This window comes from Caballeronia sp. NCF2, assembly GCF_023631205.1.
In the GTDB taxonomy this organism is placed as follows: Bacteria; Pseudomonadota; Gammaproteobacteria; order Burkholderiales; family Burkholderiaceae; genus Caballeronia; species Caballeronia zhejiangensis.
This window is the reverse complement of record NZ_JALQDN010000065.1, coordinates 113,618-171,288: the sequence shown is the minus strand read 5'-3', so window position 1 is coordinate 171,288 and position 57,671 is coordinate 113,618. Positions and strand designations below refer to the sequence as shown.

General features: G+C 63.9%; 49 protein-coding genes and 1 pseudogene (1 of these 50 cut by a window edge). 28 read left to right on the top strand and 22 right to left on the bottom strand.

Annotated elements, in window-relative coordinates; all coding sequences use genetic code 11:
- Positions 1-191: 191 nt before the first annotated feature.
- Together NCS02_RS26565 and NCS02_RS26560 are read left to right on the top strand one after the other, a co-directional pair.
- On the top strand, positions 192-1,580 hold the full coding sequence (locus NCS02_RS26565; RefSeq protein ID WP_008346849.1) for an MFS transporter: 1,389 nt from the start codon (positions 192-194) through the stop codon (positions 1,578-1,580).
- A gap of 5 nt (positions 1,581-1,585) precedes the next feature.
- Positions 1,586-2,575 carry a D-2-hydroxyacid dehydrogenase family protein gene (locus NCS02_RS26560; RefSeq protein WP_250520081.1) on the top strand — a complete coding sequence of 330 codons (990 nt, stop codon included), beginning with the start codon at positions 1,586-1,588 and terminating at the stop codon, positions 2,573-2,575.
- A 6-nt stretch (positions 2,576-2,581) separates the two neighbouring features.
- Here NCS02_RS26560 and NCS02_RS26555 read toward each other — a convergent pair whose 3' ends face one another.
- The 6 genes from NCS02_RS26555 to NCS02_RS26530 form a co-directional block, all read right to left on the bottom strand.
- Complete coding sequence (locus NCS02_RS26555; RefSeq protein WP_250520080.1) at positions 2,582-3,385, bottom strand: amidohydrolase family protein; 804 nt, start codon at positions 3,383-3,385, stop codon at positions 2,582-2,584.
- Positions 3,382-4,389, bottom strand: a complete 1,008-nt coding sequence (locus NCS02_RS26550) for a hydroxyacid dehydrogenase (protein WP_250520079.1) — start codon at positions 4,387-4,389, stop codon at positions 3,382-3,384. Before NCS02_RS26550 ends, NCS02_RS26555 begins: the two co-directional genes overlap by 4 nt.
- Positions 4,386-5,447 (bottom strand): LacI family DNA-binding transcriptional regulator, encoded by a 1,062-nt coding sequence (locus NCS02_RS26545; protein ID WP_250520078.1) that lies wholly within the window; start codon positions 5,445-5,447, stop codon positions 4,386-4,388. Before NCS02_RS26545 ends, NCS02_RS26550 begins: the two co-directional genes overlap by 4 nt.
- Positions 5,448-5,466: 19 nt before the next feature.
- The gene (locus NCS02_RS26540) at positions 5,467-7,362 is read right to left on the bottom strand and encodes a TRAP transporter large permease (protein WP_250520077.1); all 1,896 of its coding nucleotides are present in this window, start codon (positions 7,360-7,362) and stop codon (positions 5,467-5,469) included.
- Between the two features lie 31 nt (positions 7,363-7,393).
- Complete coding sequence (locus NCS02_RS26535; RefSeq protein WP_250520076.1) at positions 7,394-8,434, bottom strand: TRAP transporter substrate-binding protein; 1,041 nt, start codon at positions 8,432-8,434, stop codon at positions 7,394-7,396.
- 238 nt (positions 8,435-8,672) lie between these two features.
- Positions 8,673-9,611 (bottom strand): LysR family transcriptional regulator, encoded by a 939-nt coding sequence (locus NCS02_RS26530; protein ID WP_250520075.1) that lies wholly within the window; start codon positions 9,609-9,611, stop codon positions 8,673-8,675.
- Positions 9,612-9,789: 178 nt separating this feature from the next.
- Between NCS02_RS26530 and gbd the strand changes: the two genes are divergently transcribed.
- The 8 genes from gbd to NCS02_RS26490 all read left to right on the top strand — a co-directional run bounded on the left by gbd (position 9,790) and on the right by NCS02_RS26490 (position 21,123).
- The gene (gene gbd / locus NCS02_RS26525; RefSeq protein WP_008346832.1) at positions 9,790-10,929 is read left to right on the top strand and encodes a 4-hydroxybutyrate dehydrogenase; all 1,140 of its coding nucleotides are present in this window, start codon (positions 9,790-9,792) and stop codon (positions 10,927-10,929) included.
- Between the two features lie 59 nt (positions 10,930-10,988).
- A complete protein-coding gene (locus tag NCS02_RS26520) occupies positions 10,989-12,293 on the top strand; it encodes an MFS transporter (RefSeq protein ID WP_250523357.1) in 1,305 nt (434 codons plus the stop codon).
- 63 nt (positions 12,294-12,356) lie between these two features.
- Complete coding sequence (locus tag NCS02_RS26515; protein ID WP_250520074.1) at positions 12,357-13,559, top strand: alpha-hydroxy acid oxidase; 1,203 nt, start codon at positions 12,357-12,359, stop codon at positions 13,557-13,559.
- An 18-nt stretch (positions 13,560-13,577) separates the two neighbouring features.
- On the top strand, positions 13,578-14,366 hold the full coding sequence (locus tag NCS02_RS26510) for an SDR family oxidoreductase (RefSeq protein ID WP_250520073.1): 789 nt from the start codon (positions 13,578-13,580) through the stop codon (positions 14,364-14,366).
- A 447-nt stretch (positions 14,367-14,813) separates the two neighbouring features.
- Positions 14,814-16,112 carry an ATP citrate lyase citrate-binding domain-containing protein gene (locus NCS02_RS26505; RefSeq protein ID WP_250520072.1) on the top strand — a complete coding sequence of 433 codons (1,299 nt, stop codon included), beginning with the start codon at positions 14,814-14,816 and terminating at the stop codon, positions 16,110-16,112.
- 11 nt (positions 16,113-16,123) lie between these two features.
- Positions 16,124-18,823, top strand: a complete 2,700-nt coding sequence (locus NCS02_RS26500) for a CoA-binding protein (RefSeq protein WP_250520071.1) — start codon at positions 16,124-16,126, stop codon at positions 18,821-18,823.
- 168 nt (positions 18,824-18,991) lie between these two features.
- Positions 18,992-20,290, top strand: coding sequence for an MFS transporter (locus NCS02_RS26495; RefSeq protein ID WP_008346820.1), 1,299 nt, complete (start codon positions 18,992-18,994; stop codon positions 20,288-20,290).
- 50 nt (positions 20,291-20,340) lie between these two features.
- On the top strand, positions 20,341-21,123 hold the full coding sequence (locus NCS02_RS26490) for a substrate-binding domain-containing protein (RefSeq protein WP_250456885.1): 783 nt from the start codon (positions 20,341-20,343) through the stop codon (positions 21,121-21,123).
- A 14-nt stretch (positions 21,124-21,137) separates the two neighbouring features.
- Here NCS02_RS26490 and dctA read toward each other — a convergent pair whose 3' ends face one another.
- The 4 genes from dctA to NCS02_RS26470 form a co-directional block, all read right to left on the bottom strand.
- Positions 21,138-22,448, bottom strand: a complete 1,311-nt coding sequence (gene dctA / locus NCS02_RS26485) for a C4-dicarboxylate transporter DctA (protein ID WP_250520070.1) — start codon at positions 22,446-22,448, stop codon at positions 21,138-21,140.
- Positions 22,445-23,410 carry a LysR family transcriptional regulator gene (locus NCS02_RS26480; RefSeq protein WP_250520069.1) on the bottom strand — a complete coding sequence of 322 codons (966 nt, stop codon included), beginning with the start codon at positions 23,408-23,410 and terminating at the stop codon, positions 22,445-22,447. Before NCS02_RS26480 ends, dctA begins: the two co-directional genes overlap by 4 nt.
- A 722-nt stretch (positions 23,411-24,132) precedes the next feature.
- Complete coding sequence (locus NCS02_RS26475) at positions 24,133-24,870, bottom strand: glutathione S-transferase family protein (protein ID WP_350029908.1); 738 nt, start codon at positions 24,868-24,870, stop codon at positions 24,133-24,135.
- Complete coding sequence (locus NCS02_RS26470) at positions 24,867-25,619, bottom strand: SDR family oxidoreductase (protein ID WP_250520348.1); 753 nt, start codon at positions 25,617-25,619, stop codon at positions 24,867-24,869. The genes NCS02_RS26475 and NCS02_RS26470 overlap by 4 nt, the downstream gene beginning before the upstream one ends.
- 135 nt (positions 25,620-25,754) lie before the next feature.
- Between NCS02_RS26470 and NCS02_RS26465 the strand changes: the two genes are divergently transcribed.
- Entirely contained in the window at positions 25,755-26,648 is an 894-nt protein-coding gene (locus NCS02_RS26465; RefSeq protein ID WP_250520347.1) for a LysR family transcriptional regulator, read from the top strand.
- Positions 26,649-27,195: 547 nt separating this feature from the next.
- Here the strand turns inward: NCS02_RS26465 and NCS02_RS26460 are convergent.
- The 11 genes and pseudogenes from NCS02_RS26460 to NCS02_RS26410 all read right to left on the bottom strand — a co-directional run bounded on the left by NCS02_RS26460 (position 27,196) and on the right by NCS02_RS26410 (position 39,645).
- Positions 27,196-28,935 (bottom strand): ABC transporter substrate-binding protein, encoded by a 1,740-nt coding sequence (locus tag NCS02_RS26460; protein ID WP_008346806.1) that lies wholly within the window; start codon positions 28,933-28,935, stop codon positions 27,196-27,198.
- 102 nt (positions 28,936-29,037) lie between these two features.
- A complete protein-coding gene (locus tag NCS02_RS26455; protein WP_008346804.1) occupies positions 29,038-29,319 on the bottom strand; it encodes a DUF2160 domain-containing protein in 282 nt (93 codons plus the stop codon).
- Complete coding sequence (locus NCS02_RS26450; RefSeq protein WP_008346802.1) at positions 29,319-30,131, bottom strand: carbohydrate ABC transporter permease; 813 nt, start codon at positions 30,129-30,131, stop codon at positions 29,319-29,321. Before NCS02_RS26450 ends, NCS02_RS26455 begins: the two co-directional genes overlap by 1 nt.
- The gene (locus NCS02_RS26445; protein WP_008346800.1) at positions 30,121-31,014 is read right to left on the bottom strand and encodes a carbohydrate ABC transporter permease; all 894 of its coding nucleotides are present in this window, start codon (positions 31,012-31,014) and stop codon (positions 30,121-30,123) included. Before NCS02_RS26445 ends, NCS02_RS26450 begins: the two co-directional genes overlap by 11 nt.
- Complete coding sequence (locus tag NCS02_RS26440; protein ID WP_250520068.1) at positions 31,011-32,135, bottom strand: ABC transporter ATP-binding protein; 1,125 nt, start codon at positions 32,133-32,135, stop codon at positions 31,011-31,013. The genes NCS02_RS26445 and NCS02_RS26440 overlap by 4 nt, the downstream gene beginning before the upstream one ends.
- Positions 32,122-33,213 (bottom strand): ABC transporter ATP-binding protein, encoded by a 1,092-nt coding sequence (locus NCS02_RS26435; RefSeq protein ID WP_175981573.1) that lies wholly within the window; start codon positions 33,211-33,213, stop codon positions 32,122-32,124. Before NCS02_RS26435 ends, NCS02_RS26440 begins: the two co-directional genes overlap by 14 nt.
- 313 nt (positions 33,214-33,526) lie before the next feature.
- Entirely contained in the window at positions 33,527-34,330 is an 804-nt protein-coding gene (locus NCS02_RS26430; protein WP_250520067.1) for a hypothetical protein, read from the bottom strand.
- 56 nt (positions 34,331-34,386) lie between these two features.
- The gene (locus tag NCS02_RS26425) at positions 34,387-35,175 is read right to left on the bottom strand and encodes a MetQ/NlpA family ABC transporter substrate-binding protein (RefSeq protein ID WP_250523356.1); all 789 of its coding nucleotides are present in this window, start codon (positions 35,173-35,175) and stop codon (positions 34,387-34,389) included.
- On the bottom strand, positions 35,175-36,215 hold the full coding sequence (locus NCS02_RS26420) for a formylglycine-generating enzyme family protein (RefSeq protein WP_250520065.1): 1,041 nt from the start codon (positions 36,213-36,215) through the stop codon (positions 35,175-35,177). Before NCS02_RS26420 ends, NCS02_RS26425 begins: the two co-directional genes overlap by 1 nt.
- A gap of 7 nt (positions 36,216-36,222) precedes the next feature.
- On the bottom strand, positions 36,223-38,163 hold the full coding sequence (locus NCS02_RS26415; protein WP_250523355.1) for an arylsulfatase: 1,941 nt from the start codon (positions 38,161-38,163) through the stop codon (positions 36,223-36,225).
- Between the two features lie 289 nt (positions 38,164-38,452).
- A pseudogene (locus NCS02_RS26410) lies at positions 38,453-39,645 on the bottom strand (porin).
- Positions 39,646-39,933: 288 nt separating this feature from the next.
- Between NCS02_RS26410 and NCS02_RS26405 the strand changes: the two are divergent.
- The 13 genes from NCS02_RS26405 to NCS02_RS26345 all read left to right on the top strand — a co-directional run bounded on the left by NCS02_RS26405 (position 39,934) and on the right by NCS02_RS26345 (position 53,832).
- The gene (locus tag NCS02_RS26405) at positions 39,934-40,401 is read left to right on the top strand and encodes a RidA family protein (protein ID WP_250520063.1); all 468 of its coding nucleotides are present in this window, start codon (positions 39,934-39,936) and stop codon (positions 40,399-40,401) included.
- A gap of 243 nt (positions 40,402-40,644) precedes the next feature.
- Positions 40,645-41,865, top strand: coding sequence for a sulfite dehydrogenase (soxC, locus tag NCS02_RS26400; protein ID WP_250520093.1), 1,221 nt, complete (start codon positions 40,645-40,647; stop codon positions 41,863-41,865).
- Positions 41,858-42,475, top strand: coding sequence for a c-type cytochrome (locus NCS02_RS26395; protein ID WP_284504399.1), 618 nt, complete (start codon positions 41,858-41,860; stop codon positions 42,473-42,475). Before soxC ends, NCS02_RS26395 begins: the two co-directional genes overlap by 8 nt.
- 141 nt (positions 42,476-42,616) lie before the next feature.
- Entirely contained in the window at positions 42,617-42,838 is a 222-nt protein-coding gene (locus NCS02_RS26390) for a DUF6566 family protein (RefSeq protein WP_033535802.1), read from the top strand.
- Positions 42,839-43,003: 165 nt separating this feature from the next.
- Complete coding sequence (locus NCS02_RS26385) at positions 43,004-43,354, top strand: DUF3088 domain-containing protein (protein ID WP_033535827.1); 351 nt, start codon at positions 43,004-43,006, stop codon at positions 43,352-43,354.
- A gap of 24 nt (positions 43,355-43,378) precedes the next feature.
- Positions 43,379-44,707, top strand: a complete 1,329-nt coding sequence (locus tag NCS02_RS26380) for an LLM class flavin-dependent oxidoreductase (protein WP_250520061.1) — start codon at positions 43,379-43,381, stop codon at positions 44,705-44,707.
- Positions 44,707-45,660, top strand: a complete 954-nt coding sequence (locus tag NCS02_RS26375; RefSeq protein WP_008346779.1) for an aliphatic sulfonate ABC transporter substrate-binding protein — start codon at positions 44,707-44,709, stop codon at positions 45,658-45,660. Before NCS02_RS26380 ends, NCS02_RS26375 begins: the two co-directional genes overlap by 1 nt.
- 132 nt (positions 45,661-45,792) lie before the next feature.
- Positions 45,793-47,130: an LLM class flavin-dependent oxidoreductase gene (locus tag NCS02_RS26370; protein WP_250523354.1), complete on the top strand. Its 1,338-nt coding sequence runs from the start codon at positions 45,793-45,795 to the stop codon at positions 47,128-47,130.
- A 196-nt stretch (positions 47,131-47,326) separates the two neighbouring features.
- Positions 47,327-48,925, top strand: coding sequence for an ABC transporter substrate-binding protein (locus NCS02_RS26365; RefSeq protein ID WP_250520059.1), 1,599 nt, complete (start codon positions 47,327-47,329; stop codon positions 48,923-48,925).
- A gap of 12 nt (positions 48,926-48,937) precedes the next feature.
- Positions 48,938-49,918 (top strand): ABC transporter permease, encoded by a 981-nt coding sequence (locus NCS02_RS26360; RefSeq protein WP_250437299.1) that lies wholly within the window; start codon positions 48,938-48,940, stop codon positions 49,916-49,918.
- A 20-nt stretch (positions 49,919-49,938) separates the two neighbouring features.
- Positions 49,939-50,892, top strand: coding sequence for an ABC transporter permease (locus tag NCS02_RS26355; RefSeq protein WP_250520058.1), 954 nt, complete (start codon positions 49,939-49,941; stop codon positions 50,890-50,892).
- Positions 50,893-50,906: 14 nt separating this feature from the next.
- Positions 50,907-52,595: an ABC transporter ATP-binding protein gene (locus NCS02_RS26350; protein ID WP_250523353.1), complete on the top strand. Its 1,689-nt coding sequence runs from the start codon at positions 50,907-50,909 to the stop codon at positions 52,593-52,595.
- 34 nt (positions 52,596-52,629) lie between these two features.
- A complete protein-coding gene (locus tag NCS02_RS26345; RefSeq protein ID WP_250456960.1) occupies positions 52,630-53,832 on the top strand; it encodes an acyl-CoA dehydrogenase family protein in 1,203 nt (400 codons plus the stop codon).
- A 66-nt stretch (positions 53,833-53,898) separates the two neighbouring features.
- Here NCS02_RS26345 and NCS02_RS26340 read toward each other — a convergent pair whose 3' ends face one another.
- On the bottom strand, positions 53,899-54,885 hold the full coding sequence (locus NCS02_RS26340; RefSeq protein WP_250520057.1) for a sulfonate ABC transporter substrate-binding protein: 987 nt from the start codon (positions 54,883-54,885) through the stop codon (positions 53,899-53,901).
- Between the two features lie 266 nt (positions 54,886-55,151).
- Here NCS02_RS26340 and NCS02_RS26335 point away from each other — a divergent pair, with 266 nt between their 5' ends.
- The 4 genes in view from NCS02_RS26335 to NCS02_RS26320 are tightly spaced (at most 53 nt apart) and all read left to right on the top strand, a layout consistent with a single transcriptional unit that may run on beyond the window.
- Positions 55,152-55,973 (top strand): ABC transporter substrate-binding protein, encoded by an 822-nt coding sequence (locus NCS02_RS26335; protein WP_250441476.1) that lies wholly within the window; start codon positions 55,152-55,154, stop codon positions 55,971-55,973.
- 12 nt (positions 55,974-55,985) lie between these two features.
- The gene (locus tag NCS02_RS26330; protein ID WP_008346762.1) at positions 55,986-56,717 is read left to right on the top strand and encodes an amino acid ABC transporter permease; all 732 of its coding nucleotides are present in this window, start codon (positions 55,986-55,988) and stop codon (positions 56,715-56,717) included.
- Positions 56,714-57,445: an amino acid ABC transporter permease gene (locus NCS02_RS26325; protein ID WP_008346760.1), complete on the top strand. Its 732-nt coding sequence runs from the start codon at positions 56,714-56,716 to the stop codon at positions 57,443-57,445. The genes NCS02_RS26330 and NCS02_RS26325 overlap by 4 nt, the downstream gene beginning before the upstream one ends.
- 53 nt (positions 57,446-57,498) lie before the next feature.
- A protein-coding gene (locus NCS02_RS26320; protein WP_250520056.1) for a hypothetical protein crosses the window boundary here: on the top strand, positions 57,499-57,671 show its 5' portion. It continues 130 nt past the right edge of the window; only the first 173 of its 303 coding nucleotides appear in the window; the start codon lies at positions 57,499-57,501; its stop codon lies off the right edge, out of view.

The window sequence follows — 57,671 nt, the reverse complement described above, 5'->3', positions numbered from 1 at the left end:
ATCGTCTCAGAGATAGCGCGGCCACGCAACCGGTTACGCATGCAACTATCACCGCTGCTTACTGGTTATCACCGATATAACCCGCGCGTCTCACCTGATCTGATCTTTTCACTATCCGCGTCTATCGATGTTTCTTAGACTGGCTCCATTGCTCGAATCGTGGCCCACGCCGTCAATCATGGAGAGCGCGAGTGAACCCGTCCGTTGTGGAATCCGATCCGGCGTCAGCCGATTCTTCGCAAGTTCCTTCCACCGCACTCGCGCATGAGCGGGCGCTCTACTGGCGCGTCACGCTGCGCATCGTGCCCTTGCTTTTCGTGTGCTACGTCGTCGCGTTTCTGGATCGCATCAATGTCGGCTTTGCGAAGTTGCAGATGCAGGACGCGCTCGGTTTCAGCGACAGCGTGTACGGCCTAGGCGCAGGCATCTTCTTTCTCTCATACTGTCTGCTCGAAGTGCCGAGCGCGATGCTGCTCCGGCGCATGGGCGCGAAGAAGACCATCGCGCGCATCATGATCTGCTGGGGCATCGTCGGGGCATGCTCCGCGTTCGTCACGAACGTCACGCAGTTTTATATCGTGCGTCTGCTGCTCGGCGTGTTCGAAGCGGGCTTCTTTCCCGGCGTCATCTTCTATCTGAGCTCGTGGTTTCCGGAGAGACGGCGCGGTGTCATCATCGCTTGCTTCATGGTCGGATTTCCGGTCGCGGGTCTTGTCGGCGGTCCGGTCTCCGGTTGGGCGATGACGAGCCTCGCGAACGTCGCCCATCTCGCCGGATGGCAATGGCTTTATATCGTCGAGGCATTGCCGGCGGTCGTGCTCGGTCTCGTCACGCTGATGCTGCTGGACGACAACATCGACAAAGCGAAATGGCTCACCGAAGCGGAGAAGGGCGTGCTTCGCCAAGGTTTCGATGTCGAGATGGAACGAAAGCGAAGGGCAGGGCAACACGGTCACGCGAAGCTCGCCGAGGCGCTCGCGGATCCGAAAGTCTATATGCTCGCGTTCATCGATTTTGCCTTCGTTTGCGGCACGTATTCAGTGACGTTCTGGCTTCCGACCGTCATGAAAGACTCGGGCATTACGAATCTTTCGCTGCTCGGATGGCTTTCCGTCATACCGTACGGAATGGGCGCGATCGGGATGGTCACGATAAGCCGAAGCTCGGATCGCATGCTCGAACGCCGTTGGCATGCGGCGATCTCGGGTTTCATCGGCGCTGCCGCGTTGTTGATGGTTTCGCATCCGACCAACTCGCCCGCGTTGACCGTTGCGTTGCTGACGGTGGCCTGCGTCGGCATCTTCGCGACCAACGTGCTGATCTGGTCGCTCGCAGCGGATTATCTGAACGGATCGCCGGCGGCGGCGACGAGCATCGCGTTCGTCAATTGCATCGGCTTGTTGAGCGGCTTTTGCAGTCCCTTCGTCATCGGATGGCTGAAGACCGCGACGGGAACGCTCGTCAGCGGCCTCTACGTGATGACGGCGATACTCGTCGCGGGCATTCTCGTGATGCTGCTCGGCTTCAAACGTCATACCGAAACGCAGGCGCGCGCCGCGCTGACGGCAGGAACAGAGTGAACCCTATGCATAACATCGCCATTCTCGATGACTTCCAGAACACCGCGCTTCGCTTCGGCGAGTGGAACAGCTTGCGCGAACACGCGGACATTACCGTTTTCACGGACCCTATCCGCGACGAGAACGAACTGGTCGAACGTCTTCGACCCTACGACATTCTTTGCGTGATGCGCGAGCGCACATGGTTCACGCGCAGCGTGCTTTCGCGATTGCCGAATCTGAAATTGCTGGCAAGCACGGGGCCGTGGAATGCAGCCATCGATATCGAAGCCGCCGATGAACTCGGCATTGCCGTATGCGGCACGGCATCGTCGCCGACGGCCGCCGCCGAGCTTGCATGGGCGCTCATTCTCGCCGCGACGCGGCACATCCCGAGCGAAGTGGCATCGTTCAGAAGGGGAGGCTGGCAGGTGTCGGTGGGCGGCGATCTGCACGGCAAGACCATCGGACTGATAGGACTCGGCTATACCGGCGGCGCGACCGCGCGAGTCGCGCAGGCTTTCGGGATGCACGCCATCGCATGGAGTCAGAACATGACGCAGGAGTCCGCCGCGAAATTCGGCGCGCGCTACGTGTCGAAGGAAGAATTGCTCGCATCGAGCGATATCGTTTCGATTCATGTGCGGCTATCGGAGCGCACGCGCGATCTCATCGGCGAGAAGGAGCTCGCGACGATGCAATCGCACGCGCTGCTCGTGAACACGGCACGCGGACCGATCGTCAGCGAACGCGCGCTGATCGCTGCGTTGACCGCGAAACGAATCGCGGGCGCCGCGCTCGATGTTTTCGATCAGGAGCCGTTGCCCGCCGATCATCCGTTCCGATCGATGGATAACGTGATCGCGACATCGCACATCGGTTATGTCACCGATGACTCTTATCGCATCTACTACGGCGAGTCTGTCGAAAACATTCGCGCATGGATCGCGGGCACGCCCATTCGCGTGCTGACGTCCGAGAAACGCGAGATCAGTTACGTCAGCGGGGTCGCATAGCGGTCGCTAGAACCGATACAACTCAGCGGGATTGTCGACGAGTATCTTGCGGCGAACCGCGTCGCTTTCCACGAGCCGCATCGTCCAGTCGAACATGCGCGCGTCGTCCGGAACGGGCTTGACGTTCGGATGCGGCCAGTTCGACGCCCACACGCCGCGCTCGGGAAAACGCGCCGATATCGCGCGCACGAGCCAGGACACGTCGTCGAAATCGGGCGCGCCGGTGCGCGAGCTTTCATACGGCGCGGACAGCTTGATCCAGCAACGCGGTCGGTCGAGCAGGCGGCACAGCGACGCGAATTCATCGCTTTGCGATGTGACCGGCGCAAGGAACTTGCCGAGATGATCGATGACGAGATTCGACGGCAAACGCGCGAGCATCGCTTCGTGCTGCGGCAGCGTGTGGCCGTCGAGCTGAAGGTTGATGTTCCAGCCGAGCGGTGCAATGCGCGCCGAGATGTCCGCGAGTGCGTCCCACGGCAGCACGCCGCCCGGCAGCATCATGAAGCGCACGCCGCGAATGCCCGCATCGTGCAGACGCTGCAGTTCGTCATCGCCGATATCCGGCGGGACCACCGCGATGCCGCGCGCGCCGTCGCCCAGTTGCGCGATGGCCGCGAGCGTGCAGCGATTGTCGAAGCCATACCCGGTCGGCTGCACGACGATCGCGCGCGAAAAGCCCAGCGTGCGCTGCACGTCCCGATACGCCGATGCGGGCGCGGGCGGCGGCGCGAACGTAGCGGTCTTGGCGAGCGGATAGCCTGCTTCGTAGACGTGAATGTGGCAGTCGCAAGCGCCTTCGAGTTTCATCGCGCGTGCTCCTGCACATCGAAACCGGCGAGACGGAACGCTTGCGCCGCGTTCACCGCGCCCGCGGGCACGCGGCCTTCGAACAGCGCTTGCGTTTGTGCGACCGTTTCCATCGATTGATGCTCGATCGCGCCCGGCGTCAGCCCGCCGACATGCGGCGCCGCGATCACGCGCGGATGCGCCGCGAGCACCGGCGCGGGCATCTGATCGGCCGCGCGTCCGACATCGAGCGCGCATCCCGCGAGATGGCCGCGCTCGAGCGCATCGAGCAGCGCGTCATCATCGACGAGTTCACCGCGCGCGGCGTTGATGAAGTACGCGCCGCACTTCATCGCGGCGAAGGCGCGCGCGTTCATCAGATTCGCCGTCTGCGCATTGGCCGGCGCGAGGCACACGACGAAGTCCGACTGCGCGAGCAAGTCATCGAAGCCGGTTTGATGAAGCCGCGTATCGTCGATCGTCGCGTAAGGATCGGACACGACGACGCGCATGCCGAATGCCAGCGCCAGATCGCAAAGATAGCGCGAAATCTGTCCATAGCCGATCACACCGAACGTGCTGCCGCGCAACTCGCGGCCCATCATCGGCGCGGGCGCTTCGTGGCGATGATAAGCCTCCGCATACGCGGTCGTGCCGCGCGCGAGATCGAGCATGGCGCCGATCACCCACTCCGACACGGACGGCACGAAGCCCGCGCTCGCCTGCGTGACGAGCACGCCGACCTCGCTGGCGGCATCGACATCGACGGTGCGAATATCCACCGCGCAGCGCACGAACGCGGCGAGCTTCGGCAGCGCCTCGAACAAGGCGCGCGGCGCGGGCGTTTGCCGGTACGCGATGATGACATCGGCATCGTGCGCGGCATCGGCGAGTTCGGCGGTCGTCAGCTCGCGATCTTCAGTGTTGTACGCGACGTCCGCGAACGCCGCGAGCGCAGCCGAAGCGCGTGCGCCGAAGTAATGATCCAGCATGTGCCGGGGATGACTCACGAATACCTTGTTCATGTCCTCGTCCTGATTCGTTTCGCGGGCGCGGCGACCGACTCGCGCTCCACCAGCGTGATATCCGTGAACAGCGCCTGCTCCGATGCCGGCATGGGTTCGTCGTGTGGACGCATCGCGCGCTCGACCATCGCGGCTGCCATGGCGGGCACGGGAAGCTGCACGGTCGTGAGCGCGGGATTCGAGATCGCCGCCAGAAAATGTCCGTCCATGCCGACGATCGACACGTCTTCCGGCACGCGCAAGCCGCACTCGCGCAAACCCGCCATCAGGCCGAGCGCCATCAGATCGTTGACGGCGACGATGCCGGTCGGGCGCGCATCGTCCTGCGCGAGCAGACGCGCGAGCGCGCGGCCGTTTTCGGCGATCATCGAATCGCCGTATTCGTTCACCGGGCCGCTATCGAGCACGCGCGCCGTCTGCGCGAGACCTGCATCGTTTGCGGCGGAAAGAAAGCCGTTGATCTTGTCGCGCCGGCTCATCGTCACGCCGGTCAGCGTGGCGAAGGCGAGCCGCGTATGGCCATGTTCGATGAGATGCCGCGTCGCGATGCGCGCCGCTTCGAAGTTGTCGGGCGTGACGTGCTCGACGCGCGTCGCTTCGCCTTCGGTCGCGCGCCGGTCGTAGCTCACGACGACCATGCCGCGCTCGACGGCGGTTTCCAGATGCCGCTCGTTCGCGAGCGACGAGATCACGATCACGCGCCGCACGCCTTGCGAGAGCAAGTCCTCGAAGAACGACGCTTCCTTCGCCGGATCGCGATAGGTGTTGCCGATCATCACGCGATAGCCGTAGCGCTCCTGCGCATACGTTTCCACTTCGCGCGCGATATAGCCGTACATCGGATTGGCGATCGATGGCACCAGCAGTCCGATGATCGGCGCCTGCCCTGTCTTCAACTGACGCGCAAGCGTGCTCGGACGGTATTGCAGCGCGTTCATCGCGGCCTGCACGCGTGCGAGCGTTTCCTGGCGCATCTGGTCGGTGCGGCCGTTCAGCACGTTGGATACCGTGCTTACGGACACACCGGCCTCGCGGGCGACATCCTGAATGGTGCTCATAAGGTTTGACATCTGCCGGCTACAGGCCGAGCCGGGTCGGCAACCACAACGAAAACGACGGCACCAGAATCAGCGCAACCAGTGCGATGAACAGCACCAGCAGATATTTGAGCATAGGACGCGCGACGGCTTTCATTTCCGTGCCGGTGATGGCGCAGGTCGCGAAGAGCCCGAGCCCGACCGGCGGCGAGAAGAGACCGAGGCCCATTGCGACGACGATCACCGTGCCGAAGTGCAGCGGGTTGATGCCGAGCTGCGTCGCGATCGGCGTGAGCAGCGGCCCGAAGATGATGAGCGCGGGCGCGCCTTCCAGCACCGCGCCGAACACGATCATGATGAGCACGGACAGCAGCAGGAACATCGTCGGGCCGTATTGATGCGCGAAAGCGATCATCGAATCGGACACGAGCGCGGGAATCTGCTCGATGGTCAGCGCGAAAGACACGCTCGAAGCCGCCGCCACGATGAACAGAATGCTGCTCGCCATCGACGCGGAGCGCACGAACACGCGCGCCACCGACTTCGGCGTGAGCTCGCGAAACGCGATCCAGCCGACGATCAACGCATACACGACGGCGAAAGCCGACACTTCCGTCGATGTCGCGATGCCCGAGGTCACGCCTTTGCCGATCATCGTGATCATGACGAGCGCGACCAGCGCGCCGCCGGCGAGCGGCAGCCACTTGCGCGGGTTCGTGAGCGCATCGGCGAGATTGATGCGCCGGCCGCAGATCACCGCGATGATCGCGAGCGCCACCGCCAACACCGCCGCCGGAACGACGCCCGCGAGAAACAGACCCGCGATCGAAATGTTGGCGACAAAGCCCATGATGATCATGTTCACGCATGGGGGAATGGTCTCCGCCATCACGGCGCTGCACGCGAGAAGCGCCGCCGCTTCGTTCGGATCTTCCTTGCTCTGGCGCACGGCAGGCATGACGACGCCGCCGACCGCCGCGATATCCGCGAGCTTGGAGCCGGATACGCCCGAGAAGAACGCCGTCGCCATGATCGTGATGAGGCCGAGTCCGCCGCGCACGCGCCCGAAGATGCGCAGCAGCAATTCGATCAGGCGCGACGACATGCCGTTGGTTTCCATCAGCAAGCCCGCCAGCACGAAGAACGGAATCGCGAGCAGCACGAAGTGGTCGGTGCCGGCCATCACTTGCTGCGAGTAGACGAGCATCGGCAGGGTCGGTTCGGCGAGGAAGTAGAGCAGGGCCGAGAACGCGAGCACGAAGCCGATCGGCACGCCGAGCACGAGTCCGCCGATGAAACCGGCCATCAGCAGAAAGCCGGGCTTGAGCGCGTGGGCGGGCACGAATGCGTTCCACGCGAACACGGCTGCCGCGAGCAGCACGCAGCCGGCGAGGGTGCCGAGCACGGTCTTGCGCGCACCGTTCAGCGCGTTGGCGAGCGCGAAGACCGTCATGAAGACGCTGCCGATCACGAGCGGATAGACGTTGATCCACGCGGGCAGGCCGCTCGGCGTCATCTGGCCGTAGGAATCGACGAGCAGCAGACACGACGACACGCACAGATTGCCCGCGACGCCCGCGATCACCCAATGTCCGACGTGCACGAGCGCGGGTTGCCAGCGCCTCGGCAACATGCCGCGAAACAGGTCGACGCCGACGTGCTGGCTGCGTCCGAGCACGGTGGCCGCGCCGAAGAACACGAGCACGATCATCAGCGCGCCGGCGACTTCCTCGGCCCAGTCGAACGGATCGTGCAAGAAATAGCGGTAGATCACCGAAAGGAACACCACGATCACATCGACCGCGAGCACGGCCGCGCAGAAGTATTCGATCCAGTGCATGAGGCGCGCGAGGCCGCGCGCGAGCACGGTCTCATGGCCGAAGCCGGGCGCGGCGAGTTGCGCCTCGGGTCCGGGCGTCGCGGAGAAGGTGGTCATGGTGTCGGCCTCTTTGACGTCGTTGGTGCGCTCAAGCGCGCGCGGCGGCGATGGCGGCGAACAGCGGCGCGGTCGCCGGATACTGCTTCGCGAAACTCGCATACAGCTGCGACTGCATTTCAGCGCGTGCGGTGTCGCGATCGGCCTTCGACATCGGGTAGAAGGTCATGCCTTTCTTCTTCAGTTCCTGCTCGGCGGCGGCGGCGGTCTGAATGGCGGCGGCGCGCTGCTTCGCGGTCGCGTCCTGCGCCGCTTTCTGAAACGCGGGACGCAGGTTTTCCGGAATCTTCGCGAGCGCGCGGCGGCCCGTCACGACGACGAGCGGGCTGAACACGTGCTGCGTCTGCCAGCACGACTTCACGACTTCGTCGTACTTGCTTGCGAGGACCGTTGCGCAATCGTGTTCGAAGCCATCGACGACACCGGTCTGCGCGGCCATATACAGCTCGCCGATGGGAATCGGCGTGGGCACCGCGCCCATCAGCTTGAAGGTTTCCATGAAGGCGGGTGTGGGCAGCACGCGCAGCTTCACGCCTTTGATATCGGCGAGCGACTGCGTGGGCTTCTTGGTGAACACGTTGCGCGCGCCGAAGGAATAGCCCCACGTGAGCACCGAGCAGCCCGCGCGCTGTTGCAGCAGCGTATCGAACGATTTGCCGACGGTGCCGTCCATCGCGCGGCCGACGTGATCGAAGTTGTCGAACACATACCCGAGATCGAGCATGCCGAGCTCGGGCAGCGCGGTTGCCCAGATCGACGAGCCCGTCACCATCATGTCGACCGCGCCGACTTTCACCTGCTGGACGACGTCGCTTTCCTTGCCGAGCTGGTTGTTCGGGAAATAGTCGATGCGAATCTGATCGCCGACGCTCGCCTTCAGGTTCGCGGCGAGGTTCTGATACCAGACGTAGTGGGCGGCGTTTTCGTTCGGCGGCATCGATGACGACAGCCGCAACGTGGCCGCGGGCTGCGCGCGCACGATCGCGGGGAAGCCCGCGCCCGCCGCCGCGAGCGTTGCCGCCGAGGTCGTCTGAAGGAACCGTCGGCGGGAAATGCCTGAACCGAATTGCATGGTGTTGTCTCCTGGATGCCGCTCTGGGCGCGGGCGGAAATAGGCAGCGCGACACGATAGGCGTGGCGCGACTGTATCGATTTAGTGTATCGATACAGTAAAGGGAAGCGTGGGTGGGTCATATGGGCGTATACCCGCGGGCAATCACGCGCCGAGGTGGGTTCGAAGAGGGAGAAAGCGCTGAAACTCGAACTGCCGCGGCAACCGCACTCCACCGCATCCTTTCGCGGCAGCGCTTCTAACCCCCCAACACCTCCTTCTCCGCCGCCAGTTCGTTTCGCAACAGCCGCGCCCCGGGCGACAGCGGCGCGCCTCGCGTGGTCACGAGCTCATACGGCTCGCTGCGCGAGGTGAACGACAGCGGCAAAATGCGCGTGGCTTCGTGCCTGACGAAGAACTGAGCCACGTCGATGGACACCAGCGCCACGAACGAAGGATTGTCCTGAAGCAGGCTCAGCGTCGCGAAGGCCGACGTCGTCTCCAGCAGGCTCGACGGAAAGCGAATCGCGGCTTGCTGAAATTCGCGCTCCAGCAGCACGCGCATGGGCATGTTCGCGCGATAGACCACCCAACGGTACGCGGCCAGATCCTTGAGCGTCACTTTCTTCGCCTTGCGTAACGGATGCTGCACGTTCGCCACGACCGCGAGCGTTTCATCCTGCAGCTTGATGCTCTCGTACATCTCCGGATGCTGGCTGACCGAGGTCCGGCAGATAGCCAGGTCCAGCCGTCCCGCATCGATGAGACTCAACAGCGTCTCGCTGGCGTCCTCGATGATCTCGACAGACATCTCAGGCTGCCGCGCGATCAGCGCGGACACGGCCCGGGTCAGCAAAGGCACGGCGCCCATGATGACGCCGACCGCGACACGTCCGCCATGTCCCCGCAGGATGCCCGCGATCTCTTCCCGCATGTGCGACAGATCGGTGTAGATCAGCCGCGCATACCGGATCGCGCAATGGCCCGCGTCATTCGCTTCGAGCCCGCGCCGCGTGCGCGTGAACAGCGCTGTACCAAAGGTGGTTTCGATTTCCTGAAGCGCCTTGCTCGCGCCCGGTTGCGTCAAGCCGACTTGATTGGCCGCTTTCAGAAGCGAACCATGATCGCCCAGCGCAACAAGCAACCTGAGTTGCCTGACGTGGAGGCGCGAGGCGATCGAATTCACGTTGGGTGTCATGAGACTTGAGCGGGAGTTATATCAGCATGAGAGCTTCTCAATTTTGCTCCGATGCGCCGCTCTCTATACTTCGCCGAAAGCACGCATGAAAACAGCGCGCCTCGATCATTTCCGGAAGATGGGCAGCGCAAACCGACAGCGCGTCGAGTATCGGAAACTATAACGGAAGGTCATCATCATGTCTCTCATCAACTACGTTACGCAGATCCAGTTCGACTTCGGCGCGGTGAACCTGCTGAAGAGCGAATGCGAACGCCTTTCGATCCGACGGCCGCTGATCGTCACGGACCGGGGCATTCGTGCCGCGGGCATTCTCGACACGGTGCTGAAGGTGCTGGAGCGCGCCGACGGCGAAATGATCTACGACGCCACCCCGCCGAATCCCAACGAAGCCGCGGTGCGCGAAGCGGTCGCGCTGTACAGGCAAGCGGAATGCGACGGCATCATCGCAGTGGGCGGCGGCTCGTCGATCGATCTTGCAAAGGGCGTGGCCGTCTGCGCGACGCACGAAGGCCCGCTCCAGAGCTTCGCCGTCATCGAGGGCGGCGCGAGCCGGATCACCGCGAAAACCGCGCCGGTGATCGCGGTGCCGACCACGGCGGGCACCGGCAGCGAAGTCGGACGCGGCGCCATCCTGATCCTGGACGACGGCCGCAAGGTGGGCGTGATCTCGCCGCATGTCGTGCCGAAGGTCGCGATCTGCGATCCCGGCCTGACGGTCGGCCTGCCGCCGCAACTCACCGCCGCCACCGGCATGGATGCGATCGCGCACTGTCTGGAAACCTTCATGTCGCCGATGCGCAATCCGCCGGCCGACGGCATCGCGCTGGACGGCTTGCGCCGCGCCTGGGCGCATATCGAACGGGCCACGAAAGAGCCGACCGACCAAACCGCGCGGGAAAACATGATGATGGCTTCGATGGAAGGCGCACTCGCTTTCCAGAAGGGACTGGGCTGCGTCCATAGCCTGAGCCATTCGCTCGGCGGAATCGACCCGCGACTGCATCACGGCACGCTCAACGCCATCTTTCTGCCGGCGGTCGTGGAGTTCAACCGAAGCGCTCCGTCCATGCGCGACGAAGAAAAGATGGAGCGCATGGCGAGCGCCATGCAGTTGCGTCAGGACACGGAGATTTCGTCGGCGCTGCGCGACATGACGGCACGCCTCGGCTTGCCGACCGGCCTTCGGGCGCTGGGCGTCACGCGCGAGATGTTTCCGCGCATCGTGTCGGGCGCGCTCAAGGATCACAGTCACAAGACCAATCCGCGCGAAGCATCGGAAGCGGATTATCTCGGCTTGCTGGAAGCGTCGTATTGACGAAGAGACGGACGCCCGGCCAACGAGGCGTCCGCGCATGACACGGACGGAGACACCGCATGAACAAGAGCAAACGGATCGTACGGATCCAGCGCATTTCGATCTTCTTTCTGACCCTCGCCGGCAGCATCAACTATCTGGATCGCAGCGCGCTCTCCATTGCGAATAGCGTGATTCGCGGCGAGATGGGCCTGAGCGCGTCGCAGATGGGCCTGCTGCTGTCGGCCTTCTCGCTCGCCTATGCGTTCGCGCAACTACCGGTCGGCGCGATGCTCGACCGTTTCGGCGCGCGGGTGATGCTGGGCTGGGGCATGATCCTGTGGTCGGTCGCGCAGGCCTGCTGCGGGCTCGTCGGCAATATCCAGCAGTTCTTCCTGGCGCGCGTGTGTCTCGGCATCGGCGAGGCGCCGCAGTTTCCGGCCGGCGCGAAGGTCATCGGCGAGTGGTTCGCGGTGCGCGACCGCGGCACGCCGTCCGGCATCTTCGTCGCGTCGACGACCGTGGGCCCGGCGATCGCGCCGCCGATCCTCACCGCCATGATGCTCGCGCTCGGCTGGCGCAACATGTTCTTCGCGACGGGCGTGTTCGGCGTCATCGTGGCGATCGGCTGGTATGTCGCCTATCGCAATCGCGACGAAGTGAAGCTCGCGGCGGAGGAGACGGCCTATCTGAACCAGGACTCGCAGGAAGACGAAAACAGCAAGCCGCTCAGCGGCGCGCAATGGCGCAGCCTGTTCCGGCAGAAGACGACGTGGGGCATCTTCTTCGGCTTCATGGGCGTCATCTATACCGTGTGGCTCTACCTCACATGGCTGCCGGCGTATCTCGAACACGAACGCGGCCTGAGCATCGCGAAGGCGGGCTGGGTCGTCTCGATTCCCTATGTCTTCGGCACGCTCGGCATGCTGAGCAGCGGCTTCACGGCAGACCGCCTGTACCGCAGAGGCCTGCAGGCGATCACGAGCCGCAAGTGGCCGATCTGCATCGGTCTCGTGGGCGCGGCGGCGTTCACCGTTCCGGCGGCGCTGACGCCGTCCACCACGCTCGCCGTGATCTACATCTCGGGCGCCATGTTCTTCATCAATCTGGCATCGGGCGGCGCGTGGTCGCTGATCTCGATCGCCGCGCCGCGTCAGGCGGTGGCCTCGCTCGGCGGCATCCAGAACTTCGGCGGCTTCCTGGCCGGCTCGGCCGCGCCGATCGTCACCGGCATCGTCGTGGACCGGACGCATTCGTTCGTCGCCTCGCTGATCGTGAGCGCGGTCATCGCGCTGCTCTCGGCGGTGGCGTATCTGCTGCTCGTGCACCGGCCAGTCGCGGTATCGGAAGACGTCGGGGAAACGGCCGTCGGCGCGCTTTCCTGATTCGCTCGCCATGCCGGCGTTGCGTGTCGTTTGAAAAGATCTTCTGTCGGAGTTCGAGCTTCAATGCAAACAGTAACGTGTGTCGAAGACCTTCGCCTCATGGCGAAAAAGCGGGTGCCCAAGGCGTTCTACGATTACGTCGATAGTGGCTCGTACACCGAATCGACTTATCGCGAGAACGGTCGCGCGTTCGCCCGGCTGACGCTCAAGCAACGCGTGGGCGTGAACGTGGAAGGGCGCAGCACCGCAAGCACGATGCTCGGACAGCGGGTCGCAATGCCCGTGGCCATCGCACCGACCGGACTGACGGGCATGCAATGGGCCAACGGCGAGATCCTGGGTGCGCGCGCGGCCGAGCGCTTCGGCGTGCCGTTCACGCTCTCGACCGTGAGCATCTGTTCGATCGAGGACGTTGCGGCTCATACGAAGGCGCCGTTCTGGTTTCAGCTCTACGTCATGCGCGACCGTGGCTTCAACCAGTCGTTGATCGAGCGCGCGAAGGCCGCCGGTTGTTCGGCGCTGGTGGTCACGCTCGATTTGCAGATCAACGGGCAGCGTCACAAGGATCTCAAGAACGGCATGACCGTGCCGCCTCGCCTGACGGCGGCGAACCTGCTTGATTTTCTGCGCAAGCCGGGCTGGGTGATGCGCGCCGCTTCGGGCAGACGCAACTTCGGCAATCTCGCCGGCTTCATCAAGGGCGGTGACGATGTGATCGCGATCAGCAAGTGGGTCGCATCGCAATTCGATCCGAGCCTCGACTGGAACGACATCGCGCATATCCGCAGTCTCTGGCCCGGCAAGCTGGTGCTCAAGGGCATCATGTGCGCCGAGGATGCGCGCATGGCGGCTTCGCTGGGCGCCGATGCCATCGTCGTCAGCAATCATGGCGGACGGCAGCTCGACGGCGCGCCGTCGACGGTCGAGGCCTTGCCCGCCGTGGTGGATGCCGTGGGCGACGCCACTGAAGTGTGGGTCGATGGCGGCATCCGCACCGGCCAGGATGTGATGAAGGCGCTCGCGCTGGGCGCGAAGGGCACGATGGTCGGCCGAGCCTTCATGTATGCCCTCGGCGCGATGGGCGAACCCGGCGTCGCGCGCATGCTCGAGATTGTGCGGAACGAACTCGACGTGACGATGGCGCTGACCGGCGTCCGGTCGATCGGCGAGATCGGGCCGCACAACTTTCACGAGCCGCGTGTTGCACAGGCTTTCCGCGCGCACACGGCCGGGGCCATGACTCAACGAGAAGAATCTGTCATTTGATTGGAGGTTGGACGCGCAATGGATCTGCAAATCGAGGGTAAATGGGCGCTCGTTTGCGCCGCGAGCAAGGGGCTGGGTAAGGGCTGCGCCGAAGCGCTGGTCGCTGAAGGCGTCAACGTCGTGGTGACGGCGCGCGGCGAGGACGCGCTCAAATCGACGGCAGCCGGGCTTCGGCAACTGAATCCCCGCGTTCAGGTGATCGCGGTGGCAGGCGATATCACGACGAGCGCCGGTCGGGAGCGGGCACTGAGCGCGGCGCCTCGCATCGACATCCTGATCAACAATGCGGGCGGCCCGCCGCCGGGCGATTTTCGCGACTGGACCCGAGACGACTGGATCGCGGCGCTGGATGCGAACATGCTGACGGCCATCGAACTGATGCGCGCCACCGTCGATGCGATGGCCGAGCGAGGCTTCGGCCGGATCGTCAACATCACGTCGGGTGCGGTGAAGGCGCCCATCGATGTGCTCGGGCTGTCCAACGGCGCGCGTTCCGGCCTGACCGGCTTCGTCGCGGGTCTGGCCCGGCAGAAACGGATCGCGGAGCATAACGTGACCATCAACAATCTGCTGCCGGGCTTGTTCGATACCGACCGCCTGAAGCAGTCCACCCAAGCGGCCGCTCCCGCGCAGGGCAAGGCGTATGACGCTGTGCTCGAAGCGAAGCGGCAGGCAATACCGGTAGGGAGATTCGGCACGGCGCAGGAGTTCGGCGCGATGTGCGCTTTCCTGTGCAGCGGACACGCGGGCTACCTGACCGGTCAAAACATCCTGATGGATGGGGGCTCGTTTCCCGGGACGTTCTGACGGTTCGTTTCATCGCGGCCGTCAGTCACGAGGGGCTTTCTTCTCCGAGCGCCAAAATCAGGCGGCGCTACCGGCGTGCAACGCGTCGTCCAGTCGCCGCCTTTTTCGGCATTGATAACGTTTGAACATCAATGCTTCGAAAAATTGCACTTCTTGTTTCAGCCTTCTTGCGCAAGTATCTGGTCTCAAGACGTTCATAAAAGAGAACGCGTCGGAGACAGGCACGAAGCGCAGCACAGCGTTTCGCTGCATCCCGGTGCACGCCCGTTCAGGGCTGCCGTCAAGAGTCATCGACGCCTATCTCGCGTAACCCACCTCGCTACTTGAATCCTGCCGCCGCTTTCGAGCGCGTCTACGGCAGCGGTGCATCTCGCGCCTGCCGCAGCGAGTCGATGCATTTCCAGTATCCGCTTCATTCGTCATTGCTCAAATCAGGAGACACGTCACATGCAGATCACCGGAATGTTGCACGGCTCGCGCCTGCTGCAATTCGTCGGCTTTCCGTCCAGCGAAGTGCTGGGCCCGGGCGCCAGCGAAGAAGAGATCAAGTCGCTCATCGACCGTCACGGGCAGATATTCATCAAGCCGGTGTTCAAGGGCGGTATGGGCAAGAAGGGCAAAGCGGGCTTGCTCGGCCGCGCCACGGATCTCAAGACGGCGCTCGCCGAAAAGGAACGACTGTACTTCGCCGAACACGCCGTAGGCCATGTGAAAGCCAAGGCGAACGGCGTGACGTTCGAAGCGGGCGTGCCGGCCAAGCACGAGGTCTACTTTTCGATCACCGATTCCACGCGTTTCCGCGCGCCGACGATGACGCTTTCGCACATGGGCGGCATGGACATCGAGGAAGTCGATCCGAAGCACGTCGCGATGGTGCCGTTCGATGCGCTGACCGGATTGAAGGCGTTCGTCGTGGCGAATGCGCTGAGCGAGATCGGCGCGCCGCGCGAAATCATCTCGCCGCTCGTGCAGCAGTTGCCGAAGCTCTGGGAGTTGTTCCACGACTTCGGGATGACGACGCTCGAACTCAACCCGATCCGCATGCGCGAGGACAAGAAGGGACGTCTCACGCCCGTCGCGTGCGACTTCAAGTGCGGATTCGATCGCGACGATCCGCGCTTCTCGCGGCTCGGCCTGCCCCCGCATCTGTTCGCCGCCGACTACTCGGATTTCGAACAGGAGATCAACCAGTTGCGCACCCACCAGGGTCAAAGCGATGTCTACGTGATCAACGACAAGGGCACGATCCTCGCGCCCACCTTCGGCGGCGGCGCGAACTCGCTCGTCACGGAAATGCTCGGCGATGCGGCCATCATCTCGTCGGACTTCGGCGGCAATCCGCCCTACGAAAAGATGAAGGAAGTGGCGCGCATCTGCTTTCGGCACTGGCTGAAGCAGTCGAATGTGCTGTTCATCATCGGGGGCAAGTCCAACAACACCGACATCTTCGAAACCCTGCGCGCGATGGCCGATGCGCTGCGCGAGCACTTCAGCGAGCACGGACCGACGCCGCTCTATGTCGTGCTCGGACGCGGCGGCCCGAACCTCGTGCGCGGCATGTCCGCGCTGCGCGACACCTGCGATTCGCTCGGCCTGCCGTATCGCCTTTTCGGTTTCGACTCCGACATCAGCGAGGTGATCCAGTACGCGCGCCGTGCCGATACATGGATGCAATCGGGCGGACGCGCGCAAGTTGCGGCGCGCATCGGCGCGCGCGACGCGCAATCGCACACGGCATCGGCTTGAGGAGATCGGACATGCACAAGCAAGGCAATAGTCGTTTCAAATACTTCGTCGGCATACAGTCGCTGGCGGATATCGCGACGCGCGAAGACCGCGTCTGCGTGCTCAACATCCTGGGCGGCGAATCATCGGACGTGACGCCGGTGAGCCACGCTTTCTCGGGCGCGAATGTCGTCTTCGGCACGGCGCCCGGCAAAGGCGGACAGATGCTTGCGACGCCCGCGGGCGACATTCCGGTCTTCAACAACGTGCGAGAAGGGCTGGAAGCCGGACATCGGTTCAACTGCGGCGTCGTCTATCTGCCGCCTTCGGCCGCGCGCGACGGCGTGGCCGAACTGATCCGCGTGAATCCGGATCTGCGCAAGATCTTCATCATCACGGAGAAGATCGCCGTGCACGATGCGCGTGAGATTCGCGCGATGGGTCAGCAGGCGGGCATCGACATCTTCGGCGCGAACGGGCTGGGCGTCGCGGACTCGTGGCAACGCGTACGCATCGGCGGCGCGCTCGGCGGCGACGATCCGGGCGCGACCTTGCGCCAGGGATCGATCGCGATCTTCTCGAATTCCGGCGGCTTCAGCACAACGATTGCGCAATACCTGCGCATGAGCGGCTGGGGCACCTCGACGGTCATTTCCAGCGGGAAGGATGTCTACATCCACTATGCCGCGCCGGAATTCGCCTTCGCGCTCGCAAACGATGCGCGCAGCAAGGCTGCCGTGCTGTACTGCGAGCCCGGCGGCTATTACGAAGCCGACGCGGACTTCACGAAGCCCGTGGTCGCGTGCGTGGTGGGCCGCTGGAAAAGCCGTCTGACGCGCGCGGTGGGACATGCTGGCGCGATGGCGGGCGGCGCCGACGATGCGCTCGCGAAGGAACGCTGGTTCAAGGAGAAATTCGGCGTCGAAAGGCTTTTCACGCCCGGCGATCCATGCTGCTCGGCGAAGGGTGCGGTGGTGACGAACATCGCGCATATTCCCGCCGCGCTCACGGCGGTGATGCGGGCGAACGCGACGATGCCCGACTTCGAGCCCGAAGGCAGCCTCGCGCTCAAGCCGTGGTTCGGCTCCGATCAGGGGCTCGATTTGCCCGACGATCTCGCGCTTGCGGTCGTGAAAGCCGTCGCGCCCTATGACGAACAAGTCGCGCGGGTGAACGACCAGATCGGCGCGATTCCGCCGCGGCAGCCGTTGAAGGACGCATCGGGCGCCTCGCAGATGGATGCGAAGACTCAGGTGAGCAGCCTGCACGGCGTATCGATGCTCGACGCGTCGACGCATTCCTTCGAAGCGAACGTGTGCCTCGCGCTGCTGCACGAGTTCGGCGGCGCGAACGATGAGAAACTGATCGACGTCGCGGTCGGCGCGGCGGTCAACCTGTACGGCACGCCCGAACTGGCGGCGGCGCAGGCGGCGCGCGAGGCCGGCAATGCGCCCAATGCCGTGCTCGCGGCTGCTGCCGCCATCGTCGGGCCGAATCGCCAGCGCGCGGCGCGCGAGGCGGCCAAGCTGATGATCGACCGGTTCGCCGCAGTAAGACTCGTCGACGCATTCGATCGCGATTTCGACATCGACGCGATCGACACCGAGGGCAGCGCGGCACTGTTCTGCGAGGAACCGGATCCGAAGGCCGAAGCCATGCTCGCCGGTCTCGCCGCCCGTGGCGTGAATTCCGTATTCGTGCGATGGATTGCCAGCGGCCCGGGCCATCCGCGCGCGGACGCCGTGCTCGCGGCGATCACGACGACACTCGCCTGGGGCCCGCTCATGCGCAAGCGCATCTCGCGTCTGACGGCGGAGAGTCTGCCGTGGTGGACGAAGCTGTTCGGCACGCTGATCGGCGCTTCGGCGGACGCGTCGCGCCATCGTCCCGACAGCTTCTGCGATGTTTCCACCGAGGCGTTGCTCGGCGAGCGCTCGCTGACGGAGATTGCGTTCGCGGCGCTGCTCGGCCTCGAACCGTCCGCCGACGACCTGTTCGCTTTCAGGACGCTGACCGGATTGCTGCTCACGAACGGACCGGGTGCGATCTCGGCGCAAGGCGCGAAGGGTGCGGTATCCGCCGATGGCCCCGAATCACCCGAACGCGTGCAACTGAACAAGGCGTTGACGGGTTTTCTGACGCACACCGGCTATACGCACGGCGGCAATGGCTACGAAGGCATCGCCTTTCTCAACGATGCGTTTCGCGACAGCGCCCTCGACGATCCCGCGGACCCGCATCACGGCGTCGATCTCGACGCGCTCGCGCGCCGTTCCGTCGAGCATTACGCGCGCTACAAGGCGAGCCAGAAGCAGGCCGGCAGCCTCGACATCGCCAAGCTGCCGGGCGTCAATCACCCGGTTTTCAAGGACAAGCCGGTGAATCACGATCCGCGCGAGGTGTTCATCGCCGATCTGTACGAGGCGCGAGGCGAGTACAACGCGTTTCATGCGTATTACCGCGCGCTGGTGCAGGCCTTGTTCGACGCGGGCGTCTCGCGCAACGTCTACTGCGTCAATGTCGATGCCGTGATCGCCGCGCTGCTGCTGAAAATGCTGTGGCAACCGCTCAAACGCGGCGCATTCAGCGAGGCGGATCTCGAAACCGCTGCGTTCACGATCTTTCTGTATCCGCGCATGCTCGGTTGCGCCGCGGAAATCGACGATCACCTGAACCGCGGTCGAAACATGGACACGCGCACGCCCGCTTCACAGTGCCGTTTCGTGGCCTGAGCGCCGACATCCGGGAGGTCGGCCGAGCCGACCGTTTCCGGCGATTGATAACCATAGGACATCAATCGTTGAGAACATTGCACTTATCGTTTTGATGGCGACGCGCCATCATTCCCGAAAGACAAGAGCGGACACTCCGCAAATTTCGGGACTTCAGGAGACACATCGATGCATCCCTCACCTTCCACCCTTTCGCCGGGACATTCCAAGGCTGCGGCGGTTTTCCGCGTAACGGCCGGCAATTTCCTGGAGCAGTTCGACTTCTTTCTGTTCGGCTTCTACGCGACGCAAATCGCCGGCGTGTTCTTTCCGGCATCGAGTGAATTCGCTTCGCTGATGATGACGTTCGCGGTCTTCGGCGCCGGATTCCTGATGCGTCCGCTGGGCGCGATCGTGCTCGGCGCGTACATCGACGATGTCGGCCGCCGCAAGGGCCTGATCGTCACGCTTTCCATCATGGCGAGCGGCACCATCCTGATCGCATTCGTGCCGGGATACGCGACGATCGGTCTTCTGGCCCCCGCGCTCGTGCTCGTCGGACGTCTGCTGCAGGGGTTCTCCGCGGGCGCCGAACTGGGTGGCGTATCGGTCTATCTCGCCGAGATGGCCACGCCCGGCCGCAAGGGCTTCTTCACGAGCTGGCAGTCCGCGAGCCAGCAGGTCGCGATCGTCGTGGCCGCGGCGCTCGGCTTCGCGCTCAACCAATTCCTCGACACCACGGCCATCGCGAGTTGGGGATGGCGTGTGCCGTTCTTCGTCGGCTGCATGATCGTGCCGTTCATCTTCATGCTGCGTCGCAATCTGGAAGAAACGCAGGAATTCAAGGCACGTCAGCATCGCCCGAGCATGAAGGAAGTGTTCCGCACGCTGGCCCAGAACTGGGCCGTCGTGATCGCCGGCATGATGCTGGTGGCGATGACCACCTCGAGCTTCTATCTCATCACGGTCTATGCGCCGACTTTCGGCAAGACGGTCCTGCATCTGAGCACGGCGGATAGTCTGCTCGTGACTTTGTGCGTGGCCGTGTCGAACTTCGTGTGGCTGCCGATCGGCGGGGCGCTCTCGGACAAGATCGGCCGCAGGCCGCTGCTCGTCGGCATGACGGTGCTCGCTATCGCAACCGCATACCCCGCGCTGTCGATACTCGCCCACGCGCCGAGCTTTATCAACATGCTGCTCGTGCTGCTTTGGCTCTCGTTCATGTACGGCATGTATAACGGCGCGATGGTCGTCGCGCTGACCGAGGTGATGCCGGTTCAGGTGCGCGTGGCGGGTTTCTCGCTTGCTTACAGCCTTGCGACGGCGGTGTTCGGCGGCTTCACGCCGGCCATCTCGACGGCGCTCATTCACATGACCGGCGACAAGGCCGCGCCCGGATACTGGATGAGCTTCGCCGCCGGCTGCGCGCTTCTGGCGACGTTCGCGCTCTATCGCCGGCGTGCGGCGACGCTGACTCCGGCGCACTGACGCGTCGCTCGTTGCGCCAAGCGTCTATCGAACCCTACACGACTCCGATCATGAAAAATCTGCTTCCGAAACTATGCGCGGCTGCGCTCATCGCCACCTCGGCCGTTGCGTTCAGCGTGCAGGCCGCCGACCTGCACGTCATGAGCTCGGGTGGCTTTACCGCGGCGTACAAGGTGCTCGGTCCGAGGTTCGCGTCCGAGACGGGCAACACGCTCGACACGGCGCTGGGTCCGTCGATGGGCAAATCGCCCGAAGCCATTCCCAACCGTCTCGAACGGGGCGAGCCGGCCGACGCCGTCATCATGGTCGGTTACGCGCTCGACGAGCTGATCAAGCAGGGCAAGGTCGTGCCCGGATCGCGCGTGGAACTGGCGGACTCGCGCATCGGCATGGTCGTGCGCGACGGTGCGGCCAAGCCCGACATCAGCTCGGCGGAAGGCCTCCGGCAGACGCTGCTGCATGCCAAGTCGATCGCCTACTCGGACAGCGCGAGCGGTGTCTATATCGAGCGGGAGCTGTTCACGAAGCTCGGCATCGAGGATCAGGTCAAGCCCAAGGCGAAGATGATCCCGCGCATACCGGTGGCCTCGGTCGTCGCGAACGGCGATTACGAGATCGGCTTTCAGCAGGTGAGCGAGTTGCTGCCGGTCAAGGGCGCGACCTTCGTCGGAAAGATTCCCGAGTCTTTGCAGTCCGTCACGCGTTTTGCCGCTGGCATTCCCGTGAGCGCACAGCATCCGAAGGAAGCGAAGGCGCTCCTCGACTATCTGGCATCGCCCGGCGTTCAGGCAGATGTGAAATCGACGGGACTCGATAGCGTCGCCGCGCATTGATACAGCCTTCGCCGTCAACTTCTCGAGGTGCTGCTCGCGTGGTCCTCTGCGCCGTCGGTGTCGCCCGGCGCCGGCGCACGCAGCATCCGGGCGAGGCGCGCGCGATCGCAGGCGCCTTCCCACATCGAAACGAAGATCACCGCGCACGCGTTGCTGATGACGCTCGTGAGCGCGCGCGCTTCGGACATGAAGCGGTCGATGCCCACCAATAGCGCCACGCCGGCGACGGGAAGATCCGGAATCACCGTCAGCGTCGCGACGAGCGCCACGAGGCCGCTCCCGGACACGCCCGCCGCGCCTTTGGACGTGAGCAGCATGACCGCGAGCATCATCGCGATCCGCGGCGCGGAGAGCGACACGTCGCACGCCTGCGCGATGAACATGGAAGCAAGCGTCAGATAGATCGCGGTGCCGTCGAGATTGAACGAATAGCCCGCGGGCAGCACAAGTCCGACAACGCCCTTGTCGCAGCCGAGCATCTCCAGCTTGGTGATGAGGCGCGGCAACACCGGTTCCGTCGACGAAGTCGCCAGTACGATGAGCAATTCCTCGCGCAGATAACGCAAGAGCCGCCAAAGCGCGAAGCCGTGCAAGCGCGCAAGCGCAGCGAGGACGAGCGCGACGAACAGCACGCATGCCACGTAGAACGACACCATCAACATGCCGAGGGAGCCGACCGAGTGAATCCCGAAGCGGCCCACCGTGAAAGCCATTGCGCCGAATGCGCCGAGCGGCGCGAGCCGCATGATCATCGCGAGGATGCGAAACAGCGCCTGGGCGATGCCATCGATGAGCGCGAGCACGGGCCTGCCTGCGCCGGGATGCAGATTCAGTGCAAAGCCGAATAGCAGCGAGAGCAGCAGCACCGGCAGCACCTCGCCCTTCTCGAAGGCGCCGAGCATCGTTTCGGGGATGACGTTCAGTGCAAAGGCGACGAGACCATCCGGATGCGCCTGCTTCACATACTGCGCGATGATCGTCGTATCGAGACTTCGGGCGTCGATATGCATGCCCGCGCCGGGCCGCATCAGAAAGGCCGTGACGAGTCCCAGCGCGAGCGCCACGGCAGTCAGAAAATAGAAGAGTCCCAACGCCCGGAAGATTGCGCGCCCGATGGCCTTTCCGCTCGCGACAGACGTGATCCCGGATACGATCGTGCAGAAGACGATCGGCGTGATCATCATCCTGACGAGGCCGACGAAACCGTCGCTGACAGGCTTGAGAAGCGAGCCGGCTTGCGGCCAGAAGTGCCCGAGCGCCATGCCGAGCAACATGCCGAGCACGACCTGCACATAGAGCAAACGGAGCGTTCTCGCCACCCTCACGACGCGGGCTTCCTGCTCGGGCGCGCTTTTGGAGCGACGTCGTCGGTTAATGTGCTGCTGCTCCTGACATCGCCTCTCATATCCAGAATCGTTTGATGAAACTCCTGCGCGGCCGGCGTCAGCGTACGCCCGCGGCGTCTCACGATTCCCACTCGCCGCTTCACGACGGGGTCGACCAGCGGCACACTCGTGAGGATGTGATGATTGCGTCCGGGCATGGCCATCGACGGTACGGCGGCGACGCCGAGGCCCGCTTCGACGAGACCGAGCATGGTCGTGACGTGACGTGTTTCGCACACGCTGGGCGCGCGCGGCGATACGGCCGAAAGAGCCTGATCGAGCAACAGGCGATTGCCGGACGTCTTGTCCACGGAAACGTATTCGTGTTCGTAGAGCTCGTTCCAGGTCACGCGTTTCTTGCGCGCGAGCGGGTGGTCGCGACGGCAAGCCGCAACGAACTGCTCCTGCAGCAGCACTTTGAAGTCGACCTCGGACTCCTGGCTTCCCATGAAGCTGACGCCGAAATCGGCCTCGCCGCTGATGACGGCGGAGAGCACTTCGTTCGCGCTCGCATCGAGCAGTTTCACCCGGATGCGCGGAAAACGGCGATGGAAGCTCGCAACCGCGCTTGGCAGAAAGTAGTAGGCCACGGATGGCACACAGGCAATGGTTACGTGACCCAATCGGCTCGATGAGACATCGCGGATGCCGAGCAGGGCGACATCGAGATCGTCCAGCAGCTGCTCCGCGCTCGGCGCGAAGGCGCGGCCCACAGTCGTGAGCGTCACGCTGCGCGTGGTGCGTTCGAAGAGACGCACGCCGAGCGCTTCCTCCAGCTTGTCGATCCGGCGGCTCAAAGCCGGCTGGGATATGTTCACCGCCTCGGCTGCCTTTCGGAAGCTGCCCAGTTCCACCACGGCTCTGAATGCCTGCAAGTCGTTGAGGTCGAAGTTGACGCCCACGGGCCATTCTCCGCGTTCTTAGATGCCGATATTGTGCATTACGCCGAGGGGGGCGGCTAATTGTGGGGCGGGTTGCGATCTTGGTCTGGGTCGGACGAGGGCGGCGGTGGGGCTTCGCGAAGCCGTGCGCCGGGGATGATGGCGAGCGGATAACGATTGATGCGTTCGATGCTATTTTCCGGTTGTCGATCGGCGCGCGTTTTCAAGCGGCAGGGAGCGGGTGGGCGGGTCTCTCGGCACTAGACGTCGATCGTTACAACCCCGACCGCACGGCGGAGGTTTGGGCAAAAAAGCGTGCAGTGAGCAAGCGGGTCGATCAGAGTCGGAAGTTGGTTCGAAGGGGGCTTATCGGCCAAAACGAGACACTCGGCGCGACCACTGTGTTGGACAGTCGTGCGGCTGCGACGCTCGATCAACGGCCCTTCAACCGCTGTCATGTACGTCGCGTCGTCTGCCATTCCGGCCTTCGTAACGGCCGCTGCAAGGTTAGCCGTGGGCACATTCCCGCCGATCTCGCCGCTGCCGCTTTGTAATCGATTCGTTCCTTCTTGCTTAACATTCCTTGCTCGCACATTTTATTGATTCGACCGGTTGAGGAACTGTGAGAGCAATAGTAATGTTCTCGCTCGTCGGAGCATCCGTCGCCGTCCAGCCTAGCGGCGGATGGATTGGCTGCCACCGGCGAGATGACGCTCGATCTCTAGCACTGCGTGCATAGACCGCTAACTTTCGCGTCCGCAGGCAAGAAGCGCGTGGCATCTATCGAGGTGTGCACGAAAGCGTTCGCCGTAATCAGAAACGACGGCCGCCTGCACGCTGGGACGCTGGGCCAGCGCCGAGCGCCACGTTCGTACCCGTTCCAGCCCGTCGAACCAGCGCTCGGCGTCACTCCCGTCCAATACGTCGAAGTAGCGATAAACCGGCGCGACAACTGCGTCCACCATGCTGAACGCTGGACCGGCAAAGTACGGACCTTCGCGCAATTGCGCGTCGAAACGTTGGAGCTTTTGTGCGAAGGCCGCGCCCGCCGATTGTGCGGTCTCCTGATTGCCGGCGTTCAGGAGGCGCCACGCATCCGTCAGCAGCGCCGACGCGAATTCGATCCACGCGCGATGCTCGGCGCGTGCCAGCGCGTTGGCCGGATGGAGGCGCGGCCCGTCGACGGCTTCGTCGAGATACTCGCAGATCGCCATGCTTTCGAAGAGCACCGCGTCGGCGCCGTCATGCGGCCGCACGCAAAGCACCGGGACCTTGCCCGTCGGCGATAGCGCCAAAAACCAGTCGGGCTTGTCGGCCAGATCAACGTCGATGCGCGTGAACGCAGTGCCTTTCTCGCCGAGCACGATGGCGGCCCGTTGCACGAACGGGCAGATGGGGTGACTGATCAGCGTGAGTGGCGGAGCGTTCATCGTGCGGATGCGACCTGTGTTGGTTTGATGGCAAGGCGGAGCCGGAATCATCCGTTCAGTGTGCGACCGCCGTCAACGATGATCTCCGTGCCGAGCGTCCAGACCGACTCGTCCGAGGCCAGATAGACGACTGCCTTTGCGACTTCCGCCGGCTTGCCAAAGCGCCCGGACGGGATCGTGCGGACGATTTCCTGATTGACCTGCTCGCGGTACGCGTCGGGAATCCCGAGCTTGTCGTAGAGCGGTGTTTCGACCGGGCCCGGGCTGACCGCATTGACGCGCACGCCCCGATCGAGAAGTTCGCTCGACAGCGTCTTCGACAGATTCAGCAGCGCCGCCTTGGTCGCCGCATAAACCGACGAGCGCGCCGCGCCGACATGCGCGTTGATCGACGTGTTGAGCACGACCGAGGCCGGATTCGCGAAGACGGGCAGCAATGCCTGGATCAGGAAGTACGGCCCTTTGACATTGACGGCGAACGAGTGGTCGAACATCTGTTCCGTCCATGCGTCGAGCGGCTGCCACACCGAGACGCCGGCATTGAGGAACGCGACGTCGAGGTGACCGTAATGCGCTTTCACAGTCTCGGCGAGCTGATACTGGGCGTTGACGTCCGCTGAATCGGCGCGCAGCGCGAGCACTTCAGGTCCGAGTTCGGCTTGCGCTTTCGCGATGCTGTCGAGGTTGTTCCCGGTGATGACGACGCGCGCGCCCTCCTTAAGAAACTGTTTCGCGGTTTCGAGGCCGATGCCGGAAGTGCCGCCGGTAATGAGAGTACGTTTGCCTTGCAGACGGGACATGAAAGCTCCTTGATGAGTAAGCGCCAGCGACCGGCTGGCCTGCACGAAGAAGCATGGACCTGTCTCCTTGAGCCGATAAGACGGCTTGCTGGTATATATTCCATGCCGCAATTGCATGAATAATGGAGGCACGGCTTGGACCGCTTTCTGCTGATGACCTGTTTCGCCCGCTCGGTGGAGACGGGTAGCTTTTCCGCTGCGGCGCGCGACCTCGGACTCGGTCAGCCGAACGTCAGCCGCTACGTCGCCGCGCTGGAAGAGCATCTGCAAACGCGGCTGTTGTTGCGGACCACGCGACGTCTCGCGTTGACGCCGGAAGGCGAGCGCTATTACGGAGAAGTACGGCAGATACTCGATGCGGTTGCGGAATCGGAATCGTCGCTACGCGGCGTGACGGAGCCTACGGGGCTGCTGCGCGTTGCGTGTCCGACCGCGTTGGCTCACACGTTCGTGCTGCCGCAGGTGCCGGCGTTTCTCGCACGCTATGCCGGCCTCGCGCTTGATCTGCAGATCGGCGATCGTTATGTGAATCTCGTCGACGAAGGCGCCGAACTCGCGATCCGCATCGGGCATCTCGAAGACAGCGCGCTGCGTGCGCGCCGCATTGGCCAGTTCGAACGGGTATGCGTTGCGAGCAAGGCTTATGTCGCCCTACACGGCACGCCGCAGAAGCCGGACGACTTACGTGCGCATAACTGCATCGTCTATACGCTGTTGTCGTCCGGGAGTACATGGCGGTTTAGAGACGGTGAGATTTCCATTGCGGGCCGGCTTCGGGTCAACTCGCCACAAGCGGTTCAGCAAGCCGTCGACGCAGGCGTCGGTATCGCACACGGACCCGGCTGGCTATTCGAAGCGGGGCTGAAAAGCGGCAACCTTCAGCGCGTGCTGGTCGGCCACGAAGCGCCGCTCGTGCCGATCCAGATCGTGTATGTAGCGAACCGGTTACTGCCGAAACGCGCCATTGCGTTCATGGACTTCATCGCGGCGGCATTCGCCGATATCCCATCACTCAATGCGAACGGATGACGATGACTGAGCATACGGCGGGCGCTAGCGGCGATCCGCGCCATGACTTCGGTCTCTACCCCGACCGCCCATAAAATTCAAGCCTTTGCGTATGCGAGGAGAGTGAAGGTGCTTTGACAGCCGATCACTGCGAACGCGTCCGCTTCCCTGGTGCTGGCCGCTGCAGGGCCGTCTGACTCACCAACCATTCTTCGGAAAACCGACTAAAAGCACTGAAATATTTTGTCAATCACAAGCCATTTCAGCACAAAGCGAGAAATCGGGCAGCGCGGTGCGATTTGATTCAAGGGCAGCAAGAATCCGTTACCTGCCTTTCGATTGATGACAATGCGATTGTCGGCAACGGGTCGGCTTCAGCCCTTCGGACCACGGTCGTCGCAGAAGAACGAGGCGGTAATCCGCGAATTTCGGCTGATGGTCATCAAGGGCCGTCAGAGATTGCATCCGCATCGAATCGTCGCTGCTGCTTCCAGCCCCACCGCGCCCCTCCAGCAACCCACAAAAAAGGCGGCACAACCAAGTGCCGCCAATCCAAAAACCAAAACCCCTACCGCACCTTACCCGCCTTCCACGCCGACAGCAGTTGCTCATACTTTACCGTTTCCCCCTTCGGCTTCTCATTGGCAAGCGCCTTCCACGGCGCGTGCTGGTCGGACAGCCACTTCGACGGATCGCTCTGCGCATTCAGCTCCGGCGCGCAAACCTTCATCCCCGCCCGCTGCAAACGGGACAACACCTGGTCCATTTCCTTCGCCAGGTTATCCATCGCAGCCTGCGGCGTCTTCTCACCGGCGACAGCAGTGCCGACGTTCTTCCACCAGAGTTGCGCCATCTTCGGATAGTCGGGCACGTTGTTGCCGGTCGGCGTCCACGCGACGCGCGCCGGGCTGCGATAGAACTCGATCAAGCCGCCGTATTTATCCGCGTTTTTCGTGAAGTAGTCGCTATGAATGTCGGAGTCGCGAATGAACGTGAGACCGACTATCGACTTCTTGAGCGACACGCTCTTCGACGTCACGAACTGCGCGTATAGCCACGCGGCAGCGCGCTGATTCGGCGGCGTCGACTTGAAGAAGGTCCATGAGCCGACGTCCTGATACCCGTTTTGCATGCCCTCCTTCCAGTAAGCGCCGTGCGGGGAGGGCGCCATGCGCCACTTCGGCGTGCCATCCGCATTCGTGACGTTGCCCGGCTTGAGCATCGACGCCGTGAACGCGGTGTACCAGAACACCTGTTGCGCGATGCGTCCCTGCGCGGGCACCGGGCCCGCTTCGCTGAAGGTCATGCCCGACGCTTCCGGTGGCGCATATTTCTTGAGCCAGTCGATGTATTTGGTCGTCGCGTAGACCGCTGCCGGGCTATTAGTGCCGCCGCCGCGCGATACCGACGCGCCTACCGGATGACAGCCATCAGGCGTCACGCGGATGCCCCATTCGTCGACGGGCATGCCGTTCGGAATGCCCTTGTCGGCTTCGCCCGCCATGGAAAGCCACGCGTCCGTGAAGCGCCAGCCGAGCGACGGGTCTTTCTTGCCGTAATCCATATGGCCGTAGACCTTTTCTCCGTCGATGGTTTTCACGTCGTTCGTAAAGAACTCGGCGATGTCTTCATACGCGGACCAGTTGACCGGCACGCCGAGTTCGTAGCCATATTTCGCCTTGAACTTGTCCTGCAAGTCCTTGCGTGCGAACCAGTCCGCGCGGAACCAGTAAAGGTTCGCGAACTGCTGGTCGGGAAGCTGATAGAGCTTCTTGTCCGGCGCGGTCGTAAAGCTCGTGCCGATGAAATCTTTCAGGTCAAGACCAGGGTTCGTGTATTCCTTGCCTTCGCCCGCCATATAATCGGATAGCGGAACGATCACGCCATAGCGATAGTGCGTGCCGATCAGGTCCGAGTCCGAAATCCAGCCGTCGTAAATGCTTTGGCCGGATTGCATCGAGGTCTGCAATTTCTCGACGACGTCCCCTTCCTGAATGATGTCGTGCTTCACCTGAATGCCGGTGATTTCGCTGAACGCTTTCGCTAGCGTTTTCGATTCGTAGGTGTGCGTGTCGATGGTTTCCGACACGACATGAATCTCTTTGACGCCCTGCGACTTGAGTTTCGCCGCGGTATCGATGAACCATTTCATCTCGTCCATCTGCTGCTGTTTCGACAGCGTGCTGGGTTGAAACTCGCTGTCCACCCATTTCTGCGCCTCGGGCGTTCCCGCCAGAGCCTGGTTCGCGAAGGCACCCGACACGATACTTGCCACTGCCAGCGCGACGATCCGTCTCCTCTGATGCATGGTCTTCTCCTGTGTCTTCCGTGCCCCTTCGATCTTGTCGGCGCCCGCTGGGGGCATCAGCGGAACCGGCAGTTGTCAGTCATCGCTGCATGCGTCGGCTTGCTAGCCTTTCCACATGATCGCGAGCAGCACCAGCACCGAGGCTATGAAGCCCGGCCACGAACTCGAGCCCTCCGCGCTGATCGCAAGCCACGCGAGATTCACATAAGCGGCAGTCAACAGGCCGATGAAAAGGCGATCGCCGCGAGTCGTCGCGATAGGCAGAAAACCCTTGCGTTCATGAGTCGGCGAGCACAGTTCCCATACCGTCATGCCGCCCAGCATCACGACGATGCAGCCGAAAAAAATCGCCACCTCGGGCGTCCAGTACATCCACGTGAACATCACACTCTCCCCATCGCGAAGCCCTTCGCGATGTAGTTGCGCACGAAGTAGATCACGAGCGCGCCGGGAACGATCGTCAGCACGCCCGCAGCCGACAGCACGCCCCAATCCATGCCGGCCGCCGACACGGTGCGCGTCATCACGGCAGCGATAGGTTTCGCGTTGACCGAAGTCAGCGTGCGCGCGAGCAGCAGTTCGACCCAGCTGAACATGAAGCAGAAGAAAGCCGTGACACCGACGCCCGACTTGATAAGCGGCAGAAAGATCTTCACGAAGAAGGCGGGAAACGTATAACCGTCGATATACGCGGTTTCGTCGATCTCGCGCGAGACGCCCGACATGAAGCCTTCGAGAATCCATACGGCAAGCGGCACGTTGAACAGCATGTGCGCGAGTGCGACGGCAATGTACGTGTCGGTCAGGCCGATGCTCGAATAGAGCTGGAAAAACGGCAACAGGAACACGGCGGGCGGCGTCATGCGGTTGGTGAGCAGCCAGAAGAACATGTGCTTGTCGCCGAGAAAGCGATAACGCGAGAACGCATACGCGGCAGGCAGCGCGACCAGCACGGACATCACCGTGTTCATCAGCACGTAGATGATCGAATTGATGTAGCCCCAGTACCACGAGGGATCGGTGAAGATCACCTTGTAGTTGTCGAACGTCACGTGCTGCGGCAGCGTGGCGAACGTCGACATGGTCTCCTCGTTCGTGCGCAGGGAGATCGACAACATCCAGTAAAGCGGAATCAGCGCGAACAGCATATAGACGACGAGCACCAACGTCCGCATCCAGCGGCGCTTATCCTGCATGGTCGTCTCCTTGCGCAGCGGGGCCGCCTCTGCCGACGCGATTCATCCAGTTATAGAGAATGAAGCACAACAGCAGAATGATCAGGAAATAGATCAGCGAAAAAGCCGCGGCCGGGCCGAGGTCGAACTGGCCGACCGCTTTTTGCGTCAGGTACTGACTGAGGAAGGTCGTGGAATCGCCGGGTCCGCCGCCTGTCAGTACGAACGGCTCCGTGTAGATCATGAAGCTGTCCATGAAGCGCAGCAGCACGGCGATCATCAGCACGCCGCGCATCTTCGGCAACTCGATGTAGCGGAATACCGCAAAGCGGCTCGCGCCATCTATCTCCGCGGCCTGATAGAAGGCGTCCGGAATCGCGCGCAAGCCCGCATAGCACAGCAGCGCGACGAGCGGCGTCCAGTGCCAGATGTCCATCACCAGCACCGTGAGCCATGCGGCCGTGGGACTCGCCGTGTAGTTGTAGTCGAAGCCGAGACTATTGAGCCAGTAGCCGAGCAGTCCGATATCCGGGCGCCCGAAGATTTGCCAGATCGTGCCCACCACGTTCCATGGAATCAGCAACGGCATGGCGAGCACGACGAGCGTCGCCGATGCGCGCCATCCCGAAGCCGGCATCGACAGTGCGAGGCCCACGCCCAATGGAATCTCGAACAGCAGAACGCACGCAGAGAAAATGACCTGTCTGCCGAGTGCCTGGCGCAAATCCGGATCGGTCATGGTGTTGCGAAACCACTCCGTACCGACGAACACATGCTGCGTCGGGCCGATGATGTCCTGCACCGAATAGTTCACCACGGTCATCAGCGGCAGGATCGCGGAGAACGCGACGCAGATGAACACCGGAACGACCAGCAACCACGCTTTCTGATTGACGGGCTTCATCGCGCGGCCTCTTCGGAGATGCGTGTTTCGATTCGTTCGTCGTTGCAGAAGAATACGGTCTCAGGCGCAACCAGATGCAGCCAGGCAGGTCCGTCGACAATCCGTACATGCGGTTCGAGCCTCGCATTGAACACATGGCCGTCGCATTGCGCGGTCACCAGTTGATAGTTGCCGAGTTGCTGTGCGCGAAGCACCCGCGCGTTGAGCGCACCCGCTCCGCCTTCATGCGAAAGCCGTACGAATTCCGGGCGAATCCCCAGCTTGAGCGCGCCGTTTGTCTGCTGATGCGCGGCCCGTAGCGTCGCGAGCGTGCCCGCGTCGAGCGGCAGGCGCTGCGAGCCGATTCTTGCGCCGTCTGCGTCGAGCTCGATCGGACAGAGATTCATGCCCGGACTGCCGATGAAATAGCCGACAAAAGCATGATCCGGCCGCAGAAAAAGCGCATCGGCTCCGCCTTTCTGAACGACGCGGCCATTCGTCATGACCACGACTTCATCTGCGAAAGTCAGCGCTTCTACCTGATCGTGCGTCACGTAGATAAGCGTGAGCTTGAGTTGCTGATGGATCTTCTTCAACTGCCGGCGCAGCATCCACTTCATCGCGGGATCGATCACGGTGAGCGGTTCGTCGAAGAGAATCGCCGCCACGTCCTTGCGCACGAGGCCGCGCCCGAGCGATATTTTCTGCTTGGCGTCGGCGGCCAGATTGCTCGCCTTGAGCGGCAGATCGCGCGTCATATCGAGGATTTCCGCGACTTCGTGCACGCGCTTCGTGACCTCGGCGGTCGACATCATCCGATTGCGCAGCGGAAACGCGAGGTTGTCGAATACGGTCATCGTGTCGTAGACCACGGGGAACTGGAACACTTGCGCGATGTTGCGCTCGCGTGCGCCGAGCGCAGTCACGTCGCGTCCGTCGAACAGCACCTTGCCCTCCGACGGCTTGACGAGCCCCGACACGATATTCAGCAGCGTGGTCTTGCCGCAACCCGATGGCCCGAGCAACGCGTAAGCGCCGCCGTCATCCCAGACCATGCTCATGGGTTGAAGCGCGTAGTCGTCGAGCGTCGCGGGGGCCGGTCCGTACGCGTGCCCGAGATTCTGGAACTCAATGCACGCCATGAGCTGCCTCCGGGCTGGACACCAGTTGGGTATCCGCGCCGAACACGAACAGTTCGTCAGGGTCGATGAAAACATCGAGCTGCGTGCCGAGCTCGATCTGATGCACGCCCTGCAATTGCGCAACCAGGTCGACCGCGCCGGTCAGCGTGCGCAAGTGCAGGTATGTTTCCGAGCCGCTCAGTTCAGCGAGTTCGAGCCGGCACGCAACGGCGATCGCATGAGCGGCCTTCGCCTCGAGACGCACGTGCCCGGGCCGGATGCCGATGCGGCATGCGCCGTTCGCGGCGAGACCGTGCCGGACCGGAACCTCGACGCCGATCGGCAGACGCGCGCGGCCGTTGCCGCAGTCGCTCGTCAGCATGTTCATCGGCGGGTCGTTGAAAACGGCTGCGGCCGCGACGTTGACCGGTGCGTTATAGACATCGAGCGTGGGACCGAACTGCAGAACCCGGCCTTTATCGACGATTGCCGTATAGCCGCCCAGCAGCAGCGCTTCGAGCGGTTCGGTGGTCGCGTAGACGACCGTCGTCTTGCCGTCGGCGAAAAGCGTGGCCAGTTCGAGGCGCAATTCCTCGCGCAGCTTGTAATCGAGATTGACGAGCGGTTCGTCGAGCAGCACCAGCGACGTGCGCTTCACGAGTGCACGCGCGAGCGCGCAGCGCTGCTGCTGTCCGCCGGACAGTTCGCCTGGCCGCCGCTCCAGCAAATGGTCGATATGCAGTCGGGCCGCGACTTCGTGCACGCGCCGGCGGATTTCGGCAGGGTCGGTTTTTTGCAGACGCAAAGGCGAGGCGATGTTCTCGAACACCGTCATCGCGGGGTAGTTGATGAACTGCTGATAGACCATCGCGAGATTGCGCTGGCGCACGCTGACGCCTGTCACGTTCTGGCCGTCGACGAGCACCCGGCCGTCGTTCGGCCTGTCGAGACCTGCCATCACGCGCATCAGCGTGGTTTTGCCGGCCTGCGTGGGTCCGAGAAGCACGTTGATGGCGCCTGGGACAAGGCGCAAATCCACGCCGTACAGATACGGCTGCCCGCCAGAAACGACACTGACCCGCTCCAGTTCAAGGACCAAATCGCTCTCCTCTCGGCATGCACGACGCCAGCCGCAGAGCTGGCGCTTCAGAATGACGTCAATTGGGTTGCGCTTCGATTACATGCAGCAGCCAGAATGTCCCTTTTGTTGGTTTGCGTTTAAATCGGGGTAAACCTTACGACAGGATGAAATCCGGAAACCGGCTGCGGGCTGGGGGCGATCGGCATGAGATACGTTGAAATAGAGCATTGACTCAATTTCTTTAGACGCACGTTGGACGGTCCGATTGCTGCGTAGCAAAAAGGCGGATTCGTATGCTGCCCGTCGGCACGAACGGCGCATTCGCCGAGCCTCAGAAGAGAAACCACGCCTCGGCGTCTTTCGCGAGCGGCGAGGCTGCGGTGCGTTCGGGCAGCGCGCGGAGATGCGCGCGTGCATGCTGAAGTGCATCGGAGAAACCGCGCAGTGTCTGCGTCGTCGGCCGGTCGTCGAGGCGGCGGCGTTGCACCGCCTGCGCGACGTTCCGGTGTATCAGCGCCGTCTGCGCATCGATATAGGCGATGCACGCGCGCGCGAGCGCCGTCGATAACATGCCGATACCCATGAGCGCCGGCACGCTCGCAATGGTGCGATAACCGTCGGAAGGAAGCATCGCGAGCGCGCGGCGCGGATCGGCGAAGTCGCGTCTCAGGACATCGAACAACGGCGCGGCCCATAGCTCGCGCTCGATGCTTAGCGCGTGCCGTCTGCGTTGCACGGCCGCCTTGGCCTCTTCATCCACGATCTCGCCAGCCTTGAGGAGCAACGCACCCGGATGCTCGCCCGGGCGGATGCATTGCGCGCCGATCCATCCCGCGCCATGCGAGCGCTGCGCAAGCACCGCATGTTGCAGGTGATCGGGCACGAGCGGGTCGAGCGGCACCGCGATGCACTGATCCGGCTTGCCCTTTGCATGAAGGCCGCACAACCCGTCATGCGCAAGCGCGGGACAGCGGCCGAGCGACGGGTAATCGAGCGCAAGCGTCGTGATGGTGATGGCACTGGCCTCATCGACGGGAAACGCGTGCAGTGGCGTGTCTGCGCCTCGCGGCATGCGTCCGAGCGCGATGCAGCCGACGAATACGTCGCGGTGTTCGAACAGTTCGCGTAGCGACATCGCCGGCGGACTGTTGCAGCATTTGCCGCACGCGGTGCAGTCGAACGAGTAGCTATTCACCAAGGCCGGCGCACGGAATCCTGATACTGCGTGAGGATGAAATGCGCGACGTCGTCGGAATGAAAGACACGAACGAGTCGCCCGACCCAGGCGGCCTTCGCGTCGCGCGTACGCACGGCGAGAACATGCTGATAAGACGAGCGCGCATCTTCGATGCCGATGCTGTCGCGGCCTGGCTTCAGGTTGTTGCGCGCGGCGTCGTCGGCGTTCATCGCGACGAAGCTCGCCGTGTCGAGCGCTTCGTAGAGCTTCGCGCGTTCCACCCGGCGGATCTTCAGACCGAAGCGATTGCCGGCGATATCCCCGAGCGTCGGATGAAGGCCCGCGCCGTCCTTCAGCGTGATGAGCGCATAGTTCTGCAGGAGGATCAATGCGCGCGCGGTGCCGGCGGCATCGGCCGGAACGGCGACGGTCGCGCCGCGCGGCAAGTAGACGATCGATGCGAGCTTGCGCGAGTAGAGCGCCATCGGCAAGGTCACGGTCGCGGCGACGCTTTCGATCGCGTAGCCGTTGCGCGCGCTGCGCGCGGCGAGGCTGGCTTCGTCCTCGAAACTGGCGGCATCGATGGTACCGTTTGCGAGCGCGGCGTCGATGCGCGCGGCATCGTCGAAAGTCACGACGGCGAGCGGCAAGCTCTGCTTCGCGGCGACTTCACGCACATGCGCGACGATCGTCGCTTCCTCGCCCGGCATCACGCCGATGCGAACCGTCTGCTCCGCGGCATGCGCCGTCGTCACGAAGGAGGCTGCCAGAACCGCCCCCGCGAAAACGAATCGCGCGCGCATCAGCCGTCCCTCAGCACGGTGCGAAAGCCGATATGCGACGCGGGCAAATCCGCTTCCTGCTGCTCGCGCGACGACGCCCGGTAGCGCACGCAATAATCCTGCGCGCACAGGAACGAGCCGCCCTTGATGACCATGGCCGTGTCGTGCTTGCGCGCTGGGATCACCGCCGCCGTGTCGCCGTTCGAATGCGGCTGACGCGGACCGGTGTAAGGATCCTCCGTCCATTCCCATGCGTTGCCGATCATGTCGTACAGCCTGAAATCGTTCGCCGCATAGCAACCGACCGGCGCCAAACCCGCATGGCCGTCTTCGGCGGAGTCGAGCACGGGAAACACGCCTTGCCAGTAATTCGCCGATGGCTTGCCGCGCGCATCGCGCGGAGCGGCGTCGAGCTGCGCGCCTTCCCGCCCGGCCTTGCCCGCGTATTCCCACTCGGCCTCGGTCGGCAGATCGCGGCCGAGCCAGTGCGCGTAGGCGAGGGCGTCGGCGAGCGTCACCATCGTCACCGGACGATTTTCGTGCCCTTTCCATGTGCTCGACGATCCCGTGGGATGCTTCCACGACGCACCTTTCACCCACGACCACCACGCGAGATCGCGTGCGTTCATTTCTTCGCGCGTCGGGACATGGAACACGACGGCGCCGCCCTGACGCTCGGCTTCGGTCACATAGCCCGTCGCGTCGACGAAAGCGGCGAACTGCGCGTTGGTTACATCGGTCTGGTCGATCCAGAAGGCTCCGACCTTCGTCTTGCCATCGCCCACCGGGCGCTCGTCGTCATAACCCAGTGTGCTGCCGAAGACGAATTCGCCGCCGCGCAGGTGCACCATGCCCGCGCGCGGATCGTCGCGCCACTTGGCGGGAATGCCCGAATAGCGTTCGCATTGCTGCTCGGAGCCGAGCGGCGCCAGCGTGCGCGCGAGATTGCGCGGATCGAAGCCGTGCTCCGCGTTCACGGCGAGCGCCCCGCCGAAGCCCGCGCCGAACAACGCGAGCGTCACGGCGCCGGCGCCTGCAACGGATGTCCATCGACGACTCATCGCGCGCTCAGTAGTAGCCGCGCGGCCGCAGCGGTTCGACGCCGCCCACCGTGCTCATGTAGCTGTTCCACTGCTGCACGAGACTGTCGATGACGGACGGATTCTGCGCCGATACGTCGTTGTTCTCGCCGCGATCGGCCTGCAGGTCGAAGAGCTGCCAGTGACCGTCGGCGGGACCGGTCGGCGGCTCGGTCCAAAGCGCCTTCCAGCGGCCATCGGAGCTGCGCAGATAGCCGCGTCCATAGGCTTCGTCACCGAACGCGGCGGTGTGCACCTCCGCGGTGCCGTCGCCCTTGAGAATCGGGAGCAGCGACTGTCCGGTGACCGGATAGACGTAGCGGTTGTTATAGACCACCTTGCCCTTGTTCGAATCGACGCCCGTGAGCGTATTGATCGAAGCCGGCGCGGGCTGCGTCGGCGGCGTGATCTGTGCGACGGCGAGGAAGGTCGCGGTGTTGTCGGTGACGTGCGTGAAGGCGCGCAAGGTGGGCAACTGCGCCGTCTGTCCGGGCAAATGTGCGATGAGCGGTGTCGATACGCCGCCTTCGCCCGCGTAGCCCTTGGTGAGGCGGAACGGCGTCGCGCTGACTTCGGCCCAGCGCAGGCCGTATTGCAGACGCCGCGCGTTCTGCTGACCGTTGTCGGTGCCGAGCGTCGAATAGACCGCATCGGATGCGTTCGCGGTATCGGTCGCGGTCGGATCCGCGCCCGAGTCGATCGGCCAGCCTTCCGCGCCGTTATCGGACTGAAACAGGATGAACGTGTTGTCGTATTCGCCGATGTCTTTCAGATGCTGGATCAGCAGGCCGATGTTGTGATCGAGATTCTCGACCATGCCGGCATAGATTTCCATGTAGCGCGCTTGCGCCTTCTTCTCGGCGGCGGACAGGCTGTTCCACGACTTGTTGACCGTGCCGGGACCATAGTCGCTGTAGCCTTGCGCGGCGTTGTGCACGGCGCTGATGTATTTCGCGTTCGCGGTGCCATTGTTCGCCGTGGCGGGCGACGAGGTCAGCGTTTCCGGCGCGCCCTGATACGGATTGAAATCGGCGGGAATGATGCCGAGCGCCTTCTGCCGCGCGATCCGCGCATTGCGGATGACGTCGTAACCTGCGTCGTACTTGCCCGCATAGTTGTGCAAGTAAGGCTCGGGCACCTGCAAAGGCCAGTGCGGCGACGTGTAGGCTGCGTAGGCGAAGAAGGGCTTGCCGTCGCCCTTGTTCGAATCGATGTAGGAGATCAAGCGCTGCGTATAGAAGTCGGTCGAATAGAAGACGCTCGGACTGCCGCCTGCGCCGCCTGGCTGGCCGGGCTGTCCCGGCTGAACGTATTGACCGTCTTCCGTGTAGTTTTTCGAGCCTGCGGGTTCGTGCGCGAAGTGATTCGTCGCGGCGCCGCCGAGCAGCGCATAGCTATGCTCGAAGCCCCACTGATCCGGCGTTTGCCCGCCGCCCGTGGTGCTGCCTACGATTCCCGAGCCGATGTGCCACTTGCCCGCCATGTACGTGTGATAACCGCCATCCTTCAGCAACTGCGCGACCGAGAGCGCCCGGTCGTTCAGATAGCCTTCGTATCCCGGCAGGCCCTTGCGTTCGTCGGTTGGCGTGCCCATCGTGCCTTCGCCGACGAGATGGTGGTCGGTGCCTGAGATCAGCATGGCGCGCGTGATCGCGCAGACCGTGCCGGTGTGATGGTTCGTGAGGATGCGGCCCGATGCGACGAGCGCATCGAGATTCGGCGTGTTGATTTCGCCGCCGAACGCGTGGATATCCGAGTAGCCGAGATCGTCGGCCATGATGTACAGGATGTTCGGCGGTTTGGCGGCGGCGACCGGCGCGGTCGTCGGCGAGCTGTCGCTGGAAGAGCCGCACGATGCCAGCGCGAAGAGGCTGGCGACGGCGAGCGCAACGGCGGCGCGGCGGGTAGCGATCGAGCGGTGCAAGGTCATTGTCGTTATGGCGGTCCGTTGAAAGCGAGCGGCGATCTTAGCAACCGGCTCAAGGCCGCCAAAGATCGATTTCTGCTTTGCTTGTCGCCTTCAGAGATTTGAAAGAACCGCGATTGCGCGTCGCGCGAATGCGCTCGGCGACGCTCGAAGCACGAGGCTTCGAGCGTGTCTTCCGGATGCGCCCGATTCGTGTGAGCGCGTAGGGAAACGGTGTGAGCGCAGCGTATCGAGGGTGTCGTTCCGCGCTTTCGCCGCGGGATTTCACCGGTTCGATGCGGTTCTTCGCAGCTCAGAAGCGCACGCGCACGCCGCCGAACGCCGCCACTTGCCGGTTCGTCGACGACGGCGTGCCCGCGTCGGCGATAGCCGCGATCTTCTGATAGCCGTTGCCGACGCGCGTCGAGGCATCGCCCGCCGCGAGCTGATAGACGCCGGAGAGATAGAGGTCGGTGCGCTTCGACAATACATAGTCGACGCCGAGCGTGAACTGATGCCAGCGCGGCTTGAGTGTCGCGCCGCCGGTGCCGGGCAGACTGTTGGCGCGGCCATCGGTGAAGGTGTACACGCCGATCAGCGTCGTCGCCGGCGTAATGTTGTAGCGGCCGTTCACATCGTAGTTGTTGAACTTGCGCGACGAGCCATCGTTGTAGTCGAGCTGCGTGTGGCTCCATGCGAAGCCGACTGTCGCGACCGATCCGATCGCGTAGTTGCCGCCCGCGACCGCCACTTGCTGCCGCGCGACGCCGCCGTTCAGGCCATAGAAGAAGGCGCCGCTGTAGTCGTCGCCGGACGTGGTCGATGCACCGCCGACCGCGCCGCTTGTGTTCGACGCGACATTCGGATGATCGAGCAGCAAATAGCCCGCGCCGAGTTGCAACGGCCCGCTGGCGTAGCTCGCCGATACGCCCCAAGCGCGGTTGTTGCCGAAGCCCGCGCCCGCGCCGTTGCTCGCCTGATTGCTGAACCCGTAGAGCGCATCGACAGTCACGCCCGCGAAGGTATCGCTCTTGAACTTCACGGCATTGTTGATGCGGAAGGTCTGATTCAGATTGTCGTTATCGCCGACGTGCGTGGCGGGCGACCAGAATCCCGGCCCCGCGAAGAGCGCAACGAGATCCGTGTTCGGATCGTACTGACGCCCGAGCGTCAGCGTGCCGATGCCCGTCTTCGCCACGCCCACATAAGCTTGCCGCCCGAATTCGCGTCCGCCTTGAGGGAGTGTGCCGTCGTTGACGCGATAGCCGCTCTCGAGCGTAAACAGCGCCTTGTAGCCGCCGCCCAGATCTTCGACGCCTTGAGGCCCCAGCGGCTGCCGTTGAGCTTGCCGCTTGTCGCCTGCACGTTGGATGCGCCACGCTGATTGTTCGTATAGGCGAGGCCGGCGTCGATGATCCCGTACAAGGTGACGGAACTCTGTGCCTGAACGATGCCCGGAAGGGCGGCCAGTAAGCCAGCGGCGCCGGCGAGTGCGACTCGTTTCATTCGCTTCCTTAGGTATTAACCATGAGTTCGAGGAAGCCGGATACTACGGTCGTGCTTACCGAAGTCCAACAAAGGTTTTTTCGTTTGTAATGGTCGGAGCGTCTGATTTGGATTCCGGATTACATCGGAGAAGCGATGCAGAAATCGCGAGCAGGCGCGCAACGAACGCTTCGCGCCGCGCGAGGCCGGTCATATCGATATGAGGCTTCGTTGGTTAGCGCGCCGGCCGTTGCTGCATAACATGAGCGGCTGCGCGTGATGTCACGCATTCATACCGACAGGAGCACCATGAGCGCTGACGAAAGACTCGACCGTCTGATCGACCCCGAACGCACTTCGGGCAACCCGAAGGCGAACTATCGCAATGCCACCCGCTGGGGCGATCTCGTGTTCGTGTCGGGCAAGTCGGCGGGCGCCGCCATCGACGGTAAGCCGTCCAAAGGCAGGCTGGGTGACACGCTCACGCTCGAAGACGGCGTTTCGTTCGCACGCGAGGCGGCAGTGGAATTGCTGCTCGTGCTGCGCGATGAACTCGGCTCGCTCGAACGCGTGAAGCAGGTGCTCGACGTGCAGGGCTTCGTGAACGCCGACGCCGCCTTCGAAGACCACGCGAAGGTGCTCGACGGCGCATCGGATCTGCTGGTCGAGGTTCTGGGCGATGCCGGCGTGCACGCGCGCTCGGTGTTCGGCGCCGTGTCGTTGCGCGGCGGGCAGCCGGTGATCCTGCGCGCCGTCGTCGGCGTGAGCGACTCATGATGCCATCGCATTCGCAGGAACGCGTTAGACGATGGCGCTTAAGCAACCCTTGTCATTTGCATAGTCGCAATCGCGATTGGGCATCCCGAAACCGCGACCTATAATCGGGCGGCCGACTGCCTGTCTTGTCTGCCCGACTCATCGAGCATGCCGAAAATCCCGCGTTTCTCATCGTTTTCCGCCACACGGCCCGGCGATCCCGCGAAGCCGGAGCAACACGCTCCCGCGTCGCCGCGACGCCGGATGCTGGGCGGCCTCGCGCTGTCGGCAGTCGTGGCGCCTCACGCGAATGCGGCGTCCGGACTCTTGCAGCCGCTCAGCGTCGAGCCGTGGACGCGCATGCCTGGCGCGCCGATTCTCGATCATCCCTATGGCCTGCCATCCCCGCGCGAATCCGAGGTCGTGCGTCGCGCGGCGCGTGCGTGGCCGGTGCCGGGCGCGGCTTCGTCGCTGACGCCGCTCGCCGATCTGCACGGCACGATCACACCGAACGGGCTTGTCTACGAACGCCATCACGCCGGTGTGCCGGATATCGACCCGGACCAGCACCGGCTCGTGATTCATGGCCTCGTGCGCGAGCCGAAGGTCTTCACGATGGACGATTTGCTGCGGCTGCCTTCCGAGTCGCGCGTGCACTTTCTCGAATGTTCGGGCAACACCGCGAGCGAATGGAAAGGGCCGAGCGGGCTGCCCGTTCAGCTCACGCACGGGCTTCTGTCGTGCTGCGAGTGGACCGGCGTGCGGCTTTCGACGTTGATCGAGGCGGCCGGCGGGCTCGCTGCGAACGACGGCCACGCGCCGCGCTGGATTCTCGCGGAGGGCGCCGATGCAGCTGCGATGACGCGCAGCCTGCCGCTCGATCGCGTGCTGGATCGCGCGTTCGTCGTGTATGCGCAGAACGGCGAGCGGCTGCGGCCGGAGAACGGCTATCCGCTGCGGCTTCTGGTCCCCGGCTTCGAAGGCAACACCAACGTGAAGTGGCTGCGCAGGCTGAAGCTCGTCGACGCGCCGCTCGAAACGCGAGAGGAAACGTCGAAATACACGAACTTGCTGGCCGATGGTCGCGCGCGCCAGTTCGTGTTCGAGATGGATGCGAAATCGGTCATCACGCGGCCATCGCCCGGGCACAAGTTGACGACTCACGGTTACTACCCGATCGTGGGGCTCGCCTGGTCGGGACGCGGTGCGATCCGTCAGGTCGAAGTATCCGTCGATGGTGGCCGTTCATGGCAAGCGGCGCGGCTCGATGGCACGCCCGGCGATCGCGCGCTCACGCGCTTTCATGCGGGATGGGTGTGGAACGGTGAACCGGCCACGATCCTCTCGCGGGCAACGGATTCGACCGGATACATCCAGCCGACGCGCGAGGCGCTCGTCGCCGCGCGCGGGCTGAACTCGAACTACCACTACAACGGCATTCAGCAATGGCGCGTCGACGCCGATGGCAGCGTGAAAAATGCATAGGGAACCAACTCGACAACTTCGCGCCGTGCGCCCGCTGATCGTGGGTCTGACGGCGCTGTGTCTTACCGCCTGCTCGGGGCCGTGGCGGGACGGGCGCGCGTCGCAGGCCGGGTTAGACGATGCAACGCATCGCGCGGCTGTCGGCACGATCGGCACGATCGGCACGCCCGTGAGCGCGGCGGACATCGCCGCGTGGAACATCGATGTCGCGCCTGACGGTCGCGGCCTGCCCGCGGGCAGCGGTGACGTGGTGACCGGTGCGCGGATCTTCGCGGCCAAGTGCGCCTCGTGTCACGGCGCGAAAGGCGAGGGCGTGCTGGGCGACCGGCTGATCGGCGGGCGTGGCACGCTCGCGAGCGAGAAGCCGGTGCGCACGGTCGGAAGCTACTGGCCGTACGCGACGACACTCTTCGATTACATTCGCCGCGCGATGCCCTATAACGCGCCGCAATCGCTGAGTGCGGACGAGGTGTATGCCGTGAGCGCGTGGATCCTGAATCAGAACGGCATCGTTCCCGAGGACGCCCGCGTCGATGCGCATTCGCTTGCCGCCATCCGCATGCCGAATCGCGATGGATTCGTTCCGGACCCGCGACCGGGACGCCTTTGACCTGCATGGCATGACGTAATGACGAATCGATGCGGCCGGTGATTTGCAAACGTAAAAGGATTGGTTGGCCATGCGTTCGTCGGCCCCTAGCATGAAGCGGTTCGGGCAATGTTGCCTGAATTTGCCGCGAGGACTCGCTCCATGCAATACAAAGGTTATGAGGTTGCACCCTCCGCTCAGGCCATGCCGAGCGGCTTGTATGCGGCCAACCTGACGATCGAACATCGCCGGTACGCGCACGGTGCAAGCTTCACTTTCGATGCGCTCGATTACTTCTTCGAGCGCGATCATGCGATCGCCTATGCGGCACGCTGGGCGCGGCTGTGGATCGATCAGCGCAGCGCGCGCAAGAAGCGCGGATAACGTCGACGAAGCATCGGATAGCCGCATGAGCTGTCGGTCCGGAAGGCGCCCGCGATCCGTCTTTCGTCATGCGCGCCGCAGATTTGGTTAGCAGATCGAATTCGTTCCAATCTCCGCGCGGGATGGTTACGCTGTGGCGGCTCTCAACCACGCATGACGCCGACCATGACCCAACGCGATCTACTCATTCTGCTGGAACCGGGCTTCACCGATCCGAAGCGCCCGGGCGAAGTGTTCATCTGCCCGGACGGTGCGCCGATCGAAGGTCTGCTCGCAAGCGATCCGGCGCGCAACGCGCGCCTCGATATCCGCCGCGTGCCCTTCGAGCGTCCCCGCAAGGCCGCGGTCGAAGCACTGAGCGAGGCGCATCAAAGTCTGCCGGTGCTGGTGCTGGGCGATGCGTACCCCGCGCCGTCCGACGCGCAAACCGTCGGCGAGAAACGCTTCGTCACCGATACGCGCCGCATTCTCGCGTTGCTCGCCGAGCGCCACGGTTTTCCCAAAGTGCATGACTGATCCGGCAAACGAGACTATTCGCTCATGCCCCGACCTATACATCTGAATCTCTTCGTTCACGGACGCGGCCATCATGAAGCAGGCTGGCGTCATTCCGGCGCGACGCGCCAGGCGCTGACCGATATCGACTATTTTCGCGATCTCGCCGTCAGGGCCGAGCAAAGCCTGTTCGATTCCGTGTTTTTCGCCGATGCCCTCGCGCTCGGCGATGGCGCGCAATTCGTCGCGTCCGGCGCGCTCGAACCGATCACCACGCTCGCGGCGCTTTCGCAGGCGACTTCGCGCATCGGGCTGATCGCGACGGCATCGACCACGTACACCGAGCCGTTCAATCTCGCGCGTCAGTTCGCTTCGCTGGATCACATTTCGCGCGGGCGCATCGGCTGGAACATCGTGACCTCGTGGGTCGGCGGCGCGGGGCCGAACTTCGGCTACGAGCAGCAGATCGAGCATGCGGAGCGCTACGCACGCGCGCACGAGTTCCTCGAAGTCGTCACGCAACTGTGGGATAGCTGGGCCGATGACGCCATCATCGATGACGCGTCGAGCGGACGCTTTCTCGATCCGGCGCGCGTGCGCAAGATCGGCTATCGCGGGAAGTTTCATCGCGTGGCGGGGCCGCTGAATCTGCCGCGCCCGCCACAGGGGCATCCGGTGCTGGTGCAGGCGGGCTCGTCGGCGACGGGCAAGGCGTTCGCCGCGCGCAATGCGGAAGCCGTCTTCACCGCGCATCTGACGAAGCAATCCGCGATCGACTTTTATGCCGAGCTCAAGGCGGGCGCGAGGGCCGCGGGCCGCTCGGAGCAGGACATCGTGGTCCTGCCGGGGATCAGCGCGGCGATCGGTTCGACCGAAGCGGAAGCCAGCGCTCTGCTCGACGAACTCGACTCGATCACCGATGTCAGCGTGGGACTCGGCCGCCTGTCGAACCGCTTCGGCGGCTACGATTTCTCGACGCTGCCGCTCGATCAGCCGCTGTCCGTCGATGACTTTCCGGACCCGTCGACGGTGCAGGCCGCGCAAAGCCGCGCGGCAGTCATCACGCAACTGGTGGCGCGCGAGCGTCCGACCTTGCGCAGCCTGTTGAGGAAGCTCGCGGCGGCGCGCGGGCATTTCACGCTGTCCGGCACGCCCGAACAGATTGCAGATGTCATTGCCGACTGGACCGAAAGCCGTGCCGCCGATGGCTTCAACGTGATGCCGCCCGTACTGCCCGCGCAGCTCGAGCACTTCACCGAGCATGTCGTGCCGATTCTGCAAAGGCGCGGCCTGTTCCGGCGCGAGTACGAAGCCGCCACGCTGCGCGGTCACTACGGTCTCGCACGTCCCGCCAATCCTTATTTCAAGTCTTGATGCCGATCCGATTCCTGAAATCCATCATCGCCGCCGGTTGCTTCGCCGCCGCGTTTGCCGCGCACGCTGACGAGGGCTATCCCGCGCAGATCAACATCGGAATCCAGAAGGGCGACGGTCTCGTCGCGCTGCGGGCATCGGGCAAGCTGGAGCAGGCTTTCGCTTCGCATCACGTCAAGGTTTCGTGGCACGAGTTCGTGTATGGCGCGCCGCTCGTCGAAGCCATCAATGCGGGCGACGTCGATGTAGGCACGGTCGGCTCGACGCCGCCGATCATGGCGCAGGCGGGCGCGGCGCCATCGGTCGTGTATGTGGCGTATGCGCCAAGACTCGTCAAAAGCTATGCGATCGTCGTGCCGAAGGATTCGCCCGTGAAGGACCTGCGCGATCTGAAGGGCAGAAAGATCGCCTTCGCCAAGGGCTCGCAAGGGCACCTGTTCGTGCTGAAGGCGATGCAGGATGCCCACATGGACCCGAACGCCGCGCAGTTCACGTACCTGTCCTATGGCGATGCGCGCTCGGCGTTCGAGCGCGGCTTCATCGATGCGTGGGCCGTGCCCGATCCGCGTTACGCGGACACCGAACTGACCACCGGCGCGCGGACCATTCTCACCATCGGGGATCTGTCGGTGCCGCAATACGGCTTCTATATCGCGACGCGCGACTTCGCGCAAAAGTATCCCGCCGCGCTGCGTCTGCTGTTCGATCAGCTTGCACGTCAGACGAACGACAGCCTCGCGCATCCGCAGGATACGGCGCGCTTTTTGTCCGCCAATACGGGCGTGCCGCTCGCCGTATGGAACCGGGCGATCTCGCGCCTGGAGTGGGGCGCGAGCTATCCGATTCCCGACGACGTCCTTGGCGCGCAGCAGGACTCGGCGAATCTGGCTTTCGATACGAAGGTGATTCCGCGCCGCATCGATGTGCGCCAGGCGGTGTTGCAGATCAGGTAAGGATCGACGCGCGCGCTACGCAAGCCTTATCCGTTTAGCGCCGCTTTTCATATGCTTCGTCGAATTCGTTCGTGGCGTCGTTCGCGTCGCCCGTACAAGATGGAGAGTTATCCCCTTTCTGTGGAGCTTTCCATGAGCGGCGATGCCCCGCGCCAACTGCATCTGAACATCAACGCGCTTCATTCCGGATTCGTGCCGTCGGCATGGCGTCTGCCGGATTCGGATCCGAACGTATTCCTCGACGTGAGCCACTATGTGCGCCTGGCGCAGCTGGCGGAACGCGCGTGTCTCGATGCAATCTTTCTCGCCGATAGCGCCGCGATCTCCGATCAGCTCGACATGCGCCCCATCACGGCGCTCGAACCGACAATGCTCCTCACGAGCATTGCAGCCGCGACCACGCATCTTGGGCTGATCGCGACGGCATCGACGAGTTACAACGAGCCGTATAACATCGCACGCCGATTCGCGACGCTCGATCTGATCAGCGGCGGGCGCGCGGGCTGGAACATCGTGACGACCGCGGACCTGCCGTCTGCGCGCAACTTCGGTCACGACACGGTCCCCGACCATGCAACGCGCTATGCACGCGCGGACGAGTTCGCGGCGCTCGTCAAGACGCTGTGGAATAGCTGGGATGACGACGCATTCATCGCGGACAAATCGAGCGGGCGCTTCGTCGATCTCGACAAGGTGCATCCGGCCGATCATCGTGGGCGATTCTTCAGCGTGCGCGGCGCGCTGAATCTGCCGCGCTCGGCACAGGGTCATCCGGTTCTGGTGCAGGCGGGCGCATCGGGCGACGGACGCGAGCTTGCCGCGCGTCACGCGGAAGCGGTGTTTTCGGCCTCGCAATCGTTCGATGAATCGCGTGCATATCGCGAAGATCTCAACGCGCGCGCGGCGCGTTACGGACGCGGCGCGAACGCGGTGAAAGTGCTCGCGGGACTGACGACGATCATCGGTTCGACGGAAAGCGAGGCGCTGCGACGCCGTGACGAACTCGTCGATCTGATTCCGGTGCAGTACAGCCTGAACCGCATCGCTGGCACGCTCGGCGTGCCCGTCGATTCGCTTTCGCTCGACAGGCGTTTGCCCGTCGACTTGCCGCTGCCCAATGGCGGCAACGGCAATCACACGTTCTTCAACGCGACGCTCGCGCAGGCGCGCACGCATGGCCACACGGTGCGCGAGCTCATCCGTGCGCTGGCGGGCGGCGGCGGACATCGCGTGATCGTCGGCACGCCCGAGCAAGTCGCGGATGACATCGAGCACTGGTTCAGGAACGGCGCCGCCGACGGCTTCAATCTGATGCCCGACGTGCTGCCCGATGGTCTCGAAGCCTTCACGGAAGGCGTCGTGCCGATACTTCAGCGGCGCGGCATTTTCCGTCGCGCGTATGAGGGCAAGACCTTGCGCAGCCATCTGGGGTTGTCGGTGCCCGAGGGCGCGGTGCTCGACATGCATTAGGCGGGTGGTGGGGGAGCGGTGCGCGTGGCGTAGCGATCGCCTCTCGGCATTGCACCCGACGTCACATGCTTTTCGCGTCGCCATGCTTTCCATATGCATAACCGTTCGTTCACGCGCGCGCGCAGCCGTTTTATCGTGATCGCCGCGGCGCGTCATATTCGGCCGTCGAACAACGAACAGAGAGGAATGGCATCACATGGCAGGCTTCAACCGACGCGATTTTCTGGTCTCATCAGGCGCGGCGCTCGCGTCCGCCGGCCTGTCTTCTCTCGCCTTCGCGCAGGAAGCGGCACCCAGGCGTGGCGGCACGCTCAACATGCTGATCAATCCCGAGCCGCCCGTGCTCGTATCGATCTTCCAGACGACGGGCCCCGCGCTCGTCGCGAGTTCGAAGGTGCTCGAAGGTCTGCTCGCCTATGACTTCGATCTGAAGCCGAAGGCGCAGCTCGCGACCGCGTGGAACGTGAGCCCGGACGGTCTCAAGTACACGTTCACGCTGCGCCAGAACGTGAAGTGGCACGACGGCGAGCCTTTCACATCGGCGGATGTGGCGTTTTCCATCGACTTGTTGAAGTCGATCCATCCGCGCGGGCGCAGCACCTTCGCCAACGTGACGCGCGTAACGACGCCCGACGCGCGCACCGCGATCGTCGAATTGTCGAAGCCCGCGCCGTATCTGCTGAAGGCGCTGTCGGCGGGCGAATCGCCGATCGTGCCGAAGCATCTCTACGCGAACGGCGATCCGCTGACGAACCCGCATAACAACGCGCCCATTGGCACCGGGCCGTTCCGCTTCAAGTCGTGGACGCGGGGCGCGAGCATCGTCTACGAGCGCAACCCGGATTACTGGGACGCGGGCAAGCCGTATATCGATTCGCTCGTGTTCAAAGTGATTCCCGATGCCGCCGCGCGCTCCGCCGCGTTCGAAACCGGCGCGCTCGATCTCGGCGGCGAGAATCCGGTGCCGCTTTCGGATCTGCCGCGTCTCACGCAATTGCCGCAGCTCGCCGTGGAAACGCGCGGTTATCGCTTTCTGGAACCGCTCTCGGAGATCGATTTCAATCTCGCGCATCCGATCCTGAAGGACGTGCGCGTGCGTCAGGCGATCGCCCATGCGATCAATCCGCAGATCGTGCAGAAGACGATCGCCTACGGTTACGCCGACATTTCTCCGACGCCGATCACGCCCGCCTCGCCGTATCACGACGGGAAGCTCGCGCCTTACGCATTCGATATCGCGAACGCGGAAAAGCTGCTCGATGCCGCGGGTTATCCGCGCAAGAACGGCGGCCCGCGCTTCCAGTTGACGCACGATTTCCTGCCTTATGGCGACATGTACCGGCGTCAGGCCGATTACGTGAAGTCGGCGCTCGCGCGTGTGGGCATCGACGTGACCGTGCGTTCGCAGGATCTGCCTTCGTTCCTCAAGCGCGTGTATGCGGACCGTCAGTTCGACTTCACGAGCATCGGCGTGAATACGTTGTTCGATCCGAGCGTGGGCGTGCAGCGTCTCTACTGGTCGAAGAACATCCGGCCCGGCGTGCCGTTCTCGAACGCGCCGCACTACAGCAATGCGGAAGTCGATACGCTGCTCGAATCGGCATCGATCGAAACGGATGAGAAGAAGCGCGTGGCGCTCTATCAGCAGTTTCAGCAGATCGTGTATCGCGACCTGCCGATCCTGAATCTCGTTGCGCCGCGCATGGTCACGCTCGCGAACCGGCGCGTGCGCAATCACACGGTGTCGGCGCAGGGGCTGGAAGGCAATCTCGCCGATGTGTGGCTGAGCGCCTGAGGACGGACGCCGATGAACCGACGCACGCGCTTCGCCGCCATCGCGCGGCGCACCGCATGGCAGGCCTTGCCGACGATGCTCGCCATCGTGGTCCTGAACTTCTTCCTGCTGAAGCTGATGCCCGGCGACGCCGCCGATGTGCTCGCGGGCGAAGCGGGCTCCGCGACCGCCGAAACGCTGCAGGCATTGCGCGCGAAGTTCGGCCTCGATCAGCCGGTGCTGCATCAGCTCGGCGCGTATCTGTCGCATCTCGCGCACGGCAGTCTCGGCTATTCGCCGCGTTACGACGCGCCCGTCATGCAACTGATTCTGTCGCGGTTGCCGAACACCTTGCTGCTGATGGGCACGGCGCTCGCCCTTGCGATCGTCGCGGGCATCGTGCTCGGCGCGGTCATGGCGCATTGGGCGGGCAAGTGGCCGGATCGCGTGCTGTCCGTGCTCGCGCTCGTGCTGTATTCGACGCCCGGCTTCTGGATCGGCCTGCTCGCCATCGTGCTGTTCTCGGTGCATCTCGGCTGGCTGCCGAGCGGCGGCGATATCACCGTCGGCGCGTCCTTGCACGGCTTCGCGTATGCCGCCGATGTCGCGAAACATGTGCTGCTGCCGGCCGTGACGCTCGCGACTTTCTTCGTCGCCATCTACGCGCGTCTCACGCGCGCCGCGATGCTCGAAGTGAAGCGCCAGGACTTCGTGCGTACCGCGCACGCGAAGGGGCTGCATCCGCTGCGCGTCACCGTGCGTCATGTGCTGCGCAACGCGCTGATGCCGCTCACGACGATGGTCGGCATTCACTTCGGCACGCTGCTCGGCGGCGCGGCCGTCACGGAAACCGTGTTCAGTTGGCCGGGCCTCGGGCGTCTTGCGCTCGATGCCGTCATGGCGCGCGATTTCAGCGTGCTGCTCGGCGTGTTGCTGCTTTCGTCGCTGCTCGTGATCGTCGCCAACGTGACGGTCGATCTGCTGCAGGCGTGGCTCGATCCACGCATCGTCTGACTCATCGAACCTGAAAACGCATGGCTTCCGATTCCACCGAACTCGCTTCATCCGGCCACGGCTCGGCGTGGCGGCGCCAGCTCGCCGGTGCGCTATTCGGCGCGCGGCGCGCTCAACGTGCGCCTTACGCTCGCGCCTCGCGCGGCGTGTGGCGCGCGCTGCTGCGCAATCCGTCCGCGCTCGCGGGCATCGTGCTGCTGACTGCGTTCATCGCGCTTGCGCTGAGTGCGCCGTATCTTTTTCCCGGCGATCCGCTCGATATGGTCGCCGCGCCCTTCGAATGGCCGGGCAGCGACCCGCTGTATCGCCTCGGCACCGATTCGCTCGGCCGCGATGTCGCCGCCGGCATCGCGCACGGCGCACGCGTGTCGCTGCTGATCGGCGCATCGGCGGCGGCGATCGGGCTCGTCATCGGCACGCTCGTCGGCGCGATGGGCGGCTTTTTCGGCGGCGTCATCGACGATCTTCTCGTGCGCGTCACCGAGCTGTTTCAAACCGTGCCGTCGTTTCTGCTCGTGATCGTGATCGTCGCGATAGGGCGGCCGAACGTGACGGTGATCGCGCTGGCCATCGGCATCGCTTCGTGGCCGACGGTCGCGCGTATCGTGCGCGCCGAGTTCCGCACGCTGCGTTCGTCGGACTTCGTGCTCGCCGCGCGCAGTCAGGGCTTTTCCGACGCGCGCATCATCTTCGGCGAGATCTTGCCGAACGCGCTGCCGCCGGTGATCGTGACCGCATCGGTGATGGTCGCGAGCGCGATCCTGATCGAGTCTTCGCTGTCGTTTCTGGGCATGGGCGACCCGAACGTCGTCACATGGGGCGGCATGATCGGCGCGGGGCGCGATTCCTTGCGCACCGCGTGGTATCTGACCGCCGTGCCGGGCGCGGCGATCGTGCTCGCGGTGCTCGCGCTCAATCTGCTCGGCGACGGCCTCAACGACGCACTCAACCCGCGCATGCGCGAACGTTCCTGACCCGAGACCTGTCCGTGGCGAATCTTCTTGAAGTGCGCGATCTGCGCGTGAGTTTCGGCGCGCATCGCGCGGTGCGCGGCATCGATCTGGACATAGCCGAAGGCGAGACGCTCGCGCTCGTCGGCGAGTCCGGCTGCGGCAAATCGGCGACCGCGCTGTCGCTCATGCGGCTCGTGCCGGAGCCGGGCCGCGTGACGGGCAGCGTCCGCTTCGACGGACGCGACGTGCTCGCGCTGAGCCCGCGTGAAATGCGCGATGTGCGCGGCAGCGACATCTCGATGATCTTTCAGGAGCCGATGACATCGCTCAATCCGGTGCTCACGGTCGGGGCGCAGATCGTCGAGACCTTGCGACGGCACGAAGCGCTGTCGAAGCCAGCGGCGATGAAGCGCGCCGTCGAACTGCTCGATCTCGTGCATATTCCGGAGCCGCATCGACGCGTCTTCGACTATCCGCACGAGCTGTCGGGCGGACAGCGCCAGCGCGTGATGATCGCGATGGCCGTCGCATGCCGTCCGCGTCTGCTGATCGCGGATGAACCGACCACCGCGCTCGACGTCACGATTCAGGCGCGCATTCTCGAACTGCTTGCCGAATTGCGGCGCGATCTGTCGATGTCGCTGCTGCTCATCACGCACGATCTCGGCGTCGTCGCCGAACATGCGGATCGCGTCGCCGTGATGCTCGCGGGCGAAAAGGTCGAGGAAGCGCCGGTGCGTCAACTCTTCGAGCGGCCGCGGCATGCATACACGAGCGGGCTGTTGGGCGCATCGCTGAACGTGGCGACGGAGTTGCATTACCGCGACTGGAAGCTGCCGGAGATTCGTCACGTGCAAGGCGCCGATGACAAGCCCGCGTTCAACGTGACGCCGCTTGCGCCCGTCAGCGCGCCGGAAACGCGATTCGACAACGACGCGCCGCTGCTCTCGGTGCAACATCTGACGGTCGATTATGTGCATCGGCATGGCAGGGGCGCGTTGCGCGCCGTCGACGACGTGTCGTTCGATATCGCGCGCGGCGAAACCGTGGGTCTCGTCGGCGAATCCGGCTGCGGCAAGTCGACCCTTTCGAAAGCGATCCTGCGTCTCGTGCCGGCGTCGGGTGGCGCGATCCGCCTGCGCGGCGTCGATCTCGCGCCCCTGAGCGAACGCGCGTTGGGCCCGCTGCGGGCGCCGGTGCAGATGGTGTTTCAGGACCCGTATGCGTCGCTGAATCCGCGCCGCAGCGTTGGCGACATCCTCGATACGGTGATGATCGTGAACGGCATCGCCGATGCGCGCGAACGCCGCCGACGCGCAAGCGCGATGCTCGATCGCGTCGGTTTGCCGAGCGCCGCGCTTGATCGCTATCCGCACGAGTTTTCGGGCGGTCAGCGGCAGCGCATCGGCATTGCGCGCGCGCTCGTGCTCGAGCCCGCGCTGCTGATCTGCGACGAACCCGTCTCCGCGCTCGATGTGTCCATTCAGGCGCAGATACTCAATCTGCTCGTCGAGCTGAAACGCGACCTCGGGCTCGCTTATCTCTTCATCTCGCACGATCTCTCGGTGGTGCGCTATATCGCCGACCGCGTCCATGTGATGCATGGCGGGCGCATCGTCGAAAGCGGCGATCATCGCGAGATATGGCGCGCGCCGAAGCATGCGTACACGCGCACGCTGCTCGAAGCGATTCCCGGCAAACGATTCGACGCGCAGGCCGCGTAGAGCACGCATCAATACCATAGGAACGTCACGTCATATGTCGAATAAAAATCAGAAACTCGAAGCCGCGCTCGCCGCGCTGCCTGAGCTGGCACAGGCCATCGGCGAAGATGCGGCCGCGCGCGAGGCGCGCCGCGAACTGCCGTTCGATGCCTTTGCGCTGTTTCGTCGATCGGGCCTCGGGACGTTGCGCTTTCCGCTCGAATGGGGCGGACTCGGCGGCTCGCTCGAAGACGTCTTCGACGTGATCGCAACGCTTGCCGCGCATGAAAGCAACGTCGCGCACGCGTTGCGCATTCACTTCGACCAGACCGAAGCGCTGCTGCTTGCGCCGCGCACGCCGTTCAATGCATTGCAGATCAAGCGCGTGGCGGAAGGCGCGATCTTCGGCGGCGCATCGACCGAAGCGGGCACGTCGCGCCCCGGCGAAATCACGACGCAACTTCGGCGCGAAGGCGATCACTTTCGTCTGAGCGGCCGCAAGTACTACGCGACGGGCACCGCGTTCTCCGACTACGCGCGCCTGAACGTGCAGGACGAACACGGCGAGGCCGCCATAGCCGTCGTGCCGGTTCAACGCGAGGGGCTGCGCGTGCTCGACGACTGGGACGGCATGGGGCAGCGCATGACCGCGAGCGGCAGTCTCGAGTTCGACGATCTGATCGTGTACGCGGACGAAGTCACGCCGCGCGTGCAGACGACGCTCACGGGCCGTCACGGTGGCGCGCTGCGTCAGTTGCATCTGGTGGCGGTGGCGGCGGGCATCGTACGCAACGTCGTCGCGGATGCGGAGCGCTATGTGCTGAAACACGGACGCCCCGTGCTGCATAGCGCGGCGCCGTCGGCCCGCGAAGATGCGTTCATTCAGCAGGTCGTGGGCGAATTGAGCGCGAACAGTCACGCGATCGATGCGCTCGTGCGCGACAACGCGCGCGTGCTCGAACGATCGTCGCAAGCGATCCGCAACGGCGATGCCGACGCCGACGCGCTCGTGCTGGAAGGCGCGCTCGCGACGGCGCGCACGCAGATCGTCGTCAGCAAGCTCGCGTTGAGCGCGGCGGAGCGCATGTTCGAAGCGGGCGGCGCATCGGCGACGGCGCGCGCGCATAACTTCGATCGCCACTGGCGCAATCTGCGCACGATCTTCAGCCACAATCCGCTGATGCATAAGGCGCGCGTGATCGGCGATTACGCGCTCAACGGCGTGACGACGCATCTGACCGAAGGGCGCGTGTTCTGACGTCTTGCGCGGATCGCTACACGATGCCGCGGCTTTCAGGCGCGGCGCGCGAGGCATCGACGGCCGTCAGGCAAGACCGGGCGGCGCGGCCCTCAGCACGTCGACATGTTTCGGCACCAGCCCGAGCTCGACGAAGGTGTCGGCGATCTGCTGCTGCTCCGCGATGATCGCCCGCGTGATGGCTTCCGTACCGAAGACCTGCCGGCTCACCGCGAGATCGACGACAGGTTTGGGCAGGCCCCAAAGCCGCGCGAGTTCGCTCGCGAGTTCGTCCGGATGCTGCTTGCCCCATTGATCGACGGCCTTGATCTCCTCGATGACGATGCGGATCACGTCGGCATTCTTCGCCACATAGTCTTGCGACGAAAAATAGTAGGCGCGGTTGCCCACGACGCCGCTCGCGTCCGCCACGACGCGCGCATTCAGCGACTGCTGCGCGGCGGCGAAGTACGGGTCCCAGATGACCCACGCATCGATCGAGCCGCGCTCGAAGGCGGCGCGCGCGTCGGCGGGCGCGAGATAGGCGAGTTCGACGTCGCGATACTGAAGGCCATGTTGGCGCAGCAGCTTCACGAGGAAGTAATGGACATTGCTGCCCTTGTTCAACGCGATGCGCTTGCCTTTCAAATCCGCCACCGTTTTGACGGACGATTGCGCCGGCACCAGCACGGCTTCGGAATGCGGCCGCGTCGGCGTGGCGGCGACGTAGGCGAGCGGCGCGCCGGCCGCCTGCGCGAAGATCGGCGGCGCTTCGCCCACGTCGCCGAAATCGATCGAGCCGACATTGAGCGCTTCGAGCTGCACCGGACCCGCGGAGAACTCCGTCCAGCTCACGGATACGTTGAGCGGAGCCAGACGCTTCTCCAGCGTTGCACGTCCCTTGAGCAGGTTCAGATAGCCTTTCTGATTGCCGATGCGCAACACGCGCGGCTGCGCTTGCGCGGGTTGCTGGGCGAACGATGCCGGCGTGACCGCGAGCGCGGCGGCGCCCGTCGCGGCCCGCGCGGTCAGGGAGAGAAAAGCGCGGCGATCGGTGGTTTTTGTTTTCGACATGGCGGAAGCTCTGGTTGGCGAAAGCTTCCGATGCTAAGACGAGCGCCCATTCCGACCAACGTAGCGATGCACATATCGCTATCGCAACGGAAGTCATAAGCATGTGCACGCGACGGCAATGCGGGCGTCGCGCCAAATCTCCACGCCTGCTTTCTTCGTGACAAAAACTTCGTTCCGTCGGAGCGGCGGCACCGATAGAGTGCCAGCCTCGCCATCGTGCCGCCGCCCGGCGACGCACACCGGCGCAACGAACAAGGAACTCACCAATGAAAATCAGGACCTGGGGCGCGGTGCTCGCTGCACTGCTGGCAGTGGCTTCGAATGCCGCGCATGCGGACAGGCTGGACGACATCAAGAAAGCCGGCGTGCTGCGCGTCGCGGCGTTCGACAGCAATCCGCCGTTCGGCTTCGTCGATCCGAAGGACAATCAGATCGTCGGTCTCGATGTCGACTATGCGCGCGCGGTGGCGAAGAGCCTGGGCGTCAAGCTGGAAGTGCAGCCGACCAATCCGGCCAACCGCATCGCGTTTCTGAAGTCGGGCAAGGTCGATCTCGTCTTCGCCAACTTCACGATCACCGACGAGCGCAAAAAGGAAGTCGATTTCAGCACGCCGTACTTCGCATCGGGCACGCAGTTCATCGCGAAGAAGGGCGTGCTGAAATCGCCCGATCAGATCAACAGCCTGCGCATCGGCGCGGACAAGGGAACGACGAACGAACAGCAGGTGCGGGCGAAATTCCCGAACGCGACCATCGTCGCCTATGACGACACGCCGTTCGCTTTCGCCGCGCTGCGCACGGGCAACGTGCAGGCGATCACGCAGGACGGACCGAAGCTGGTTGCGTTGCTCGCGCGCGTGCCGGACAAGGCCAGCTACGAAATTCCGGCCTTCACGATCTCCAACGATTACGAAGGCGTCGGCGTGCCGAAGGGCGAGACGCGCCTGCTCGACGCCGTGAACGGCACGCTAACGAAACTCGAAGCGGACGGCGAAGCGACGCGCATCTACGACAAGTGGTTCGGCCCGAAGAGCGCCGCGCCGCTGCCGCGCCTCTTCAAGATCGGCGATCCGCAAAAGAACGGTTGATCGCCGTCGATCATGCATAGCTGGCTCGATCCGAAATATCTCGCGTGGCTGGAGCAGGGCTTCGCCGTCACGCTGATGTTGTCCGCCTGCGCGGCGATCTGCGCGACGCTGCTCGGCTTCGCGCTGGCCGTCGCGCGCACGTCGGGAAATGCGGCGCTCGCACGCGTCGCGGCATCGTATGTCTTCGTCTTTCGCAATTCGCCGCTGCTCGTCCAGTTGCTGTTCTGGTATTTCGGGGCGGCCGCGTTGCTGCCGTCCGAATGGATGACGTGGCTCAACACGCCGCATGCCGCGACGTTCGGGCCGTTCGTTTTGCGTTGGCCGAGTTTCGAGCTGTTCGCGGGCTGGATCGGATTGACCTGCTACACGACGGCGTTCATCGGCGAGGAGTTTCGTGCGGGTATGCGTGGCGTGAGTGCGGCGCAAGAGCAGGCGGCGGCCGCGCTCGGCATGAGCCGCTATGCCGCGCTGCGCTACGTGATCCTGCCGCAGGCGCTGCGCATCGCGACGCCGCCGCTCGCCGGGCAATACATGAACGTGGTGAAGAACTCGTCGCTGACGATGGCGGTAGGCGTCGCGGAGCTTTCGTACATGTCGCGTCAGGTCGATACCGAGTCCTTCAGGACATTTCAGGCATTCGGCACGGCCACGGTGTTCTATGTGCTGACCATCGCGGTCATCGAAGCGGCGCTGGTCGTGTGGCAGCGCACCGGCGTGCGCGCGCTGCGGCGAGTCCACGCATGAACGAGGTCGACTGGTTCGCGTCGCTGCGCTATCTCCTGCTGGGCGCGTTTCCTTCCGGACCGCTCGGCGGCGTTGCGCTGACGCTCGCGCTTTCCATTTCCTCCGCGATTCTTGCGGCGATCATCGGGCTCGCGGGCGGCATCGCGCTTTCGATGACACGCGGCGTCGCGCAGATCCTGCTGACCGCGCTCGTTGCGTTCTTTCGCGCGATTCCCGTGCTGATGCTGATTTTCTGGACCTTCTTTCTGATGCCGATTCTGCTGCACGTCAATGTGCCGGGCCTCGCGACCGTCGTATGCGCGCTCGCGCTGATCGGCGGCGCGTATCTGTCGCATTCGGTCCATGCGGGCATCGTGTCGATCGGCAACGGGCAGTGGCAGGCGGCGATGTCGCTCGGCCTCACGCGCTGGCAGGCGCTGCGCGAAGTCGTGCTGCCGCAGGCCGTGCGCGTGATGATGCCGTCGTTCGTCAATCAATGGGTCTCCCTCATCAAGGATACGTCGCTTGCCTATATCGTCGGCGTGCCGGAATTCACGTTCCTCGCCAATCAGCTCAACAACCGGTTGATGGTCTATCCGGCGCAGATCTTCCTGTTCGTCGGCTTCGTCTATCTGATGCTGTGCGGTGCGCTGCAAGCGCTCGCGCACGCACTGCTCTCGCGCCGCTCCGCAGAGCGCAGCCGGGTCCGCACGATGCCTGCAATGCAACGCAGAAAAGCTCGTTTGTGAAACGCGTCGCGCGGGCCTAGATTGATGTCATCGTCATTCGAAGGTAGCGAGTCATGGCGCATATCCTGACGTCTTGCTGGCACATGCTGTCCAACCGTTTCGAACGGTCGCGCGAGCGCCGCTTTCTGCGTGAAGCCAGACGCGCGATGAATGCGTGCGGGTGCGAAGCGCCGCGCACTTCTACGCGCGGCGACGGAGAGGCGAGCCGCGCGGAGCGGCTTGAACA

Bases quoted from the DNA above. Each gene is read 5' to 3' on its own strand.
- NCS02_RS26560 (WP_250520081.1), top strand. From the start codon at position 1,586: ATGCATAACATCGCCATTCTCGATGACTTCCAGAACACCGCGCTTCGC.
- NCS02_RS26555 (WP_250520080.1), bottom strand. From the start codon at position 3,385: ATGAAACTCGAAGGCGCTTGCGACTGCCACATTCACGTCTACGAAGCA.
- NCS02_RS26550 (WP_250520079.1), bottom strand. From the start codon at position 4,389: ATGAACAAGGTATTCGTGAGTCATCCCCGGCACATGCTGGATCATTAC.
- NCS02_RS26545 (WP_250520078.1), bottom strand. From the start codon at position 5,447: ATGAGCACCATTCAGGATGTCGCCCGCGAGGCCGGTGTGTCCGTAAGC.
- NCS02_RS26540 (WP_250520077.1), bottom strand. From the start codon at position 7,362: ATGACCACCTTCTCCGCGACGCCCGGACCCGAGGCGCAACTCGCCGCG.
- NCS02_RS26535 (WP_250520076.1), bottom strand. From the start codon at position 8,434: ATGCAATTCGGTTCAGGCATTTCCCGCCGACGGTTCCTTCAGACGACC.
- NCS02_RS26530 (WP_250520075.1), bottom strand. From the start codon at position 9,611: ATGACACCCAACGTGAATTCGATCGCCTCGCGCCTCCACGTCAGGCAA.
- gbd (WP_008346832.1), top strand. From the start codon at position 9,790: ATGTCTCTCATCAACTACGTTACGCAGATCCAGTTCGACTTCGGCGCG.
- NCS02_RS26520 (WP_250523357.1), top strand. From the start codon at position 10,989: ATGAACAAGAGCAAACGGATCGTACGGATCCAGCGCATTTCGATCTTC.
- NCS02_RS26515 (WP_250520074.1), top strand. From the start codon at position 12,357: ATGCAAACAGTAACGTGTGTCGAAGACCTTCGCCTCATGGCGAAAAAG.
- NCS02_RS26510 (WP_250520073.1), top strand. From the start codon at position 13,578: ATGGATCTGCAAATCGAGGGTAAATGGGCGCTCGTTTGCGCCGCGAGC.
- NCS02_RS26505 (WP_250520072.1), top strand. From the start codon at position 14,814: ATGCAGATCACCGGAATGTTGCACGGCTCGCGCCTGCTGCAATTCGTC.
- NCS02_RS26500 (WP_250520071.1), top strand. From the start codon at position 16,124: ATGCACAAGCAAGGCAATAGTCGTTTCAAATACTTCGTCGGCATACAG.
- NCS02_RS26495 (WP_008346820.1), top strand. From the start codon at position 18,992: ATGCATCCCTCACCTTCCACCCTTTCGCCGGGACATTCCAAGGCTGCG.
- NCS02_RS26490 (WP_250456885.1), top strand. From the start codon at position 20,341: ATGAAAAATCTGCTTCCGAAACTATGCGCGGCTGCGCTCATCGCCACC.
- NCS02_RS26475 (WP_350029908.1), bottom strand. From the start codon at position 24,870: ATGATTCCGGCTCCGCCTTGCCATCAAACCAACACAGGTCGCATCCGC.
- NCS02_RS26470 (WP_250520348.1), bottom strand. From the start codon at position 25,619: ATGTCCCGTCTGCAAGGCAAACGTACTCTCATTACCGGCGGCACTTCC.
- NCS02_RS26460 (WP_008346806.1), bottom strand. From the start codon at position 28,935: ATGCATCAGAGGAGACGGATCGTCGCGCTGGCAGTGGCAAGTATCGTG.
- NCS02_RS26455 (WP_008346804.1), bottom strand. From the start codon at position 29,319: ATGTTCACGTGGATGTACTGGACGCCCGAGGTGGCGATTTTTTTCGGC.
- NCS02_RS26450 (WP_008346802.1), bottom strand. From the start codon at position 30,131: ATGCAGGATAAGCGCCGCTGGATGCGGACGTTGGTGCTCGTCGTCTAT.
- NCS02_RS26445 (WP_008346800.1), bottom strand. From the start codon at position 31,014: ATGAAGCCCGTCAATCAGAAAGCGTGGTTGCTGGTCGTTCCGGTGTTC.
- NCS02_RS26440 (WP_250520068.1), bottom strand. From the start codon at position 32,135: ATGGCGTGCATTGAGTTCCAGAATCTCGGGCACGCGTACGGACCGGCC.
- NCS02_RS26430 (WP_250520067.1), bottom strand. From the start codon at position 34,330: ATGTCGCTACGCGAACTGTTCGAACACCGCGACGTATTCGTCGGCTGC.
- NCS02_RS26425 (WP_250523356.1), bottom strand. From the start codon at position 35,175: ATGCGCGCGCGATTCGTTTTCGCGGGGGCGGTTCTGGCAGCCTCCTTC.
- NCS02_RS26420 (WP_250520065.1), bottom strand. From the start codon at position 36,215: ATGAGTCGTCGATGGACATCCGTTGCAGGCGCCGGCGCCGTGACGCTC.
- NCS02_RS26415 (WP_250523355.1), bottom strand. From the start codon at position 38,163: ATGACCTTGCACCGCTCGATCGCTACCCGCCGCGCCGCCGTTGCGCTC.
- NCS02_RS26405 (WP_250520063.1), top strand. From the start codon at position 39,934: ATGAGCGCTGACGAAAGACTCGACCGTCTGATCGACCCCGAACGCACT.
- soxC (WP_250520093.1), top strand. From the start codon at position 40,645: ATGCTGGGCGGCCTCGCGCTGTCGGCAGTCGTGGCGCCTCACGCGAAT.
- NCS02_RS26395 (WP_284504399.1), top strand. From the start codon at position 41,858: ATGCATAGGGAACCAACTCGACAACTTCGCGCCGTGCGCCCGCTGATC.
- NCS02_RS26390 (WP_033535802.1), top strand. From the start codon at position 42,617: ATGCAATACAAAGGTTATGAGGTTGCACCCTCCGCTCAGGCCATGCCG.
- NCS02_RS26385 (WP_033535827.1), top strand. From the start codon at position 43,004: ATGACCCAACGCGATCTACTCATTCTGCTGGAACCGGGCTTCACCGAT.
- NCS02_RS26380 (WP_250520061.1), top strand. From the start codon at position 43,379: ATGCCCCGACCTATACATCTGAATCTCTTCGTTCACGGACGCGGCCAT.
- NCS02_RS26375 (WP_008346779.1), top strand. From the start codon at position 44,707: ATGCCGATCCGATTCCTGAAATCCATCATCGCCGCCGGTTGCTTCGCC.
- NCS02_RS26370 (WP_250523354.1), top strand. From the start codon at position 45,793: ATGAGCGGCGATGCCCCGCGCCAACTGCATCTGAACATCAACGCGCTT.
- NCS02_RS26365 (WP_250520059.1), top strand. From the start codon at position 47,327: ATGGCAGGCTTCAACCGACGCGATTTTCTGGTCTCATCAGGCGCGGCG.
- NCS02_RS26360 (WP_250437299.1), top strand. From the start codon at position 48,938: ATGAACCGACGCACGCGCTTCGCCGCCATCGCGCGGCGCACCGCATGG.
- NCS02_RS26355 (WP_250520058.1), top strand. From the start codon at position 49,939: ATGGCTTCCGATTCCACCGAACTCGCTTCATCCGGCCACGGCTCGGCG.
- NCS02_RS26345 (WP_250456960.1), top strand. From the start codon at position 52,630: ATGTCGAATAAAAATCAGAAACTCGAAGCCGCGCTCGCCGCGCTGCCT.
- NCS02_RS26340 (WP_250520057.1), bottom strand. From the start codon at position 54,885: ATGTCGAAAACAAAAACCACCGATCGCCGCGCTTTTCTCTCCCTGACC.
- NCS02_RS26335 (WP_250441476.1), top strand. From the start codon at position 55,152: ATGAAAATCAGGACCTGGGGCGCGGTGCTCGCTGCACTGCTGGCAGTG.
- NCS02_RS26330 (WP_008346762.1), top strand. From the start codon at position 55,986: ATGCATAGCTGGCTCGATCCGAAATATCTCGCGTGGCTGGAGCAGGGC.
- NCS02_RS26325 (WP_008346760.1), top strand. From the start codon at position 56,714: ATGAACGAGGTCGACTGGTTCGCGTCGCTGCGCTATCTCCTGCTGGGC.